This window comes from Peribacillus sp. GL_122, from assembly GCF_057835005.1.
This window is the reverse complement of sequence record NZ_CM174415.1, coordinates 2,425,589-2,483,259: the sequence shown is the minus strand read 5'-3', so window position 1 is coordinate 2,483,259 and position 57,671 is coordinate 2,425,589. Positions and strand designations below refer to the sequence as shown.

Annotated in this window: 57 protein-coding genes and 1 riboswitch (2 of these 58 running past the window's edge); of the genes, 6 read left to right on the top strand and 51 right to left on the bottom strand. The window is 40.9% G+C overall.

The window, feature by feature from the left end; translation table 11 throughout:
• Window positions 1-853, top strand: partial view of an MFS transporter gene (locus tag AC3ISB_RS11985; RefSeq protein ID WP_098371916.1) — the 3' portion only. 335 nt of this gene lie to the left of the window's left edge; the window shows 853 of its 1,188 coding nt (coding positions 336-1,188); its start codon lies beyond the left edge, outside the window; its stop codon occupies window positions 851-853.
• A gap of 590 nt (window positions 854-1,443) precedes the next feature.
• Here the strand turns inward: AC3ISB_RS11985 and AC3ISB_RS11980 are convergent.
• The 24 genes from AC3ISB_RS11980 to AC3ISB_RS11865 form a co-directional block, all read right to left on the bottom strand.
• Window positions 1,444-2,487 (bottom strand): oxidoreductase, encoded by a 1,044-nt coding sequence (locus AC3ISB_RS11980; protein ID WP_098372014.1) that lies wholly within the window; start codon window positions 2,485-2,487, stop codon window positions 1,444-1,446.
• 59 nt (window positions 2,488-2,546) lie between these two features.
• Complete coding sequence (locus AC3ISB_RS11975; RefSeq protein WP_098371915.1) at window positions 2,547-2,975, bottom strand: DUF1801 domain-containing protein; 429 nt, start codon at window positions 2,973-2,975, stop codon at window positions 2,547-2,549.
• Between the two features lie 354 nt (window positions 2,976-3,329).
• Window positions 3,330-4,805: an N-acetylglucosamine-specific PTS transporter subunit IIBC gene (gene nagE, locus AC3ISB_RS11970; protein WP_489276501.1), complete on the bottom strand. Its 1,476-nt coding sequence runs from the start codon at window positions 4,803-4,805 to the stop codon at window positions 3,330-3,332.
• 190 nt (window positions 4,806-4,995) lie between these two features.
• Window positions 4,996-6,234 carry an exo-beta-N-acetylmuramidase NamZ family protein gene (locus AC3ISB_RS11965; protein WP_397269613.1) on the bottom strand — a complete coding sequence of 413 codons (1,239 nt, stop codon included), beginning with the start codon at window positions 6,232-6,234 and terminating at the stop codon, window positions 4,996-4,998.
• Between the two features lie 13 nt (window positions 6,235-6,247).
• Window positions 6,248-8,188: a glycoside hydrolase family 3 protein gene (locus AC3ISB_RS11960; protein WP_347942267.1), complete on the bottom strand. Its 1,941-nt coding sequence runs from the start codon at window positions 8,186-8,188 to the stop codon at window positions 6,248-6,250.
• A 200-nt stretch (window positions 8,189-8,388) separates the two neighbouring features.
• The gene (locus tag AC3ISB_RS11955; RefSeq protein WP_480338960.1) at window positions 8,389-9,399 is read right to left on the bottom strand and encodes a MupG family TIM beta-alpha barrel fold protein; all 1,011 of its coding nucleotides are present in this window, start codon (window positions 9,397-9,399) and stop codon (window positions 8,389-8,391) included.
• Window positions 9,396-10,766: a PTS transporter subunit EIIC gene (locus AC3ISB_RS11950; RefSeq protein ID WP_098371911.1), complete on the bottom strand. Its 1,371-nt coding sequence runs from the start codon at window positions 10,764-10,766 to the stop codon at window positions 9,396-9,398. The genes AC3ISB_RS11955 and AC3ISB_RS11950 overlap by 4 nt, the downstream gene beginning before the upstream one ends.
• Before the next feature lie 32 nt (window positions 10,767-10,798).
• Entirely contained in the window at window positions 10,799-11,656 is an 858-nt protein-coding gene (locus AC3ISB_RS11945) for a MurR/RpiR family transcriptional regulator (protein ID WP_098371910.1), read from the bottom strand.
• An 11-nt stretch (window positions 11,657-11,667) separates the two neighbouring features.
• On the bottom strand, window positions 11,668-12,576 hold the full coding sequence (murQ, locus tag AC3ISB_RS11940) for an N-acetylmuramic acid 6-phosphate etherase (protein WP_098371909.1): 909 nt from the start codon (window positions 12,574-12,576) through the stop codon (window positions 11,668-11,670).
• Window positions 12,577-12,948: 372 nt separating this feature from the next.
• Window positions 12,949-14,130: an ABC transporter substrate-binding protein gene (locus AC3ISB_RS11935; protein WP_141994282.1), complete on the bottom strand. Its 1,182-nt coding sequence runs from the start codon at window positions 14,128-14,130 to the stop codon at window positions 12,949-12,951.
• A 22-nt stretch (window positions 14,131-14,152) separates the two neighbouring features.
• Window positions 14,153-14,860: an ABC transporter ATP-binding protein gene (locus tag AC3ISB_RS11930; protein ID WP_489276498.1), complete on the bottom strand. Its 708-nt coding sequence runs from the start codon at window positions 14,858-14,860 to the stop codon at window positions 14,153-14,155.
• On the bottom strand, window positions 14,853-15,623 hold the full coding sequence (locus AC3ISB_RS11925; protein WP_397269606.1) for an ABC transporter ATP-binding protein: 771 nt from the start codon (window positions 15,621-15,623) through the stop codon (window positions 14,853-14,855). Before AC3ISB_RS11925 ends, AC3ISB_RS11930 begins: the two co-directional genes overlap by 8 nt.
• Window positions 15,620-16,615: a branched-chain amino acid ABC transporter permease gene (locus AC3ISB_RS11920; RefSeq protein ID WP_480338958.1), complete on the bottom strand. Its 996-nt coding sequence runs from the start codon at window positions 16,613-16,615 to the stop codon at window positions 15,620-15,622. Before AC3ISB_RS11920 ends, AC3ISB_RS11925 begins: the two co-directional genes overlap by 4 nt.
• A 1-nt stretch (window position 16,616) precedes the next feature.
• Window positions 16,617-17,480 carry a branched-chain amino acid ABC transporter permease gene (locus AC3ISB_RS11915; protein ID WP_076371380.1) on the bottom strand — a complete coding sequence of 288 codons (864 nt, stop codon included), beginning with the start codon at window positions 17,478-17,480 and terminating at the stop codon, window positions 16,617-16,619.
• An 859-nt stretch (window positions 17,481-18,339) separates the two neighbouring features.
• The gene (locus tag AC3ISB_RS11910; protein WP_260398162.1) at window positions 18,340-20,037 is read right to left on the bottom strand and encodes a sigma-54 interaction domain-containing protein; all 1,698 of its coding nucleotides are present in this window, start codon (window positions 20,035-20,037) and stop codon (window positions 18,340-18,342) included.
• 129 nt (window positions 20,038-20,166) lie between these two features.
• Entirely contained in the window at window positions 20,167-20,568 is a 402-nt protein-coding gene (locus AC3ISB_RS11905) for a MaoC/PaaZ C-terminal domain-containing protein (RefSeq protein ID WP_098371904.1), read from the bottom strand.
• The gene (locus AC3ISB_RS11900; RefSeq protein WP_098371903.1) at window positions 20,565-21,017 is read right to left on the bottom strand and encodes a MaoC family dehydratase N-terminal domain-containing protein; all 453 of its coding nucleotides are present in this window, start codon (window positions 21,015-21,017) and stop codon (window positions 20,565-20,567) included. Before AC3ISB_RS11900 ends, AC3ISB_RS11905 begins: the two co-directional genes overlap by 4 nt.
• An 18-nt stretch (window positions 21,018-21,035) precedes the next feature.
• The gene (locus AC3ISB_RS11895) at window positions 21,036-21,800 is read right to left on the bottom strand and encodes an SDR family oxidoreductase (RefSeq protein WP_098371902.1); all 765 of its coding nucleotides are present in this window, start codon (window positions 21,798-21,800) and stop codon (window positions 21,036-21,038) included.
• A gap of 20 nt (window positions 21,801-21,820) precedes the next feature.
• The gene (locus AC3ISB_RS11890) at window positions 21,821-22,996 is read right to left on the bottom strand and encodes an acyl-CoA dehydrogenase family protein (RefSeq protein ID WP_098371901.1); all 1,176 of its coding nucleotides are present in this window, start codon (window positions 22,994-22,996) and stop codon (window positions 21,821-21,823) included.
• A gap of 26 nt (window positions 22,997-23,022) precedes the next feature.
• Window positions 23,023-24,174, bottom strand: a complete 1,152-nt coding sequence (locus AC3ISB_RS11885) for an acyl-CoA dehydrogenase family protein (protein WP_063233560.1) — start codon at window positions 24,172-24,174, stop codon at window positions 23,023-23,025.
• Window positions 24,175-24,212: 38 nt separating this feature from the next.
• Complete coding sequence (locus tag AC3ISB_RS11880; RefSeq protein WP_489276493.1) at window positions 24,213-25,814, bottom strand: long-chain-fatty-acid--CoA ligase; 1,602 nt, start codon at window positions 25,812-25,814, stop codon at window positions 24,213-24,215.
• A gap of 335 nt (window positions 25,815-26,149) precedes the next feature.
• Complete coding sequence (gene parC / locus AC3ISB_RS11875) at window positions 26,150-28,594, bottom strand: DNA topoisomerase IV subunit A (RefSeq protein ID WP_141994289.1); 2,445 nt, start codon at window positions 28,592-28,594, stop codon at window positions 26,150-26,152.
• Window positions 28,584-30,569: a DNA topoisomerase IV subunit B gene (gene parE / locus AC3ISB_RS11870; protein WP_141994290.1), complete on the bottom strand. Its 1,986-nt coding sequence runs from the start codon at window positions 30,567-30,569 to the stop codon at window positions 28,584-28,586. Before parE ends, parC begins: the two co-directional genes overlap by 11 nt.
• A 386-nt stretch (window positions 30,570-30,955) precedes the next feature.
• The gene (locus AC3ISB_RS11865) at window positions 30,956-31,366 is read right to left on the bottom strand and encodes a CoA-binding protein (protein ID WP_098371897.1); all 411 of its coding nucleotides are present in this window, start codon (window positions 31,364-31,366) and stop codon (window positions 30,956-30,958) included.
• A 491-nt stretch (window positions 31,367-31,857) separates the two neighbouring features.
• On the opposite strand from AC3ISB_RS11865, the gene plsY reads away from it, so the two are divergent.
• Window positions 31,858-32,445, top strand: coding sequence for a glycerol-3-phosphate 1-O-acyltransferase PlsY (gene plsY, locus AC3ISB_RS11860; protein ID WP_098371896.1), 588 nt, complete (start codon window positions 31,858-31,860; stop codon window positions 32,443-32,445).
• 56 nt (window positions 32,446-32,501) lie between these two features.
• On the opposite strand, the gene AC3ISB_RS11855 is transcribed toward plsY, so the two are convergent.
• Window positions 32,502-33,800 carry a globin-coupled sensor protein gene (locus AC3ISB_RS11855; RefSeq protein WP_098371895.1) on the bottom strand — a complete coding sequence of 433 codons (1,299 nt, stop codon included), beginning with the start codon at window positions 33,798-33,800 and terminating at the stop codon, window positions 32,502-32,504.
• A gap of 326 nt (window positions 33,801-34,126) precedes the next feature.
• Between AC3ISB_RS11855 and AC3ISB_RS11850 the strand changes: the two genes are divergently transcribed.
• Window positions 34,127-34,270, top strand: coding sequence for a YycC family protein (locus tag AC3ISB_RS11850; RefSeq protein WP_098371894.1), 144 nt, complete (start codon window positions 34,127-34,129; stop codon window positions 34,268-34,270).
• Window positions 34,271-34,323: 53 nt separating this feature from the next.
• Here AC3ISB_RS11850 and AC3ISB_RS11845 read toward each other — a convergent pair whose 3' ends face one another.
• Window positions 34,324-34,569 carry a PadR family transcriptional regulator gene (locus AC3ISB_RS11845; RefSeq protein WP_489276490.1) on the bottom strand — a complete coding sequence of 82 codons (246 nt, stop codon included), beginning with the start codon at window positions 34,567-34,569 and terminating at the stop codon, window positions 34,324-34,326.
• Window positions 34,570-34,746: 177 nt separating this feature from the next.
• Complete coding sequence (locus tag AC3ISB_RS11840) at window positions 34,747-35,235, bottom strand: NUDIX hydrolase (RefSeq protein WP_489276488.1); 489 nt, start codon at window positions 35,233-35,235, stop codon at window positions 34,747-34,749.
• Between the two features lie 90 nt (window positions 35,236-35,325).
• Here AC3ISB_RS11840 and AC3ISB_RS11835 point away from each other — a divergent pair, with 90 nt between their 5' ends.
• On the top strand, window positions 35,326-35,622 hold the full coding sequence (locus AC3ISB_RS11835; RefSeq protein WP_098371891.1) for a HesB/YadR/YfhF family protein: 297 nt from the start codon (window positions 35,326-35,328) through the stop codon (window positions 35,620-35,622).
• Between the two features lie 37 nt (window positions 35,623-35,659).
• Here AC3ISB_RS11835 and AC3ISB_RS11830 read toward each other — a convergent pair whose 3' ends face one another.
• The 7 genes from AC3ISB_RS11830 to acnA all read right to left on the bottom strand — a co-directional run bounded on the left by AC3ISB_RS11830 (window position 35,660) and on the right by acnA (window position 41,149).
• Window positions 35,660-35,953, bottom strand: coding sequence for a hypothetical protein (locus AC3ISB_RS11830; RefSeq protein WP_141994294.1), 294 nt, complete (start codon window positions 35,951-35,953; stop codon window positions 35,660-35,662).
• Window positions 35,954-35,978: 25 nt separating this feature from the next.
• Window positions 35,979-36,410, bottom strand: coding sequence for an acyl-CoA thioesterase (locus AC3ISB_RS11825; RefSeq protein ID WP_137018482.1), 432 nt, complete (start codon window positions 36,408-36,410; stop codon window positions 35,979-35,981).
• Window positions 36,411-36,569: 159 nt separating this feature from the next.
• Entirely contained in the window at window positions 36,570-36,815 is a 246-nt protein-coding gene (gene tlp / locus AC3ISB_RS11820; RefSeq protein WP_141994295.1) for a small acid-soluble spore protein Tlp, read from the bottom strand.
• Between the two features lie 58 nt (window positions 36,816-36,873).
• The gene (locus tag AC3ISB_RS11815; protein ID WP_057275900.1) at window positions 36,874-37,017 is read right to left on the bottom strand and encodes an acid-soluble spore protein N; all 144 of its coding nucleotides are present in this window, start codon (window positions 37,015-37,017) and stop codon (window positions 36,874-36,876) included.
• 140 nt (window positions 37,018-37,157) lie between these two features.
• Window positions 37,158-37,286, bottom strand: a complete 129-nt coding sequence (locus tag AC3ISB_RS11810; protein ID WP_072272906.1) for an FbpB family small basic protein — start codon at window positions 37,284-37,286, stop codon at window positions 37,158-37,160.
• Between the two features lie 411 nt (window positions 37,287-37,697).
• Window positions 37,698-38,231 (bottom strand): TlpA disulfide reductase family protein, encoded by a 534-nt coding sequence (locus AC3ISB_RS11805; protein ID WP_098371887.1) that lies wholly within the window; start codon window positions 38,229-38,231, stop codon window positions 37,698-37,700.
• Window positions 38,232-38,437: 206 nt separating this feature from the next.
• Window positions 38,438-41,149 carry an aconitate hydratase AcnA gene (gene acnA, locus AC3ISB_RS11800; RefSeq protein ID WP_141994296.1) on the bottom strand — a complete coding sequence of 904 codons (2,712 nt, stop codon included), beginning with the start codon at window positions 41,147-41,149 and terminating at the stop codon, window positions 38,438-38,440.
• 385 nt (window positions 41,150-41,534) lie between these two features.
• Here acnA and sspO point away from each other — a divergent pair, with 385 nt between their 5' ends.
• A complete protein-coding gene (gene sspO, locus AC3ISB_RS11795) occupies window positions 41,535-41,687 on the top strand; it encodes a small acid-soluble spore protein SspO (RefSeq protein ID WP_034312428.1) in 153 nt (50 codons plus the stop codon).
• A 140-nt stretch (window positions 41,688-41,827) separates the two neighbouring features.
• Here sspO and AC3ISB_RS11790 read toward each other — a convergent pair whose 3' ends face one another.
• Entirely contained in the window at window positions 41,828-42,091 is a 264-nt protein-coding gene (locus tag AC3ISB_RS11790) for a hypothetical protein (RefSeq protein WP_098371884.1), read from the bottom strand.
• A gap of 114 nt (window positions 42,092-42,205) precedes the next feature.
• Between AC3ISB_RS11790 and AC3ISB_RS11785 the strand changes: the two genes are divergently transcribed.
• The gene (locus AC3ISB_RS11785) at window positions 42,206-42,349 is read left to right on the top strand and encodes a small acid-soluble spore protein P (protein WP_063233544.1); all 144 of its coding nucleotides are present in this window, start codon (window positions 42,206-42,208) and stop codon (window positions 42,347-42,349) included.
• Between the two features lie 171 nt (window positions 42,350-42,520).
• Here the strand turns inward: AC3ISB_RS11785 and AC3ISB_RS11780 are convergent, their stop codons facing one another.
• The 16 genes from AC3ISB_RS11780 to AC3ISB_RS11705 form a co-directional block, all read right to left on the bottom strand.
• On the bottom strand, window positions 42,521-43,540 hold the full coding sequence (locus AC3ISB_RS11780; RefSeq protein WP_141994297.1) for a thiazole biosynthesis adenylyltransferase ThiF: 1,020 nt from the start codon (window positions 43,538-43,540) through the stop codon (window positions 42,521-42,523).
• Entirely contained in the window at window positions 43,537-44,304 is a 768-nt protein-coding gene (locus AC3ISB_RS11775; RefSeq protein ID WP_489276483.1) for a thiazole synthase, read from the bottom strand. The genes AC3ISB_RS11780 and AC3ISB_RS11775 overlap by 4 nt, the downstream gene beginning before the upstream one ends.
• Window position 44,305: 1 nt before the next feature.
• On the bottom strand, window positions 44,306-44,509 hold the full coding sequence (gene thiS, locus AC3ISB_RS11770; RefSeq protein ID WP_076371426.1) for a sulfur carrier protein ThiS: 204 nt from the start codon (window positions 44,507-44,509) through the stop codon (window positions 44,306-44,308).
• A 14-nt stretch (window positions 44,510-44,523) separates the two neighbouring features.
• Window positions 44,524-45,648 (bottom strand): glycine oxidase ThiO, encoded by a 1,125-nt coding sequence (gene thiO / locus AC3ISB_RS11765; RefSeq protein WP_480338950.1) that lies wholly within the window; start codon window positions 45,646-45,648, stop codon window positions 44,524-44,526.
• Between the two features lies 1 nt (window position 45,649).
• Window positions 45,650-46,261: a thiamine phosphate synthase gene (locus tag AC3ISB_RS11760; protein ID WP_098371881.1), complete on the bottom strand. Its 612-nt coding sequence runs from the start codon at window positions 46,259-46,261 to the stop codon at window positions 45,650-45,652.
• Window positions 46,262-46,301: 40 nt separating this feature from the next.
• Entirely contained in the window at window positions 46,302-47,078 is a 777-nt protein-coding gene (locus AC3ISB_RS11755) for an energy-coupling factor transporter transmembrane component T family protein (protein ID WP_098371880.1), read from the bottom strand.
• On the bottom strand, window positions 47,079-48,542 hold the full coding sequence (locus tag AC3ISB_RS11750) for an ABC transporter ATP-binding protein (protein WP_480338949.1): 1,464 nt from the start codon (window positions 48,540-48,542) through the stop codon (window positions 47,079-47,081).
• Window positions 48,543-48,554: 12 nt separating this feature from the next.
• Complete coding sequence (locus tag AC3ISB_RS11745; protein WP_480338948.1) at window positions 48,555-49,139, bottom strand: ECF transporter S component; 585 nt, start codon at window positions 49,137-49,139, stop codon at window positions 48,555-48,557.
• A 14-nt stretch (window positions 49,140-49,153) separates the two neighbouring features.
• Window positions 49,154-49,837, bottom strand: coding sequence for a thiaminase II (gene tenA, locus AC3ISB_RS11740; RefSeq protein ID WP_144528082.1), 684 nt, complete (start codon window positions 49,835-49,837; stop codon window positions 49,154-49,156).
• A gap of 133 nt (window positions 49,838-49,970) precedes the next feature.
• Window positions 49,971-50,099, bottom strand: a riboswitch (TPP riboswitch).
• Between the two features lie 134 nt (window positions 50,100-50,233).
• On the bottom strand, window positions 50,234-50,983 hold the full coding sequence (locus tag AC3ISB_RS11735; protein ID WP_489276479.1) for an SDR family NAD(P)-dependent oxidoreductase: 750 nt from the start codon (window positions 50,981-50,983) through the stop codon (window positions 50,234-50,236).
• A 48-nt stretch (window positions 50,984-51,031) separates the two neighbouring features.
• The gene (locus AC3ISB_RS11730; protein WP_489276477.1) at window positions 51,032-52,669 is read right to left on the bottom strand and encodes an AMP-binding protein; all 1,638 of its coding nucleotides are present in this window, start codon (window positions 52,667-52,669) and stop codon (window positions 51,032-51,034) included.
• 18 nt (window positions 52,670-52,687) lie between these two features.
• Window positions 52,688-53,488 (bottom strand): 1,4-dihydroxy-2-naphthoyl-CoA synthase, encoded by an 801-nt coding sequence (gene menB, locus AC3ISB_RS11725; RefSeq protein WP_489276475.1) that lies wholly within the window; start codon window positions 53,486-53,488, stop codon window positions 52,688-52,690.
• A 169-nt stretch (window positions 53,489-53,657) separates the two neighbouring features.
• The gene (locus AC3ISB_RS11720) at window positions 53,658-54,812 is read right to left on the bottom strand and encodes an acyl-CoA dehydrogenase family protein (protein WP_489276473.1); all 1,155 of its coding nucleotides are present in this window, start codon (window positions 54,810-54,812) and stop codon (window positions 53,658-53,660) included.
• 270 nt (window positions 54,813-55,082) lie between these two features.
• Window positions 55,083-56,405 (bottom strand): sigma-54 interaction domain-containing protein, encoded by a 1,323-nt coding sequence (locus tag AC3ISB_RS11715; protein WP_489276472.1) that lies wholly within the window; start codon window positions 56,403-56,405, stop codon window positions 55,083-55,085.
• A gap of 5 nt (window positions 56,406-56,410) precedes the next feature.
• Window positions 56,411-56,839, bottom strand: a complete 429-nt coding sequence (locus tag AC3ISB_RS11710) for a MaoC/PaaZ C-terminal domain-containing protein (RefSeq protein ID WP_098371872.1) — start codon at window positions 56,837-56,839, stop codon at window positions 56,411-56,413.
• 408 nt (window positions 56,840-57,247) lie between these two features.
• Window positions 57,248-57,671: the end of an MFS transporter gene (locus tag AC3ISB_RS11705; RefSeq protein WP_489276469.1), read on the bottom strand. The gene runs 938 nt beyond the window's last position; 424 of the gene's 1,362 nt are visible here — the last part of the coding sequence; its start codon lies beyond the right edge, outside the window; it ends in the stop codon at window positions 57,248-57,250.

Sequence of the window (57,671 nt, the reverse complement as noted above, 5' to 3'; positions counted from 1 at the left end):
TATACCCGCAATTTTTGCTTATGTAGCCGATATCACCACATTTGATCAACGCGCTAAAGGCAATAGTTTAGTATCTGCCGCCATGTCACTGGGAATTGTAGTCGGTCCAGGAATTGGAGGTTTTTTAGCTGACTTTGGCTTGAAGTTTCCCTTTTTGATTTCTGCACTGGTATCCCTATCAGCTGTGGTATTTTCGATTTTTGTTTTAAAAGAAAGCGAAACGGCACAGGTTACTCAAGCCATGGATGCAAAAACCGAAACGATGGTTCGGAAGATTGCCTTATCCGTGAAAATGCCCTATTTCATCCCACTCATCATTACTCTTGTAATGAGCTTTGGCTTAATGGCATATGAATCTGTCATTGGTCTTTATCTTGATAATCAATTCAATTCAAGCCCTAAGGACATCGCCTTCATGGTTACAGCCACCGGTATCGTCAGTGTAATTGTACAACTGTTTGTCGTCGACCGGATTGTACAGCGTTTCGGGGAAGTGAATGTGCTGAATATCTTTATCAGTGTTGCAGCCATCGGTTTCCTCCTATCACTTTTTGCTTCAAGTTACCTAATTTTCTTTTTAATTTCACTGGTCATCTTCCTTTCCACCTCCATCTTACGTCCAGTTCTTAACACACTGATTTCCAAGATGGCAGGAAATGAGCAGGGCTTTGCAATGGGTATGAATAATGCATATATGAGCATCGGAAATGTGCTTGGACCTACACTTGCCGGAATGATGTATGATGTACACATTACCTATCCGTTCATGTTGGGCCTTATCCTCTTATTCATTACTTTGATGATTACCATGGCTTGGCAAAGGCGATCTCTTCATGCAAAGGCATTATCCTAAAGCTTAAAGAGGTATTTCAAGTTTTCACCTTAATGAAACCCCCGAGTAGCAGTCGCTATTATCGGGGGTTTTCATTAAGATTTTCATATCAATTTAAATCCTCCAAAACAGTATAGTATATCCACACGTACAAATACTTCAATCTCTCGAATGTTAGCTCCAAATTCCAGGCGGAAACCGCTCAAAAATCTTGTGTGACATTTGAATTCACGAGTAAATGCGGTAAATTCACGAGTAAATGTATGAATTTCACGAGTATTTGCTCCAAATTCACGAGTAAATGGCACTATTTCACGAGTAAACGCCCAATCTCTCGAATATTTACTTCAATTTTATGCGTAAACCGCTCAAAAATCTTGCGTAACATTTGAATTCACGAGTAAACACTCAATTTCTCAAGTATTCGCTCCAAATTCCAGGCGGAAACAGCTCTAATTCTTGTGTAATATTCGAATTCACGAGTTTTGATTTACCTAATAAACCGGGAAATCATGTATTTGACCAAAATAAAAAGCGACCTTATTTCTGAAAATAAGGCCGCTTAACATTCAGTTTTCTCAATTCATATTGTTATAAGGAGATATTGAATTTCATTTAATATAAATGGCTTTCTTTCCTTTACTGCTTTCAAAAGCCGCATCAATGATTTTAATGACCGATAACCCCTCTTGGGCAGTGACTGGAGCTTTTTTCCCGCTCAATATACTATCGGCAACTGCCTGGTAATACGTTAAATAAGAACCATGCAGTGTTTCAATGGTTTCATGTATCTCATTTTCTCCTTCAACCGTAACCAGCTTACCATAGAATTCGGGATCATCTGCACCCCAAGAGTCATCCAGCGGTTTTTTCCCCTCACTTAGGGCCGCCTCTTGGCAATCAAGACCGTACTTGATAAATGATCCTTTACTTCCATGCACCTGATACCGCGGTCCATTATTCGGAACGATTGAGCCTGAATGTAAGATAACTCTCAGCTTTTCATATCCTAATATCACATGAAAATAATCATCCGTTTCTGCATTTTCTTTTTGGGAAAATACATCTGCCCAAACGAATTGCGGCAATCCAAACAAATGCAGTGCTTGATCGATGAGATGTGATCCTAAATCATAAAGCATGCCTGATCCCGGGCCTGGTTTTTCCCTCCATCTATCCCTGACCACAGGCCTGTATCGATCATAATGGACTTGGTATGTATTGATTTCCCCAAGCACTCCATCATTCATAAGTTTTTTCACGGTCAAAAAGTCATTATCCCATCTCCGATTATGATAGACACTTAATAGCAGATCCTTTTCTTCGGCAATCTTAATTAGTTCCTCTGCCTCCCAAGCTTCCACTACCATCGGCTTTTCGAGGATGACATGCTTCCCGGCTAACAAGCTTTGCTTGGCCATTTCATAATGCAAACCACTCGGTGTCGTAATAACAGCCAAATCAATGGACGCGTCTTCAAGAATTTCCTCTAAGCTGCTTACCACTTCCACATCTTTCAAATCTTTTTGGACTTTTTCCTTATTGGAGCTGACAACTTTCGCTATTTGAAACTGCCCTAAAACACTTAGTAATGGCGCGTGAAATGTAGCTCCTGACAATCCGTACCCAACTATGCCCACTTTAATTTTTCTCATTTTCGTTCCCACTCGCTTTCTTGTTCCTCTTAAACAATTATAAACTGATATACGTTCTATTATTTTTCATTGTCCGGGTACTTATCTCTCAAAAACTTGACAGACTGATTAATCAATTCTTTCAATACATTAATATCGATATCTGCCACTTTATTGATGTACACACACCCTTTTCCGGAAGTGTGTTTTCCGAATGCCTGTAATAATTCTTCCCTTTTTTTATCCCCTGGAGAGAAATATAAACTGATTTTTGCTTTTCGAGGGGAAAAGCCTACCAGGGGGGCATCGCCTTCGTGACCTGATTCATATTTATAATGATAGATACCGAACCCAATGATGCTCGGTCCCCACATCTTTGCCTCATAACCTGTCGTTTTGGTAAAAACATCCAGCAATTCATATGCATCTTCACGTTTTTTTGGATTGTCGACGTTCTCAATGAACTCAATGACACTACTGTCAGTTTCTTTGGTTTTTTGTTTATACAACCGGAACCCCCCATACTAAAAGTTTCAGAAATGCAAAAAATATCCCTTGCTCAAAACTTAGTACACTATATGATCGTGTCTCTAGATTGACGTGTATGTATACAGCCTTCATTACCGCTGATTTCCTAATTATTCAAATGATTGGCGGACGAGCTTCATTACTAATTCTCCAAGCTTCATGGCAAATCCTTCATTCAATACCCTTATATATTATAGAACATTGATTCGTTTTATTCTATTTTAAGAGCAGAGTTAATAAAGATAAATCTTTTGCGCGTTTATAATCAGTACTTTATCATAAAAATCTCTACGATCAGAAAATATAATCCTGATCGTAGATTTTTAGTGTATCAGCTATTGCCGCCGGATCTTTTCAATTTCATCAGCTATGAATTGTACTTGTGTCCCTACGATGACTTGAATGCTTTGGGGACCCACGATATTGATTCCAGCAACCCCTGTTGATTTGATTTTATTCTGATCGACAGCTCCCATATTCTCCACCTCTACCCTTAATCTGGTAACGCAGTTATCTACAGATGTTACGTTAGCGTCTCCGCCTAAACCCTCATAAATAGCGGAAGCCATTCCAAAGAATTTACTCTCATCATTCCCGCCATGACTGCTGTCTGCTTCCGCAATCACTCCTCCGCCACCAAGCTCATCTTCTGTATCATCTTCTCTGCCAGGAGTCATTAAATTGAACCTTTTTATCAAGAAACGGAATAAGAAATAGTAAATGACAGCAAAAGCCAGTCCTTGAAGAAGTAGCATATAAGGTTGATTTGCCAATGGCAATCTTGAACTTAAAACAAAGTCAATGAATCCTGCACTAAAACCGAACCCTGCTGTCCATTGGAAAGTGGCAGCAATAGCCAACGATATTCCTGTTAATAAAGCATGCACAACAAACAGGGCTGGTGCAACAAACATGAAAGCAAATTCCAACGGTTCAGTAACGCCTGTGAAAAATGAAGCGAAACCGGCTGCGAGCATTAATGAGGCGACTTGTTTTTTCTTCCGTGATTTTGCCGAATGGTACATGGCAAGAGCAGCAGCCGGTAAACCGAACATCATGACGGGAAAGAATCCGGCTTGATACATGCCCGTGGTTCCTTTTATTCCTGTTCCAGCCCAGAAGTTACCGATATCGTTAAGTCCTATTACATCGAACCAGAATACGGAGTTTAACGCATGATGTAAACCTGTTGGTATCAAAAGCCGATTGAAAAATCCATAGAGTCCTGCTCCAACTGCACCTAATTCACTTATTCCTTCCCCAAATATAACTAACCAGGAGTAGATGAGTGGCCATACGAAGAATAATATAAGAGAAACGAGTAGCATGGCAACCGCAGTAAGGATCGGGACAAGGCGTTTACCGCTAAAGAAAGCGAGTGCATCCGGCAGCTCGACCTTACTGAACCGATTATACATAGCTGCTGCTATAAGGCCCGATAGGATTCCGACAAATGCATTTTCTATTTTCACAAATGCTGGATTTACATCTTTTGCATCAATTCCTTGCAGCATCGCTACCGAGTCCGTGGAAAGCAATGTCGTTACGACTAGATAGGCTACCAGCCCGCTCAAAGCGGCGGCTCCATCTTTTCCTTTCGACATGCCCAATGCCACTCCAACAGCAAACAAGATAGCCATATTATCAATGATCGAAGAACCTGCTTTAATTAAGAAAGCTGCTAACGGACTTCCCGCTCCCCATCCTGCAGGATCTATCCAATAACCGATCCCCATTAATATGGCGGCTGCCGGCAATACGGCTACTGGCAGCATCAAGGAACGTCCAATTTTTTGAAGATATTTTTTCATCCCTCTTTCCTCCTGACAATTACTGATTTAGGGCAAACCCCATATTCTATTAGACAACGGTTCCTTCCATTTTAGAACTGCATTTCATTTATTAATTTGGCTTTATTCAGGAATAAAGTCTTAGCGATTTTCTCCTCCTTCGAAAGTTCATCAAAAAAAGAAAAGTCCAACCGGACTTTTCTTTTTTCACTTATTTATAGAGCAAGTAATTTTTGCGAACCTTTTTAAAAGCATCCTGCTTTGCTTGATATTCTTTCATGATTTCATTTACTGATGAACCTTCTTCAATTCTTGACATTACCCATCCATTGCCAATCAATAAATTGAAATTTTTGGCTGCAAGGAACTCGAAATCTGCAGGATATAGATCCTGAATGGTCTTGATGATGTGAAGTCCGGTAGGGACAGCCTTGAATTCCTCTCTATCCGTTATATAAATTTCCACTCCATGGCTAAGTTTACCTGCATGTTTTGAAAATGTAGGTGTAAAGGAGGCTGCCCTGAATTTTACGCCAGGTAACCTTAATGCATTTAATTTCCCAGCAAGCTCATCGCTGTTTATATAAGGAGCACCAATCAACTCGAATGGTTTAGTCGTTCCTCTGCCTTCAGAGACATTCGTTCCCTCGATCAAGCCTGTAGCCGGATATACGAACGTAGTGGAAACTGTCGGCATATTCGGTGACGGTAAGACAAAAGGGAGACCAGTTTCGTCATAATCCATATCTCGCTTCCAGCCTTTCATCTTGATGACCTTTAGATCTGCACCAATTTTAAATTCCTTATTGAACAAAGTCGCGAGTTCCCCAACAGTCATCCCATGCTTAAGAGGTATTGGGTACAAACCAACAAACGATGAGAATTCAGGTTCAAGTACTGGCCCATCTACCGACACCCCGCCTTGTGGGTTGGGGCGGTCCAGCACGATAAATGGGATATCATTTTCTTTGGCTGCTTCCATTGCATAAGCCATCGTGTAGATATAAGTGTAATAGCGTGTTCCGACATCCTGGATATCAAAAACAAGGACCTCAACATCCTTTAACATTTCAGGCGTCGGTTTTTTCGTTTTGCCATATAAGCTATAAACGGGCAACCCTGTTTTTTCATCAATATAATATTCAACGCTTGCACCAGCTTGCGCATCTCCACGCACTCCATGTTCAGGACCAAATAACGCTGTCAAATTAATATCCGGATCATCATTAAGTAGATCGACGATGCTGGTTAATTTAGAATCGATGCCAGTTGGATTCGTAATCAAGCCGACTTTCTTTCCGCTTAACACGTCCTTTTCTTCTTTTAAAAGAACTTCAATACCGGGACTGACCTTTTGTTTTTTCTTCTCTTTAACAGCGGTTACACTTTTTGAGGAAACGATGCCGAAAGTCAACAGACAAATGGTAAATATGGTTATCATTCTTTTCAAATTGCATCCCTCCCTATTTTTTAAAGGGTCTTCCAGATTTAATATCTAATCCATATCCAAATTTATAAAGGCTTTCATTGGGCTTGGTTACTGATGGTATATCGACCGGCAACGTGCCTTTAGGTTTTGATTCTCCAAAAATGGTCGAGATGCCTGCCGGGATATTTGGCTGTCTATAACGCCCATTCGAATACCCTTTGAAACCGTAAACAGCAAGAACCGCTTTCGCTTCTTCAAAGTTTGCAACATCATAAGGGTTTCTTAAACTCATTAAAACAAATTCTTTATCTTTCTTCTTAGCATGATTCATGACCGCCCTAGGGAAGGCTGTTGCCCACTTCGACGAATCTTGAATGCTATCATCTATCACTCCATCATTGACAGCCGGATCGTTTTTGACAATATAGGAACCAGTTATGACAAAGTCCGATTCATCAATGAGTCTGGCCACTTGATCTGAAAATGACTTTCCTGAAAAACTCATACCCGTTATTTGGACTTTCTTGATTTTCTTTTTATCAGCTAATTCGCCGATGCTCCTGGACATGGATTCAACTTGGTCATCAAAAGGAGCAAGAATTAAAACTTTATCATTTTTCTTAGGTTTGAAAGGCAATGTTTTGTCTTCATTTTTCAAAAGAGTGATGGCATCTTCCGCGATTTTCCTTTCTTTTTTCAAATGATCTTCATTCCCGACCACTTTAAGCGCGGTTTCGATTTTTTTATCGATCGGAGTATCGTCAGGGTTTAATATCCCTCTCTTCACTTTCAGTTCAAGTATCCTTGTTACAGATTGATTGACTTGACCTAGAGGAATTTCCCCACTTTCCACTGCTGCCTTCACTGCATTGAATACAGTGGTTATATTCTTTTCCATTTGAAGCGAATTAACCTGTGCAGGCATCAGTGCAATATCAACGCCAGATTTCAGGGCGAGGACCACAGCTTCTTCCTGCCCGAAGTTGTCCGCGATGGCATTCATATTCAAAGCATCTGTAACCACAACACCGTCAAAACCCATTTCTTCACGTAATAGACCCGTGATGACCTTTTGTGACAACGTTGCAGGAACCATAATTTCTTGACCGTCTTTTTTACTGATATACTTAGTGTCATCGAATGCAGGAAATTGAACATGTGCAGTCATCATCATATCAACTCCAGCATCGATGGCCCTTTGGAAAGGAACCAACTCGATGGAACGCAAACGTTCTTTATCATGAGAAACAAGAGGGAGACCATAATGACTATCGACTGCTGTATCTCCATGGCCGGGGAAATGCTTGGTCGTCGCTATCATGTTCTGATTTTGCAATCCTTTTATCGTCTGAATGCCAAGCTTTGATACAAGTTCCGGATCAGAACTGAAGGAACGAACGCCAATAACAGGATTTCCGGGATTATTATTGACATCGACAGACGGCCCGAAATTGACATTTATGCCAAGTGACGACAGTTCCTTGCCAATGATTTCTCCAGATTGATAAGCGTAACTCTCATTTCTGGCTGCACCAAGTGCCATATTACCAGGAAGGTTCGTTCCAGTTTGAAGGCGAGTTACGATTCCTCCTTCCTGATCGATCGTTATGAACAGCGGTATGTCCTGGCTTGCCATCTGCAAACCATCTGTTAGCCGAACCGTTTGTTCGGTTTCGACAACATTCTCAGCAAACAGAATCACACCGCCCAGATGATATTTTTTGATGATGCTTGCAACTTCTGAGTTCATTTCAATAAACCCGGTCGCCTTCGCTTCTCCTTGTTTTTGCCAATTACGAAAATCCGGCATTAGCATTTGACCGACTTTTTCATCGATTGTCATGTTTTCTACGATTTCCTGAATATCCGATACAGATTTTTCATTCTCTGATCCCTTTGCTGTCGCATTCCCTCCCAAAATGGATAAAACAAAGAATAATGCGATTCCAGCAGGGGCACATATCCTTTTTATCATTTAGGCTTCCTCCCTTGTTTACTTTTTAGTTCAGTTAGCAACAATTCCATATCCACTTTCATGAAGGGGAAAAATGATTGGAAATGAACTATATAGATTCTATAAAGAAATCAAGGCAGCATTGGAAACCCCGCAGCCGCCTTTTTAACAAGCCTTCATGAAATATATCCATTTACCCCCTGTATAATTGTTTCAATTGGTCACTCAATTACAAGGTTTATCGTTTGACCAGGCTTTAGAAGGGACAGCAAGGGAATATCTTCTTCTATAACTCGACCTATCACATTAACTCGGTGATTTGCCCCTAGGTCTCTCTTGCAAATTTGGACCTCTCCCCGATACCTTCCGTAAGCATCATTGTCCATCGTTATGGACCCAAGGCTGCGTGCAACTGTATTACTCGGCTCAACATTTGCTGTGACCCGGGTATTCTGCAGCCGGAAAACATCTTGAGAAACATCTGGCCTCAATTTATACTGACCGCTTTGCAAGATTCGGGATTCCATTCTAACAGTTAGAATATTTAGATTTTTATAGGCAGTTAGATTCTCAAGCAGATTACTCTCCGTTCCTTGATCTCCAACGTAAACTCCTTCCACATGCTGAATTAGCTCAATACCGGCAGCGTAAGGATTCATCAACCTGTGTTTTTCAAGTGTTGGAAGGCCCTCATGAAGAGGACCGCGTTTACTTCCTGCACCCGGGATGAAAGCAAAGATCGGTATGCCGTATTTCTTGAACATTCGATTTTGTTCATGAAAGAACTCTTCCTCAAGGCCCGATTCGGGCCTTGGATAAAAGTTGTGCCAAGCGATCAGACTTTCCGTTTCCACACCGCCCCCAAGCACGGCTAAAAGTTCTTCTTCATTCAATGTACTTGCATTTAGTGAGAGTGAAAACACCTTAGATAAAGATATGACCGTTTCTTTATCAAACCCATAATCAAGGCGAATACCTTTAATACCTAATGACCATAAATCCGTAAATTTGCTAATCCCTAACTGATCAAGCGTGTTTAATGAGACATCTGCATGGATTTCCATTCCATAGGCCTCTGAAAGCTTTAAAAGCGTGATCATCCTCTTCACAAGATCACCCTTTTCTTCAGGAATATGAAGCGAGGTAAATGCTTTCCTCACTCCCAGGTTAGCAGCATGGATGATTTGTGTTTCTGCATGCGGGTCTTGTAGATAAAAAGAAATTCCGATCACTTGAATTCAACCGCCATTTCATCTTTGAATCCAAACAAATACGTAAAAATAAATCCTGCTATATAGGAAATGAACAACCCAGCGAGGAACAGTCCGATTTGGTTTGGATGAACTAAAAAGGTAAGCGGCAGTCCGGACACACCGATGGACGACGTTGCGATTCCGAATTGAGCTTGGAAGGCTCCTCCTACTCCTGCACCTAAACATGCAGTTAAGAAAGGCCTGCCCAATGGCAGGGTCACTCCAAATATAAGGGGTTCACCGATACCTAGCATCCCGGAAGGAAGGCCCCCTCCGATAGCTCGCTTCAAACTTGCTTTCTTCGTTTTCATATAGATGGCAAATGCCGCTCCAACTTGGCCCGCGCCACCCATCGCCAAAATGGGAAGCAGTGGATCATCACCAATCGAATTGATCAATTCTAGATGGACAGGCGTTAAACCTTGATGTAAACCAGTAATGACGAGAGGGAGGAAAGCCGCACCAAGCACGAATCCAGCTACGACACCACCGAAATCCAAAACATTCAATAACCCAGTCGTAATGGCATCCGATAAAAACCCTCCTACCGGCATAAATACAATGTAAGTGACAATCCCAGTAATGAGTAAAGCGATGGTTGGCGTCAAAATGATATCCAGTGATTGGGGAATGAATTTCCTGACCTGTTTTTCCACCAAGGCTATGAAAATAGCTGCAAAGAGGACTCCTATCAACCCACCGCGGCCAGGGAGCAAATTTTCACCGAACAATGAAATGTCGCCGACGGCCGGGTTTATGACTAAGATACCTGCAAGTGCACCAAGTGCAGGTGATCCACCGTATTCTTTTGCTGCATTGGTCCCAACCAAAATCCCCAAATAGGCAAACAGCCCCGACCCAATAACAGTTAAAATGATGGCTAATTGCGATTCTGCTGCAAGCCATCCGGCTTGAACGATTGCTTTTGTAATACCGGTAATCAAACCTGATGCCACTAAGGCGGGAATTAAAGGGATGAAAATACTTGCAATCCTGCGTAAAAAAAGTTTAAACGGTTTTGCGTTTTTCCTATCAATCTCTGATTTATTCTTCGAGGCTACTTCTTTTAAGTTCAAATCGCCAGAAGATTCCTCCAGAAGCTTTTCAAATTCTGTATGAACCTTGTTCACCACGCCTGGCCCGAGGACGATTTGAATCGTTTCCTCTTCAATGACGCCAAAAACGCCTTCCGTATTTTTTATATCTTCCATTTTTACTTTCGAACGATCTATTGGCAGTACCCTGAGTCTGGTCATACAATGTGCAGCATCGGCAACATTAGATGCCCCACCCAATTTCCCCAATAACTCTTCTGCTAAAATGGCGTACTTATCCCCCTTACCCATTCAAAAGCCCCCTTTGTCAAATCTCATATGAATCATTTATATCGATCTGTCATCGATTTAATGGCAGACCTGGTGTTATCAATATATTGGACAGTCTCTTCATATTGTTCTGAAGCCATCCCCAAAAACAAAATGTCAATCATATATAATTGCGCCAATCGTGAGGATGTTGCTGCACTTCGAAACGGTGCTTCATTCGAATAGGATGTATACAGTGTGACGTCACACAAGGATGATACCGTTGTTTGGCCATAATGAGTCAGCCCGATTGTCTTGACCCCACGTTCCTTTGCCAGTTTCAATATATTGACAACTTCAGGTGTTTCCCCTGAAAATGAAATGGCAAAAACGATGTCATTTTCATCAGCATTTGCAATCAGGGTTGCAACTAAATGCATATCTGTAAAAGCCGTTGCCCCCTTATTGACGCGAAGTAATTTTTGCTGAGCGTCAGCAGCAACTATATTCGAAGCACCCACACCGCAAAAGTGGACGGTTTTAGCATTCAGCATCAGCTTTATCGCATGTTTGAGATTATCGTGATCGATTATTTCAGATGTGTCCCTAATGGTCTGAATCGAATTACTCGTTGTTTTCTCCACAATCCGATACAGTGATTCGGAAGGCTCGATATCCCGGTACCCCTGTTCAACTGTCTTCATCAAATCTCCAGCAATCCTTATTTTCAAATCTTGAAACCCTTTTATTCCAAGCGATTTACACAACCTAATAACAGCGGCCCCGCTAGTTTGGGCAGACGTACTTAATTCCTGTACAGTGCTGTTCACAACTTCATGAGGATTCTGTAGAATATATTCTGCTAGTTTTTGTTCTGATTGCGGCAGCTTGCTCAACATCGTCTGTATGATTGATAATCCTCCTGTAGCCATTGCTTCCCTCCTTAATCTTCATAGATCGAGATGGCTTTTCTGACATCTCCATCCGCATTCTCCAGTAACTCCATTGCTTTTTCATAATCTGTTGCCGTTTTTATCATGACGATCGCTGGTTTAACTTGATTATTTGCCTTTTCAAGCGTATTCAAAGCTTGATCATAGTCAGCATTCGTTACAGTTTCTATGATGCTTATTGCGCGGTCCTTCAGTTTTTGATTACTGACATTAACATCGACCATCAGATTTTCATAGACTTTTCCCAACCGGATCATGGTTGCGGTTGAAATCATATTGAGTACCATTTTATGTGCAGTTGCCGCTTTCATTCTAGTGGATCCTGTTAACACTTCCGGTCCGACTACCACTTCGATCCCTATATCAGCTGCTTCCGTGATGCTCGCGTTTTTATTGCATGATAATGCCACCGCTTTAGCCCCAACTTTTCTTGCATAACGTAAAGCGCCCCTCACATAAGGGGTACGGCCGCTTGCCGCGATGCCAATAACCGTATCATTTGCTGTAAGTTCCACGTCAATCAGATCACATTCCCCAAACTCTTCTTTATCCTCTGCTCCTTCAACAGCCCGAACAAACGCATTTTCCCCTCCTGCTATTATTCCCAGCACCCTATCAGGTGGTGTGCTGAAAGTCGGGGGACATTCCACGGCATCTAAAACACCGAGTCTTCCGCTTGTTCCTGCCCCGATGTATATGAGTCTCCCTCCTTTTTTTAACGATTCGCAAGCCCATTCAACCACCGTTTCAATCTCTGGCAATACCTCCTGAACCGCTGCTGCCACTTTAAAATCTTCCTTATTGATTGCAGAAATGACTTCCATCGTATTTACACTGTCGATATTCATCGTCTTTTCGTTCCGTAATTCAGTAGTTAATGAACGCAAATGTTCCTCCATAGACAATTAAATCCTCCTATAAACAATTACTTAAATATAATTTCATTTTTTAATAGAAAAAAATGAAATTATATTTCATATTATATTCAATGATAGCGTTTTCATTACTCTGATACAAGATATTTTTGAAAAATTTGTTAATTAGCATTTTTCATTCCTCAAACCCCAATGCCGGCGAACTTAAAGAATTCATCCATGGCCGCTTTCTGAGTGCCGTAATTTACCCATAATAGCCTACTATCTTTGGGTGTAGATTTATTCAACAATAAAAAAACGTGTACCGTCCCTATGATCAGGAACGATACACGAACAAGTATTTAACAAAATGCTAAACTAGTATACTACACGGAACACCTGCATCCCTTTACCCAGTTAACGGACAGGGACTACTTTCCCGTTTTCTACTGCACCGACGACAATAGTTGATGCAAATCCTCCATTTTCATCAATCGAGGGAATATCGTATATTTTTTGATCTGGCCCGATATTTGAAAGTCCATCTTGCATATGTTTACGGATGGCCTTCGCATCATCAACGCTGCCTGCAGATTTCATCGCTTCCACAAACGCATACATGGCGATATAATTCAATCCTACTTCGGAGCTTGGATCTTCCTTATAATCCTTTTGATATTTCTCAACGAAAGCAGGCACTGCTTCTTCATCTGAGTCCATCAGTGGCAGAACGCCAATCGAGCCTTCCAATGTTTCATATGACCCTGCAATCGGCTTCATTTGATCCAGCTTTGCTTGATCCATGATGATGAAACCGCCCTTAAATCCTAGCTCCCGAGCTTGCTTCGCTACTTTTGCCGTAGGTTCCGAAGCACCACCGATAAATAGCACATCAGGATCTTTTTTCAAGGCATTCGTGACAATCGTAAAGAAATCGGTTTCTTTGGCGAAATCAATCGAGGAATTATAAACGACTTTTCCGCCTTGCTTTTCCCAATGTGGAAGCACGGCTTCCGTCCAGTCTTTACCGTATTGCGAAGATGTTGGCAAAGCGGCAATCTTCTTGCCGAAATGTTCCATTGCATATGTTGTAAAAGGTTCGATATACCCCTCGTAATTCGGTGGAATCCGGACGGTTAATGAATTTCCGCTCTCGGTCACTGCCGGCTCACTCGTATATGCCCCAATGATGAATTCCTCTTGTTCATTAAAAACCTGAAGTGCCAGCACACCTCCGCTATGAGGCGTGAAAATGATTGGCGTATCATATTCCTGAATTAATCGTTTAGCATTCGACCCTGTTTCATTAGGTAAGTATTTATCATCCAACGATACTAAATTCAGCGTGTATTTCTTACCATCTACTTCAAACCCGCCAGCATCGTTAATTTCATTGACGGCCATTTCGACACCATTCAATGTCCGTTTCCCATATAAGGCTGCTGCCCCGCTTAAAGGACCACTAAAACCGATGTTAACGACATTTTCACCTTTGCCTTTACTGCCACTGCTTGACACAGAGCTATCCCCTTTATTGCACCCGGCCAAAACAGTGAAGATTAGCAGGAGAAAGACAAATAATACTTTCAGTTTTTTCATAAAAATCCCCCATTCTATTTTTTCAGGCCCCAATATACGCTTTCCTTACTTCATCATTGGCTAATAACTCACTTGCTGTCCCTTGAACGACAATTTCCCCATTTTCGAAAACATATCCTTTATCTGCAATGCCGAGGGCAACATTCGCGTTTTGTTCAGCAAGCAGGACCGCGATTCCTTCGCGGTTTATTTCTTCAATGACCCAAAACATTTGTTCGACAATAAGTGGAGCGAGTCCCACCGAAGGCTCATCAAGCATCAACAATTTCGGTTTTGACATCAAAGCTCTTCCAATTGCGAGCATTTGCTGTTGGCCTCCGCTCAGGCTTCCCGCTTCATCATGATGTTTTTCTTTTAAAATCGGGAATAAGTGATAGACGTATTCCAAGGAATCCTTGATCTCCGCTTTCTTCTTTCGATGCACATAAGCACCCATCCTCAGATTTTCCTGGACGGTCATCTGTGGAAACAGTTTACGTCCTTCGGCACACTGGACGATTCCCTCCCGAACATTCTTATCCGGGGCACGGCCCCCTATCGGCATGCCCAGAAAATGAATTTCCCCCTTGGACAGCTTACTGATTCCGCTTATGGAACGAAAAGTCGTGCTTTTTCCTGCCCCATTAGCTCCTAATAAAACAACGATCTCTCCCTTGGCAACTTCGATATTCACATGTTTTATCGCAGTGAAACTCCCATAATTCACGGCGACATCGGTTAACTTAAGCACTGGCACTACCTCCCAAATACGCTTTTATCACCGCTTCATTTACTCGGATTTCCTTAGGTGTGCCCTCCGCAATTTTTTCTCCGTAATTAAGGACCATGATGTCATCTGCCAAGTTCATGATCATATGCATTTTGTGCTCGATTAAACAAACGGTCAGTCCCGATCGATTCAATTTTTTAATCAGTTCTGTCAAGCCTTCCGTTTCATCCGGGTTGATTCCCGCAGCAGGTTCATCAAGAAAGATAATTTCCGGTTCCGTCGCAAGGGCAAGAGCAATGGCTGTCCGTTTCTTTTCCTCCTGGGAGATGCTGGAGACCATTCTGTCAGCCGATTCCGTCAATCCAACAATATCAAGTACCTCCATCGCCTTATCCCTGCATGCCGCTTCCTCCCGTTTTAATCGTTTTGTTCTTAGAATGGCATCCACCAGATTGGATTTCGTTCGCAATCTATGCCCTACAATGACATTATCCAATACGGTCGATTGATCAAAAAGGCTTGTCGTTTGAAAGGTTCTTGAAATTCCGAGTCCCGCTATTTCATTGGCAGGAAGTTTGGTGATATCAATCCCTTTAAAAAGGACCGTCCCAGAAGTTGGTCGATGAAAGCCGCTGATCAAGTTAAAAAAAGTTGATTTTCCTGCACCATTTGGTCCGATTATTGCATTAATTCTACCTTTTTCAATCGTAAAATCCACATTATTGACGGCCGCCAATCCTCCAAACCGCTTTGTCAAATTCTTCGTTTCGATTAGCAAATTCATCCCTCCTCAGCTTTTATGTGCATTTCGCTCCTCACCCCGGACAGCTTATTATCTTTTCGCATTCTTTGCCAATCAAAAAAGGCCCCTGCGATTCCGTGCGGATAAAAGATAATGATCACCGTAAGCAAAGGCCCGAATATCAACATTCGATATTCTTGAAGGAATTGCAAATTCTGCGAAAGGATTACTAACAATAATGTTCCTACCAACGGGCCTGAAAGTGTCCCGATTCCACCAACCAATAAATACATCAATAGATCGAACATTATGGCAGTTGATCCGATATCAGGTCCAATGAAACGAATGAATGAAGCATACAAGGCACCTGCCAATCCTGCAAAGAATGTGGATAGGACAAATGCGGTTAACTTATTCTTCATTGTGGATATACCAATCGTTTGGGCAAGGTCCTCGCTGTTCCTGATGGCCATATACGTCCTGCCGGTCAACGAGCGTATAATTCGATACACGATTAAAATCACTGCAAGCAGGAAAATGAGGACTAGATAATATTGGGATGCTGCAGTATCGAATGTGATCGGCCCTATATTCCCAGGAGCAGGTATACCGATTAATCCCCTAACCCCCTCTGTAAGTCCCTCCCATTTATCGATGACCAGATATATGATGTAACCCACACATAGAGTATAAATCGCGAAAAAGTGTTCCTTTGTCCTCAGCGCGATCAAACCGATCAAAAACCCAATTGCACATGTGATTATACATGCCGCTACAAGTGCCAGCCAAAAGTTCATTCCCGCTTTTACCGTCAGCAGGCCTAGTGAATATGCTCCAATCGCAAAAAAACCAGCATGTGCAAGCGAGAGATATCCAGTATAGCCTGATAATAAATTGATTCCATAAACAGCTATCGCCCAGATGAACGAAAGTGTCAGCATATGGAGATAATAGTCGTTTTGCGCGATAAAGGGGAATGAAAAAGCAAAGATGATAAGTGCGATAATCCCATTTCTTTTCGTTAATATCTTCACGCTACCTCTCCCCCTTGGCAAAAAGACCTGTTGGTTTCACGGTTAATATTACGACTAAAAGAATGAATGCAATGATGTCTTTATAATCATTTGAAATATAAGTTGCGCCCAAGCTCTCACTGAAACCTAGGATATATCCGCCTACGATCGCCCCCGGGATGCTCCCCATCCCTCCCAAGATGATAATGACGAATGCTTTTAGGATGACTAAATGCCCCATGCCTGGAAAAACAAGGTTAATCGGTGATGCAAGGGATGAAGCGATCGCTGCTAATCCACCCGATATCATGAAGGTAAGCATCGCGACTTTATTAATGTTGATTCCCACTAATGACGCCCCTTCACGGCTTTGGGACATCGCTATTATCGTTGAACCGGCATAAGTTTTCTTAAGGAAAAGGTAAAGTAAAACCATCACTGCGATAGCTGACACGATGATCAATAATCGCTGAAGTGTGAATGTCAGGCCCATGATATTGACCACTTGCCCGTATGGAGAAGTCATTGTATGGAAGTCGGCACCCCAGACAAATTGGGCAAAAGCTTCAAGAAAAAGGAGGATTCCGATTGCTGCAATCTTATCGTGCAATGGAGGTGCCTCCCTTAACAGGCGGAACACGAAACGTTCCAAAAGGACTCCCAACAAACCAACAACGATAATGGATACGAACATGGCAATCCAGTAATTGACCCCATATAATGTCATCATTGACAATGTGATATATCCACCCAACATATATAGGGCACCGTGGGCAAAGTTCGGGATATGCAAAATTCCATATACTAGCGTCAATCCCAGGGCAACAAGACTATATACGCTGCCAATCGTCAAACCATTAAAAAGCTGCTGGATCAAAATTTCCATTTACTTCCTCCTTGAAAATTATTGAATTTCACTATGCTGTTCATTCCCTGGTCCACAATCCTGTCCATATTTTGAAAGCACACATCTGCGACGAGAAACACTTTCACTTATTTCCCCACAGGCTCAACCTCTTGGAGAGGAACAGCAAGTTTTATTACCCTATATTCTCCACCAACAGATATAGCTTAGCGTGTAGCGGAATAAGCCCCTTAATAACTTGTTAGCGCTTTCATTTCTTGTGGCCACTTAATTCAATTGGATATCATCAGAAATCATCATAGTTTCATTGACTCTACTTAAGGATTAAGTGGTATGCTGACAAGCATATGCTGTTTTAGGGATAGCCAATGATTCCATCTTCTCTTTAATAACGGTTTACCCATGATAATCGTCTGGTTCATTCACCCCTTTCACCTTGCACCTTCTATAGGAGGATCATTCAGTAGATTAATTTCCTGTTAATAAATGCAAGTGCCGTGCCAAACATTAAATCACCGTCAATAAGGCTATTCACCAGTCAGTGAATTCATTATTGAATTGTAAAAATCAAAAGTATCGATTCCATATGGGATGTCCGTCATTCACTATTGACTGTAAAAATCATTTCTGAATCAATAAAAGAATTAATTGAAGACATAAAATGTAGAGGATTCAAAAATCCCCTTTTAACTACAATCATTTCACACAATAGCAGGTAAAAAAAACAACTTTACAACCAATAAATTTCTAAAAACCCATAAGGTAATAAAGCCCGTTCCCGCCCAAAAAAACGCGTAAATATAATTAGGAATTTCAGTCAAAAAAACAGCACCCGAATTGTTGAATAATGTCCAACAATGCAGGTGCTGTTCATACTTACCTATTCTTTTCCACTGACCTTTAATCGATATTTTTTAAGTTTCCTCACAATTGTTGCCTGACTGGAATCAAGGGCTTCCGCGATTTCATATGTAGTTTGGTAGGTTTGAGCCGCTTTCGTCAAGATTTCCTTTTCGGCCCTTTCCACCGCTTCTTTTAAAGTTAGGGTAGCATTGAGGTTCGGCTGATTCCGATTTTCCGGCTGATATTCTTCCGGAAGGTCGTTAATCGATAATATTTGATTATCCGTCAGCACGACGAGCCTCTCCACTATATTAATCAATTCACGGACATTTCCTGGCCAATCATGTTGATAAAAATATTCCTTCAACCGCGAATCTATTTCTTTTGAGAATTTATATTGTTCGTTTGCCTTTGTTAAAAATAAGTCAGTCAATGCCAAGATATCCTCTCTTCTTTCCCTTAGAGGAGGAATCGTAATCGGAATGACATTCAGCCTGTAAAAGAGGTCTTCCCGAAAATCACCCGATTTGACCATCTCCGATAAATTTCGGTTCGTGGCTGCTATTATCCGAACATCGATTTTCTTTGGCTTTGTACCTCCGATTCTTTGAATCTCCCTTTCCTGAAGGGCCCGAAGCAGCTTCACTTGAAGCTGCAAGGGAAGCTCACCGACTTCATCCAAGAATAAGATCCCACTCTCTGCCAGCTCAAACATCCCTGGTTTGCCTTTTTGATTGGCTCCGGTAAAAGCCCCTCCTTCATATCCAAAGAGCTCGGATTCCAATAAATCAGCGGGAATTGCCCCACAATTTATTTTGATGAAATCACCTTTTTTAGATCGGATGCTCCGATTATAAATATTGCGGGCAAGGACATCCTTTCCAACACCCGTTTCTCCCAGAATGAGTACGGTCGCATCGATATCCGATATTCTTTCAGCAATCTCATAGATCATTTTCATTTTATCACTGACAAATACGACTCCATCCTTGCTTGTTATCTTCCGCAGTTTCTCAATTTCCTGCTTATATTGATTATTCAGCTCATTAACTTTCGTCAACTCATGCATCAGTTCATTTAAATCAGATAAATCCCTTATATTCGTAACGACTTGCTCTATTTCCCCTTCGGCATTAAAAACGGGACTTCCTGTAATCAATGTTTCCTTTCCAGCAAAATTATCCTGTACGACCGATACCGTTCGTCTCAGCTTCACTACCTTATGCGTCACCGAAGCATTCAAGATGCCGCGTTTAATTAATTGGTCCACCGATTTGCCGATATAATACTCTTTTGGTATACCAGTGATCCGTTCAATTGCCGAATTGGTATAAAGCGTGATTCCATCTTGATCGGTGATGTATATCCCATCATAGGAATTTTCGATAATGGCATCCAGTGCGCGATTCAATTTATCCGTTTTATGAGCATCAATCAATAAATCGTCCAAAAATTCTGTTTCACTGCCTATATATAGACTATTGTCAGTATCCATTTGTTTCATTAATAAAAATAAATACCGTTTATCATGCAGCCTCGCAGCTGCAAGCCTTTTATTATCGAGAAATTGCCACTCATCGAATTGTTCGGTTAGTGTATTATTACCATTCTGACTTAACGATTGATTAAAATAGGTGCCCCAATCCTTTATCCGATTTGCAGAATCCACGACTAGTGCAGGAAAGGTCCACTCTTTGAGCAAATTAATCTGAGAATCCTGTTTCACTTGATTCATTACTATTCACCGCCGCAAAAAGAATTCTTTTTAAGTACAATTCTGGATAAATTTCGAAACTCCTTTAAAATTGTCGAATTTCGCTCCTAAAAAAAGTAGTGATGAAATAATTTTCATCACTACTTTCCCTCAGTAAGTCTTAAAAATAACCTCTCCACTGATCGCTTCCTTACCTGACTGGTTAGTGGCCGCTACATTGAAAAAATACCTATTCCCATTTTTTTCTTTTAGATCCGCATGAAGAGTTATGACATCATTCAAGAAAACCATTCCTTTGAAGCGAATCTTGTATTCTTCGATAAATCCAATTTCATAAAGATTACTGAAAAGCTTTGCGAGGTTTCCCATCGTCCACATTCCATGTGCGATAATACCGGGAAGACCAGCATTTTTTGCTTCCTCATCAATGGTATGAATGGGATTGAAATCACCTGATGCGCCGGCATATTTTATGAGGTCCAATCGCGTTACAGGTGGAAGCTCGATTGAATGTAACGAGTCACCAATATGAAGTTCGGTTAATGTCGTCACTTACTCATCACCATCCTTCTGATCGTTTCATTTAAAATGACAAGCTGTTCAGCAGTGAAGACAATTTCCCCATTTGCATCCGTCCCATAATTTTTAAAGGCTAGAAATCCCATTTCCCCTTGTTTCCCTTTTTTCTCATAGTAGTCTTTCACTTCCGTATAACAGGTGATTTCTTCCCCTACCTTCAGCGGCCTGTGATAGCGATATATCTGCTCACCATGAATCAATCCTTTATTCGGGAGATTTAAACTTTCAATCGTCCCAAACTCAAAGACCCTTGGGAAAGTTGGTGGAGCTATATTCGTTCCGTACCTTGATTGCCTGCCTATTTCTTCATCAATGAAAATCGGGTGGGGATCACCAATCGATAATGCGAATTTTTTAACGGCTCCCCGTTCAACTATATTTTTAACGGGGGTAGATCGTTTTCCAATACTTTCATTGAACATAACATCCCGCCTTTCCCCTTAATTTTTTGGACCGCCCGCAACATATAAAACCTGCCCACTAATGAATGAGGATGCTTCATCGGCAAAGAATGCAACAGCATGAGCAATATCACTTGGCAAACCGCTTCTTGCAACCGGAATACTGTTTGCCCTATCCTGGATGAATTGCTCAAAACTCACTCCCACCCGCCTAGCTGTTTCTTTCGTCATTTCAGTTTCGATAAAACCTGGTGCGACCGAATTAGCCGTTATCCCGTATTTGCCAAGTTCAATCGCCAGTGTTTTTGTTAACCCTTGAAGCCCGGCTTTAGCAGCTGAATAATTAGCCTGACCGCGGTTCCCTAGGGCCGAAGTGGATGATATATTGATGATTCTTCCGTATTTATTTGCAACCATATGCTTCTGAGCGGCACGTACTGCATTGAAAGTACCTTTTAAATGCACATCCATTACCGTCTGCCAATCTGAATCGGTCATTTTGAAAAGTAGATTATCCCGGATGACCCCAGCATTATTCACGAGAATATCAAGCGATCCGAATGTATCGGCTATTTCTTTTATGGATGCTTCCACCTCTTCGGAATTGACCACATTGGCCACTTTGGTAAAAATGGTATAACCCTTATCCCTTAATACATTTCCTGTTGATGTCAAAACCTCTTCGTTGATATCGATAATCGCCACGTTTGCGCCTTCACTGGCAAATAGTTCGACGATCGCCAGGCCAATCCCTCTGCTTCCACCTGTAACTAAAGCCGTTTTCCCTGAAAATCTCCCTGTCATAATCGTTTCCTCCTAATCTATTATAAGAATTGTCCTAATTTAACATGCCCCTTAATCAAATTTCGGGAAATGATCATACGCTGTATTTCATCCGTACCATCATAAATCCTCCAAAGCCTGGCCTCGCGGTACCAACGCTCGATGGGAAGCTCCTTCGTATAGCCCATGCCTCCGTGTATCTGCAATACGCGATCAACGACCCGATTCCCCATATTTGCTCCATAAAGTTTAGCCATTGAAGCTAAATGGCGATTGTCTTCCCCATTATCAAGTGTAAAAGCCGCATTCAATACAAGCCATCTTGCAGCTTCAATCTCTACGGCCGAATCAGCTATCTGCCATTGAATGGCCTGGCGCTCCGCGATCGGTTTACCGAATGTAACTCGTTCTTTAGCGTATTCTATAGCCATTTGCAGCAATCTTTCTGCAGAACCGACAGCGCGTGCGCCCACGATCCATCTTGCAAACCCAATCCATTCCAAGCCTAGTTTATAACCTCCATGCACGTCCCCTAAGATGTTTTCTTCGGGTACCCTGACATTATCAAAAACTAAACCGGCCGGTCCCCATTCTCCCATCGTATTGATATACTCTGATCTCCAGCCCATATCACGGTCTACAATGAAACAGGTTACCCCCTCCGTTCCGGTTGCTTGATGACGTTCTTTGTCGGTTACAGCAATGACCATGACGAAATCGGCATCATTTCCTCCGGTAATGAAAGTTTTTTCACCGTTAAGCACCCATTCGTTCCCTTCTTTTATTGCCGTCATTTTAATATTTCGCGTATCGGACCCAGCCCCCGGCTCCGTCATGGCAAAACAGGACTTTTTCTCACCGTTAATTGTAGGGATCAGATATTTCTGTTTCTGTTCTTCATTTGCATAATAAAGTATGTTATCAGCCGAACCTCCAAAGCTGAATGGTACAAACGTTTTTGATACTTCCATCAAGACAATTGCCATCATAAGCTGCCCTAGGTCTGCCCCGCCATATTCCTCCGGGGTATTGATGCCCCAAAACCCAGCTTTTTTTGCTTTTTCCTGTAAATCTTTCAATGTCCCCTCTGGTAAACTAGGTTTTCCTGCCATTTCATTGCGAAGCACTTCATTTTCCAAGGGAATCAATTCATTTTCCACGAACTTGCGTATTGTTTTTTGTACCATTTTTTGTTCATCCGATAGTCGTAAATCCATCTTAACCCCTCCGCTTTCCAATTAGACTAGTTTTGATATTTTCTCTTCAATTGTCCGGTAATGATATTTTTTTGGATTTCGGACGTGCCTTCATATATTCTAGTGATTCGGGCATCCCGATAGAAACGTTCAACCGGATAGTCCTTCATGTATCCCATCCCGCCATGAATCTGAACGGCCTTATCAGCGACACGATTATATACTTCCGAACCATACAATTTAAGCATTGCCGCTTCTTTAATGATTTTTTCTTTCTGATCGACCATCCATGCAACCCGGTATGTGAATGAGCGAAGTGCTTCTATTTCCATTGCCATCTCGGCAATCATATGGGATACGGCTTGATGATCAATGATCGGGACATTGAATTGTTCACGTTCTGTGGCATATTTAGTAGATAGGTCAAGCAGATATTGACAGGACCCCAAATTACGGGCAGCAAGGCCTGCGCGGCCATTTGCAAGGATCTTCAATGCATTTACATACCCTTGGCCAACGTCCCCCAGTACATTTTCGGCAGGAACCTCGCAATCTTCAAAAACCAATTCGGCCGAATGTGAGCCTCGAAGACCCATCTTCCTTTCCAGGCTACCAACTCTAAAACCCGGAAAATCCTTTTCTACTATGAATGAGGTGATTCCTTTCGCCCCTTTATCTTTGTCCGTTACGGCCATAACTGTAAAAATATCTGCTACATCTGCATTCGTTATATAATGCTTGGTCCCATTTAGAATATATTTATCGCCATTTTTGACAGCCGTCATTTTGAGATTCGTTGCATGGGACCCCGCTGCAGGCTCAGTTAAAGCAAAAGCGCCAATTCTATTACCGCTTGCCATATCTGGTAGATACTTTTCCTTTTGCATTTCATTTCCCATTTCAACTATCCCTACCGTCCCTATACCGGTGTGGGCCCCTATCAGAGTGGTATATCCATTATGGGTTTTGCCGATTTCCTCATATAAAGCACATTTTCCTACCATCCCGATTCCGAGTCCGCCATACCTTTCCGGGATACTAAGTCCGAATAGCCCGATTTCCTTCGATAAATTTATTATGGATTCCGGGATATGATCTTCATCCTCTATCTGCATGGAAAATGGATCGATTTGCTCTTCGATAAACTGGCGTATATTTTCTTTTAATAGCAAGATGTCTTCATCTAAGCGAAAGTCCATTTGCATTCCCCTTTATTTGTGAATTAGTGTTAACGCTTTCATATTTTATCCAGATAAGCGATATGTTTTTCTTGAAGTTTGCGTTTTAAGATTTTACCTACCGCCGTCTTCGGAAGTTCACTTTCAAATATGATTGCTTTTGGGACTTTAAAGGCAGCGAGCTGCTTTCGGCAATAATCCTTCAATTCGTTTTCAGCTATTCTTTCATTCGGTTTTAGAACTACCGCAGCATGTACCGTTTCACCGCGATATTGATCGGGAACGCCAAAGACGGCAGCTTCCAGAACCTTAGGATGGCTGTATAGTATATCTTCAATTTCAATTGGATAAATATTGAAACCGCCTGCGATGATCATCTCTTTCTTCCGTCCCACAATGTAAAAGAAGCCATCTTCATCCATTTTGGCAATATCACCGGTATGCAGCCATCCGTTTTGAATCGTCTGCCGCGTCTCTTCAGGCATGCCCCAATAGCCTTTCATCACCTGTGGACCCTTTATGACCAATTCACCTGGTGTATCAACCAAGAGGGCTGGCTCCCCTGTAATACTGTCAATGATGGCGGCATCGGTATTTTGTATAGGAATCCCGATACTTCCGGGTTTTTGCAGGCCGCTAACTGGATTCCGATGCGTGACTGGTGACGCCTCGGACAGGCCATAGCCCTCTGCAATCTTTGTTCCACTCAATTCGTTGAATCTTGACAGTACATTCAATGGCAATGGTGACGAACCCGAAACGCAAGATTTCAATGTATCCAAATCAAATGGATGTGACTGGTAATATTGTAATAAAGCAATATACATCGTCGGTACCCCTGGAAAAATAGTCGGTTTAAGATTATTAATAATATCGACGATCTCCTTCACCTGAAACCGGGATACAAGAATTAATTCCCCGCCATTATAAAACGTCAGGTTCATTCCTGAAGTCATGCCGTAAACATGAAATAATGGGGATACGCCAAGTACCCTTTCCTTCCCCTTTTGAGTATTGATTCTTGAAGTGGCTGCACTTTGCAGCGTATTGGCAACAATATTACGATGGGTTAGCATCGCCCCTTTAGAACGCCCTGTCGTTCCTCCTGTATATTGGAGAACGGCGACATCTTCGGCAGGTTCAATCTCCACAGTGAAATCCGCCTCTGTTACAGATAGTAGCTTTTTTGTCATTTCACATTTGCCCATTTCCAGCGACACGCTCAACACCTTTTCAACATCGGTTTCAGCTATAACGGCTTCAACTATTGGCAATAAATCGTCGAGCACAATGATGTGTCTTGCACCTGAATCTTTCAGGACATGTATTAATTCGTTCGCCTTATACATTGGATTGATTTGGACAACAATGGCTCCATTCAAAAGGGTTCCAAAAAAACCAATTGGATATTGGGGACAATTGGGAAGCATAAGAGCCACACGATCTCCCTTTCCAATACCTTCATCAGCAAGCACGCGTGCACATCTTTTTACTAACTTCCCCAACTCTGAATATGTATACCTTTGCTCCATGAACGTAACCGCTGTTTTATTCGAATATTGTTCGACTGATTGATAAAATAGTTCTGTCAAAGACATTTCAGGAATATCAATTTCAATTGGATTTCCTTGCGGGATATGCTTTTTCCAAGGTCTATCCATTGGTCCTCCCCTTTCTTCATTCAAAAAAATAAAGAAGTCATACTAAACAATATGCAAGGAGTGTGCCAAAAATAAATCGTTATGTTACATAGATTCAATTAATGGTAAAATTCAAAATTGAATTATTTGCTGTCCTCTTAATAATATTAGGCTCATAATACTAGGATTTAAATTTGACTCAATAAGTCATTTTTGAATTGATTGATTACTTTCGTAAAAGGACTCAACTTGTAGTGCGGGGCAGGCGGGGATTATATTCTGGAAGGATATAACTAAACATTTATAAGAAAATAAACGGGATGCTGATAAGATCAGCATCCCGTTCAAAAAATGATTCATCGCTCTATGGCTGAGTCATCTTCCAATGATATTTTCCATAATTCTTTCGCTTTCCCACTAACCGTTTCATCAAAAACAAATGACCCATTCGTATACCGATCATGATTTTTTAATGATGCGGCATGAATCGTTTCAATTGTTCCCTTTTCAGAAAGAATGAATAGACTGTCGGTTTTGTTAATGATATCGAAACCAATGACCCTATGAGGATTCGATTTCAATTCCCTCAAGACCACGACACCGCGTTTTGCCCGGCTCGTTTTTTCAAACTCGGTTAATTTCATTTTCTTTATGGCCCCGCGCTGTGTAACGATAAAGATCGATTCTTTACTATCCTTGGCCAAAACCTTTCCGCCAATGACATAGTCATCTTCTTTCAAATTAATCCCTTTGACTCCTGCTGCCCGGACACCGACAACACTTACTTCTTCTTCATCAAACCATAGACCGTATCCGTTATGAGTGACTAGGAAAAGGTCAGCCTGTCCATCGGTATGGTGGACATCGACCAGTTCATCGTCACCTTTTAAATTGACACCAACCAGCGGTTTTGAATGACGCTGGGCTTTATAGGAAGCTAATTCTGTCTTTTTCACCATACCATTTTTCGTGATGAACACTAAGAATTCCGGCATGGTAAAATCTTTGATAGGAATCGCTTTTATGATTTGTTCTTCCCTGTCGATCGGAATGATGTTCGCGATATGCTGACCGGTTTCCTTCCAGCGAATATCAGGAAGCTGATGAACTGGACAGTATAGGTAGTTCCCTTTGGATGTGAACAGCAAGAGGACATCAGTTGTATTCATCTCCAGCCTCTGGAGCAGGCGGTCGGAATCCTTCATGCCAAAATCAAGACCTCCTGATGCTGCATATGATCGTAACGATGTCCGTTTGACATAGCCTTCTTTCGTCACGGTAACCATCACGTCTTCACTAGCAATCAAGACTTCAAGATTGATTTTGATTTCTTCAATTTCTTTTTCGATTTTGGAACGCCGTCCGTCATCAAAGCCCTTTTTAATGAATCTAAGTTCTTTTTTAATTACTTGAAGAAGAACTTTTTCACTGCCAAGAATCTTTGTCAATTCCTCAATTTTGTTCTTCAATTCCGCTGCCTCTGCTTCAAGTGCTGTAATATCGGTATTTGTCAGCCTATATAACTGCAAGGAGACAATGGCTTCAGCTTGCGCTTCTGTAAAAGCGAATTTAGCAATGAGGTTATCTTTAGCATTCCGTTTGTCTTTAGATGCCCGGATGACAGCGATGACTTCATCTAATATGGATAAAGCCTTCACTAAACCATCGACGATATGTGCCCTGTCATGTGCCTTTTGCAACTCATAACGTGAACGGTTCACGATTACCTCTTTACGGTGCTCGATATATGCATCGAGCATTTTAGGCAGGCTCATCAATGTTGGCCGTTTTTTATAAATCGCAACCATATTGAAATTGTATGCGATTTGGAGATCGGAATTTTTGTATAAATAATGCAGAACTCCATTTGCATCTGCTTCTTTTTTCAGTTCAATGACAATGCGCAGTCCTGTACGATCGGTTTCATCCCTTACTTCGGCAATGCCTTCCACTTTCCGGTCAAGACGGAACTCATCCATTTTCTTGACAAGGTTTGCTTTATTGACTTCATATGGGATTTCAGTGATGACGATTTGCTGCTTGCCGCCCCGAATCGTTTCCACTTCCGCCAACCCGCGAATGATTATTTTCCCTTTACCTGTTTCATAGGCCTTACGAATGCCTTCAATTCCTTGAATGATACCGCCAGTAGGAAAATCCGGCCCTTTAATGACCGTCATTAAATCAGCGACTGTCGCTTCTGGCTTATCGATTCGCATAATGGCAGCATCAATGACTTCACCTAGTTGATGTGGCGGGATTTCAGTGGCATAGCCGGCTGAAATTCCTGTAGAGCCGTTTACAAGCAGGTTAGGGAACATTGCAGGCAAAACAATAGGCTCTTCTGAAGTATCATCGAAGTTCGGTACGAAATCGACCGTCCTTTTTTCTATATCCCGCAGCATCTCGGAGGCAATCGATGAAAGCCTTGCTTCCGTATACCGCATCGCAGCAGGAGGATCACCATCGATACTGCCATTGTTTCCGTGCATTTGGACCATGACCTTCCGCAGCTTCCAGTCTTGGCTCATCCGAACCATTGCCTCATAAACGGACGAATCTCCGTGAGGGTGATAGTTACCAATTACATTACCGACCGTTTTTGCGGATTTCCTGAATCCTTTTTCCTGGGTATTTCCTTCGACATGCATCGCATACAATATCCTGCGCTGCACCGGTTTTAAACCGTCCCTAGCATCCGGAAGTGCCCGATCTTGGATAATATATTTACTATAACGCCCGAAGCGGTCACCAATTACCTCTTCAAGCGGCAAATCTCGAAACGTTTCTTCAAATACCATCGTTAATGACCTCCTCTTCAATCGACATATTTTCATTATCTAAAATATTCGATTCCTCTTCGAGACCAAAAGCGACATTGGCTTCAATCCACTTACGACGCGGTTCAACCTTATCTCCCATCAATGTTGTCACACGTCTTTCTGCACGGGCACCATCATCGATCTTCACACGTATCAATGTCCTTGTTTCCGGGTTCATGGTGGTATCCCATAATTGGTCGGCATTCATCTCACCCAGCCCTTTATAGCGCTGAATCATATAGCCTTTCCCCACCTTGTCTATCGCTCCCTGAAGTTCTTCGTCACTCCAAGCGTATTCAATGACTTCTTTCTTCCCGGTCCCTTTGCTCACTTTATATAAAGGGGGCAAGGCAATGTAAACCTTCCCTGACTCTATTAACGGCTTCATATAGCGATAAAAGAAAGTCAGCAGCAGCACTTGGATATGGGCACCATCCGTATCGGCATCAGTCATGATGATCACTTTATCATAGTTAGTGTCCGGCGTGTTGAACTCCGCCCCGACACCTCCGCCGATAGCATGGATGATCGTATTTATTTCCTCGTTTTTAAAAATATCGGCTAGTTTGGCCTTTTCCGTATTGATAACTTTACCCCGTAATGGCAGTACTGCTTGGAAACGGCGATCCCGCCCTTGTTTAGCGGATCCCCCAGCAGAGTCCCCTTCCACAAGATACAATTCATTCCGTTCGGGATTTTTCGATTGAGCTGGTGTTAATTTCCCAGAAAGGATGGCATCAGATTTTTTCCTTTTCTTCCCGCTTCTTGCGTCCTCACGAGCTTTGCGTGCCGCTTCCCTTGCTTGGAACGCTTTAATCGCTTTTTTAACCAATAGGGTACTCGTGGTCGGATCTTCTTCAAAAAAGTAGGCTAAGTGCTCTGATACGATGGAATCGACTGCAGAACGGGCTTCACTGGTTCCAAGCTTGCTCTTGGTTTGTCCTTCGAATTGAAGAAGTTCTTCAGGGATACGTACTGAAATGATTGAAGACAAGCCTTCACGTATATCGGTACCTTCGAGGTTTTTATCTTTTTCCTTTAATAGACCCATTTTTCTGGCATAATCATTAAATGCCCTTGTCATGGCCGTTTTTGCACCAATCTCATGGGTTCCTCCGTCTTTTGTACGAACATTATTTACAAAACTTAAAATATTTTCTGAATAACCATCGTTGAATTGAAAGGCGAGTTCGACCTCTATCCCATTTTGTTCCCCTTCCAAGCTGACTACACTATGAAGGGTCTCTTTTTCTTCATTTAAATAATCAACAAACGCTTCAATTCCATTTTCATAGTGAAAAATTTCATTATGGTCGTTACGCTCATCCGTCAATTCTATCTTCATGCCTTTTAAAAGAAAAGCCGATTCGCGAAGACGTTCACATAGGATATCATAATTAAAAGTCGTCACCGAAAATATTTTCGGATCGGGCTTGAAGTGGATTTTGGTCCCAGCTTGATTGGTTTTACCGATTTTCTCCAGTGTGGTTTCTGGCTTTCCGCCATTGAAAAAACGTTGTTCGTAAATGAACCCGTCCCTTTTGATCGTCACGACAAGCCATTCAGACAACGCGTTAACGACCGAAGCACCTACTCCATGAAGGCCTCCACTCGTTTTATATCCGCCTTGTCCAAATTTACCTCCAGCATGAAGAATCGTCAAAATGACTTCAGGCGTCGGTTTACCTAATTTATGCATGCCAATAGGCATTCCGCGCCCTTTATCAGACACACTTACACTGTTATCTTTATGTATTTTCACACTAATTTGGTCTCCATATCCAGCTAAAGCCTCATCTACGGAGTTATCTACAATCTCGTACACTAAATGATGAAGTCCGCGTGCATCAGTACTGCCGATATACATACCGGGACGTTTTCTGACCGCTTCGAGTCCTTCCAGTACCTGAATTGCATCATCATTGTACTCGATTGTTTTTACTTTCTTTGCCACAGAAATTCCCCTTTCCTTACTAAACACAATTTCCGGGCCAAATCATACTGCAATGAAATGACTCACTAGCTTAACAAATTCATTAATACGTTAATATCTTATAAAAAGTATAATACTTTCTCGAACAAAGAACAAGTGTTCTATTTTTTCGTCCTTTTTATTAGCGTTTGCACATTTGTGTGGAACAAAACGTATCATAGCTACCATTCTAATTGTAGCGGTAAATTTTCATTTGGCAAATATACTTTTATTATTTTAATCAAATTAAGCTTTAATGGCCCAAATTTCCCGACCGCTCAATGCCCGCTATGGCTGCCTTTTAGTTTTTTTCTCCGGTTGAGATACAGCGATGCCTAAAAAAAAGAGCGGAAGTTCCGCTCTTCATTTTACTTGGTAAGGGCGTGTTCGACTTTTATGCATCGATTCATGATGACAGTATATCCTTTTTCTTTCAAAAAATTATAGGCTTCTTCATTTTCTACCCCTAGCTGCGCCCAAAAGATATCTGCATCGATTTCTGCAAATTCCTTGGCTATCTCCGGAAGGAACTCTGAACGGCGGAAAACATTGACGATATCGACGTGCCCTTCAATATCTTTCAGGGCTTTAACTGCCTTGACACCTAGCACTTCAGATATAGCAGGGTTTACCGGAATGATTTCATATCCGCTTTCCTGCATGGCCTTCGATACCATATAAGAAGTACGCTCAGGGTTATTAGATAAACCAACGACAGCAATGCGCTTTGATTTTTTCAACATCTTTCCCATTTCTTCCCTGCTTGGATTTTCTATCATTCTTTTCAATCCCCTTTATAATAAAATGTAATATTTGACTAAAGAGTATTCCTAACTAAGGTATTTTACAGACAAAAGCTGTTTATTGCCATTATTAAGAAAAACCATTATACAAGAAAGAAAAAGTTTCGAAAAGGCATGACTCACTTAACTTTCTTATGTTCATACAGACTACCACGTATTGTAACAATTTATACAAGGAGGCATCCATCATTTTATATTGACGAAAATAAGGAAGGCTAAACCTTTCACCCTTCATGAACTTAACGTATATCAAAAGATGTAAGTTCATCAAGGAAAATTCATTTTTTTAGTGGATTTTTTTTGGACAGCCATACCATTTTGTCACGAAAATGTTACAATAAGAGAAGCTTAACAGGTATTTTAAGGCTGTTTTTAGCTATTTCTACACGTTTATTTTTGAAAAAGGAACAATCGACACTTAAACGTGATAAAAAAAGAAGATTTTTCTTAAAAGAAAGGGTAATAGAATGCTTACATTTATCACTTTACTGGCTGCCTACCTGATCGGTTCGATTCCTTCCGGTTTAATAATTGGTAAAACATTTTACAAAATCGACATCCGGGAGCATGGCAGTAAAAATCTGGGCGGGACAAATACCTTCAGGACACTTGGTGTCAAGGCAGGGCTAACCGTTACTATCATGGATATACTTAAGGGTACCCTAGCAACTTTTCTGCCGTATATGCTAGGCGTGGACATGCATTTATTGCTAGCAGGAGTTATAGCGGTAATCGGTCATATGTTTCCCATTTTTGCAAACTTTCGGGGCGGAAAAGCGGTTGCAACTTCTGCTGGTGTCATTCTTGCTTATGAACCATGGTTTTTTGTCTTTGCCGTCATCATTTTCTTTATATCCTTATACATATCCAAATATGTCTCGCTTTCATCCATGATTGCTTGTCTACTTGCTCTCATCTACAGTTTAGTTTTTCATATTGATGATTTGGCGCTCATTATTGTAATTAGTATAATAACGATCTTCATTTTTTACCGGCATCGCGCAAACATCAAGCGGATTATTGATAAAACTGAACCGAAGGTAAAGTGGTTATAAGAACATGCGCATATCCAAGTGAAAATAGGCCCGTATGCATGGGCCTATTTTCCATTCTACAATTCATTAGCCGTGTTATTCAGGATACCGGCATGCCTCGAAACCTTTTCAGTATCGTTTCCGATTTCCTGGATGATTGACACTAATCCCTGAATTTTCATTTCCATTTCTGCAGAATCGGTTATATTCCCTTTGATAACACCGATTATTTCATTAAAAGAATTTTCTGTTAATTCCGATTCTTTTTCTCCTGCTTGAACCACTTCCTTGACCCTTAGGACAGAATCAACAACATCTTTCATATATTCATTTGATGTTTGCACGATTGCATCTATTTCAGCTATCGATTTTTTAGTCTGTTCAGCAAGTTTCCTGACCTCATTTGAAACAACTGCAAATCCATTACCATGTTCACCTGCCCGTGCTGCCTCGATTGCTGAGTTCAATGATAGTAAATTTGTCTGGTCGGCTATTCCCTGTACAAGCTTAACAAACTCGGTAATGCTTAAGAAAGATTGGTTTAATAAAACGATCTTTTCATCAACATTTTTCATGAAGATAACAAGGTTTTGTATCTTTTCCGTTAAGATCTGCATACGATTCTGCCCCTCTTCAGCCATTGTTTTTGAACGAAGTGATTGTTCAGCACGCGTTGCGATCTGCATTTTGACATATTGCCCGTTTTCTATCAATTGCTTAACGGAAGCATCCGTTTCTTCACTTAAATACAGGACTTCTTGACTAACTAACGAGATTTTACTTCTCACTTCCTCTTTTATTTCCTTATATTGATTTTCCCTAGCTTTTAAATTTTCCACTTCATATGCCTCAAGAACTAATTGCTGTTCGAGATTGAGTATTTTTCCTATCGCTGATATTAATGCACGCTGCTCTTCTTCATTCTGGGATTGTTCAAAGACAATTCTTTGCAAGTAATTCTGTACATTTTGAAAACCGGATGAATACCACCGGGGCTGTAAGCCAATTCGATAATGAGTCTTCGCCACCTTCGTCCGCAATTCAACAAAATCATCGTCAATCACACCATTGAATAAAGATAACATATGAGTAATTAACGTTTTCCTCAATTTTCCCACTGTGCTGTGCACCGTGATAATTCCTTTTAATTCAGGAACCTGTAGAATCGTTTGATAAAAGGCATCAACAACTCCCTCGACCTGAGGTTCAATTGCCTCTCTAAAAGCATGGATCAGCTTTAAATCGAATTCAGTTAAATCAATGATATTCACCTGCAGTTTCACCTGTTCACTGGTAACATCCAATATGCCATCCGTTTCTTTTACTTTTTGAAACCAGAATGCTTTTTCCGGCTTCGCTTTTATGAAAATCCCCATTTCCCTCTCCCCCTTATTTTGTAATTCACGATAAAGTGTATCCAAGATATTCCACCAAACCGATATGAGTCCCAATATCCATTTAATTAAAAATAAATCGATTATCTTTAAAATAAATGATTCATTAAGACTATATATAATTTATTCTGGCCTCATCGCAATTCTTTTGTCAAGGTAAAAGGACCCAGGATATTTCCACATTAACTTCCCATGAAAGGAATAGTATGAATTTCGTTTAATGGAGAAATGGTCAAGTAAGGATTGAATAATAGTAGAACAGAGGCTACACTGTAACTAGTTATTAAATATCGTTAGGAGAAAGTGCCATGAAGCCATTGCAAATATCACCGGAAACCGCATTAAAGTTATCCAAGTCACTAAACTTGCCTTTAGAACAAATCATGCATATGCCTACACCCGTCTTGCTGAGAAAGCTTGCCGAGGCAGAAGCAAAAGAAAATACAAAATAGCTGCAGGAATCTGCAGCTATTTTTGTGCGCACTCATATGTGTACAAAAAGACCTTACGGAGTATATCTTGAAAGCTGTTCCATTCTGCCCATTAATCTTGAAACTGAGCAATACCCAATTTCGTCGCATAAATATTTCCTTTTTAGTCCTTCTAAGGAATCCTGCCGGTAACTATTTAAATACTCTTTCTCTTCCAGCCTTTTTAAAGCTGGATACAGCATGCCTTCTTTTATAATGTAAATAACGATCATCTTATACCCATACATATCCTTTTGAGCCAAAAATGAAAGCAGCACCATCTTTTAAACAGCTCCGTTTTCCGCAAATCAGCATCTCCCTGTATATGGAAATTAATTAGATGGTATTTCGCTTTTAGCTTTATAATTTTCCGAATCTTGCTTACCCCATTAAATATACCAATTCCCTGAATATTATAGGAATCAATATATGCAAAAAAAAACGCACTTGGGCGGTTTTCAATTGGTGAAGAGCAATTCTTTTGCAAAATCAGGAAACGGCTTCTTTTTGACTGATATTAAGTGTTCATTTTTATAGGTACAGGCAAATTCTAGTGGTGGTTCATCCTGTAATATATCTTTTAGATAATACTTTATGTTGGACACAACTTCATTTGACTCCAAAACCCATTTATATGGCTTCCAGGCAAGTTCCCCTTCATCACAGGCAGATAGTCCGCCCCCTGCATCTTCAGCTCTGTAAACATACATTCCGCCCGTTTGATTCCATGTCACGATCCCTCGAAAGGCCATCCCCCTTACCTTCAATCCAGTTTCTTCAAGAATTTCCCGTTCCATCGATTCATCGATGGTTTCACCTTGTTCTATTTTCCCGCCTATACCATTCCATTTATGCCTATTCGGATTCTTTTGGCGAAATAGCATCAACACTTCAACTTCGTTGGATCTTTTTCGAGTTATGAAACAAATATTATATATAATATCCATGGTTGTTTCCTTTCTTAAACGCACATTATTCGCATCTACCTCATAATTACTTTATACTTAAATAACGAACCTCTAGGAAGGAGAATTAGTATGAAACTGACCATTTCCGATCAAGCAGCCAAGTGGTATATTGATGAGCTGGGGCTTCAAGAAGGCTCACATTTGCGCTTTTATGTAAGATATGGCGGGCATAGTACCGTCCAAAGCGGCTTTTCATTAGGTATCATGCAAGAAGAACCTGAAACAGCAGCAGCAGTAACAACTATGAATGAGATTAATTTTTATGTAGAAGAAAAGGATTTATGGTACTTTGATGATCACGATTTACTTATTACTTTTAATGAAAAACTGACTGAACCAGAATTCCACTATGAAAAGAGTGCCTGACAATAAAGCAGCGGTGTTAACTGCTGTTTTTTCTTGTTCAATCGAGCAGGCGCTCTTTTATATGTTCCGCCCTTAAAATTTCCGCTTGCTTGTCCCCTAAAAGATCGAAATGAGAATAGCCATCCTTCCTGTGGTGAATCCACTCTTTTTTAAGCCCGTATTTCTTACCCCACTCCGATAAACGCTGTAAATCTTTGCATCCCACTTTAGTAACCGTCTTGCAACCAGGAAATCGGTCATCTAGCCAATAATGAGTTAAAAAAGCTATTTGGCCTTGATCGATTTTCTGCTTCCAGGCCACTACGTCTCCCCGTTTAATCCCAAAAGCCATTTCTTGATCACCTCAATAAATATAATTAAACCAATTCATCCTGCTTTTTATTTTTCTCATAGGCCTCATGCCATTCAGGATACATGCGTTTAATGGATATCGGGCGGAAGCTCTCCTTTTTAACGCAAACGTGGGAAGAATGACCTGTAGCCGCCACTTCATTTTTCCCATTAACGATTTCATACCCATAAATGACCCGTAAGCCGTCATACTTTTCAATCCAGGTTTTAACTTTTACCTTATCACCATATCTAACAGGGGTTTTATACGAAGCCTGAATATCCATAACAGGTGAGAGGATGCCATCCGCTTCCATATCAGCATAATAAAATCCTAAATCATTTATCAATTTTGTCCTGCCTAATTCCATCCATATAAAATAATTCGCATGGTAGACAACACCCATTTGATCTGTCTCTGCATACCGCACTTCAATTTCGTTTTCAGCTATGAACATTATGTTTCCCCACTTTCATTTCTATTGCAATAAACATTCTACCATAACAAATGTGCAAATTTCATTTAAGCTGTCTTGATTGACTGCTTCCCTGCCATGAAAAACTAAAAGTAAAGAGGAGAAAGATTTTGCTCCTCTTTCTCCCCTTTACCCGGTTATTTACATATTATCGTTTCTATAACCGCTTTCCCGTGCTTCTTGCTCATCTTGCATTTCTTCCTTCATTCCTTCAATGCTCTTTCTTCTTCGGTCATTTTTGGCCTCAATTGCCTGTTTCTCCACACCTGATGTGAATGATAACGTTTCATTTGCAGCGGATATGTTTTCTTCTGTATTTTGAATCGCATCCTGAATTTTTTCAACATTATCCAAACGGTTATCCTGATTGTGTTTATAAGAGCCCATTAATTTTCACCTCATGTTTTTTTGTTTACATAATATTATTACGACTTTTTATCAAGGGTTACTCGCCTTTAGTTTGAATGACCTGAGGATGTTTACCGGATTTGTCCTGCATTTTCTTACCGTTATTCCCACCCGCTGCTATTGGTTGTGTCCCTAGATGGCTTGGTCTAAAGTGTTTGGAATCTTTTTTTGGATTACCCATTCTATCGCCTCCTTCTCTTATCATGGATTAAAAAGAGGAAATTCATGAATGCCAGTTTTTGAAAAAGCCATGAAAAAAGAGCCAGCACTTTGAAGGGACCTTCATGGCACTGGCTCTTTTTAATATATCTTTTGCAAAACTTATTCAGCCTTTTGCATATGTTTTTTTTCAAGACGTTCCTCAAGTCTTTCCATTTGTTTAACGTCCATCAATAATTCCCTTTTGTTTTCTTTAATTAATTCTTCAAATGTCCTTTTTCTTTTTTTCATGCTTTTCACCTACTTATTTTAATATACTATTCAGTATTGCCGAATTAACGTAAAATTATGACTATATGGTTTCCATCCCTAAAATTGTCATAATTATCAGATTTTTAATCCGATAAAGTTCCATTTCTCCACTCTCTATACTTTAACCCTTTTTTCACAAACATTAACCATAATTTTTTAATTTTTTTGATTTTTCCATTAAATTTTGACAACTTTGTTAACATACAATAAAACGGAACCTCAAGGTTCCGTCCGACTGTAGTAAAATTTCGGTGAAAGGCCAATTGACCTACCTTTTTGTTCTGAAAAAAACGTTCCCGTTGTTTTTAAGAATATCCGCTCCTTTACCGCCGACTGTCTGCCAAGTGACGCTAATTTCTTCAATACTGATTGAACTTCATAAAGGTTCCCCTACTGCATACTATTTATATTTCGTTCCATATCTTTAAGTTGCATGGCTGAAATTACCTTATTCCTGATAATGCCTTCTTTGTCGATGAAGTAAGTTGTTGGTATGCTAAGAATCTTGTAACGCTCATTCACTGGATTCTTGGCACTTTGACTGTCCAGCGGAATTGTAAAAGTAATTCCATTATCCTCTACAAATGCTTGTACATCGTTTTCGGGGTCAATATTGACGGCTAGAACGACGACATCATCACCAGCTTGCTGTGCATATTTCTCCATATCTGGCATTTCCTTCTTGCAAGGCGGACACCACGTTGCCCAAAAATTCAGCATTACCTTTTTACCCTTATAATCAGATAATTCAACTTGTTTCCCATCCAAAGTTTTCAGGGAGAAATCCGGTGCTTTAGCTCCAATTTCCAATCCGCCCAAAGCATCTTTTTCGTCATTTCCCTTTGGTTCATTATCCATCGCCTGCACGATCGCTACCGTAATAAGTGACAGTAAGGCCACCGAAGCAATAATTTTTTTAAGCATACTCGTCCTCCTAGTCCCATTACAATAAAAATATTAGTCCATTTCCAGAAATAGAACAACTTCCCTATTCCATCTTAACAATAAATGGACATCCGGAAAAGTGTAATTCCTTCAAATCATATCATGATATCGCTTTGTTTCATAAACTTGACACAAAAAAAGCGGTAAACCTGACAAGGAGGTTTACCGCTTCCTAAAAGCTGAAATTAGCCTTTTAATTTATTACGTAATACCATTTGAAGGATACCACCGTGACGGTAGTAGTCGATTTCGATTTCGGAATCGAAACGAACAAGCACATCAAATTCTTTTACGTTTCCAGCTTCATCAGTAGCTGTAACTGTTACGATATCACGAGGTTTAACTGTTTCGTCGATTTTAACTGCGATCGCTTCTTTACCAGTCAACCCAAGCGTTTCAGCGTTTTCGCCTTCTTTGAATTGAAGTGGAAGAACACCCATTAATGCAAGGTTAGAACGGTGAATACGTTCAAAGCTTTCAGCGATGACTGTTTTGATGCCAAGAAGGTTAGTACCTTTCGCAGCCCAGTCACGAGAGCTTCCCATACCATAGTCTTTACCAGCGATGACTGCAAGACCTGTTCCATCAGCTTTATATTTCATACAAGCATCATAGATGGCCATTACATCGCCTGTTGGCCAGTAAGTTGTGTATCCACCTTCTGTACCTGGAGCAACTTGGTTACGAATACGGATGTTTGCGAACGTTCCGCGCATCATCGCTTCATGGTTACCACGACGAGAACCGTAAGAGTTAAAGTCACGCGGTTTCACACCGTTTTCACGAAGGTAGATACCAGCTGGTGTATCTTTACCGATTGCACCTGCAGGAGAAATGTGGTCAGTTGTTACTGAGTCACCGAATTTACCTACTACGCGCAAACCAGAAAGCGGGTTAACTGAACCTGGTTCTGGTGATAATCCTTCAAAGAATGGAGGATTTTGAATATATGTTGATTTAGAATCGAAAGCATAAATTGCTTCGTTGCTAGTTTGGATTTCATTCCAACGTTTGTTATCGTTGAATACTGTTTCGTATTCTTTACGGAATAATTCCGGTGTAACTGTTGCTTTAACAGCAGCGTTAACTTCTTCTTGTGATGGCCAGATATCAGCAAGATATACATCGTTACCATCTTTGTCTTTACCAAGTGAATCATTGTTTAGATCGAAGTCCACAGTACCAGCAAGTGCATATGCAACAACCAAAGTAGGAGAAGCAAGATAGTTTGCTTTCACAAGTGGGTGAATACGTCCTTCAAAGTTACGGTTACCTGAAAGTACTGATGTTACTAGAAGATCTGCTTCAGCAACAGCTGCTTCGATTTCGTCCGCTAATGGACCTGAGTTACCGATACATGTAGTACAGCCATAACCAACTACGTTGAATCCTAATTGGTCAAGGTATGGTTGAAGACCAGCATCACGAAGGTAACCAGTAACAACTTTAGAACCTGGTGCCAATGATGTTTTAACATAATCTGGAACAGTTAAGCCTTTTTCAACTGCTTTTTTAGCAATAAGACCCGCTCCAAGCATTACATATGGGTTAGAAGTGTTCGTACAGCTTGTGATTGCAGCAATTGCAATCGCACCTGTTTTCATTACCGTTTCTTTACCATCCGCAAATTTAACAGTTACTTCTTTATCCAATTCAGAATTGTCCATGCCAAAACCTTGGTTGCCCATAGGTGCATTGATAGCATCATGGAAAGATTGTTTCATTTGAGAAAGTGGAATCAAATCTTGCGGGCGTTTAGGGCCTGAAAGGTTTGGTTCAATTGCTGAAAGGTCGATTTCCACAACATCATTGTATGCTGGATCTTCGTTTTCAGGAGAGTAGAACAATCCATTTTCTTTACAGTATGATTCAACCACTTTAATTTGATTTTCATCACGGCCTGTTAAGCGCATGTAATCGATCGCTTCTGCATCAACAGGGAAGAAACCAACTGTAGCACCGTATTCAGGAGCCATGTTAGCGATTGTTGCACGGTCAGCAAGTGGAAGGTATCCTACTCCTGGGCCGTAGAACTCAACGAATTTACCAACTACGCCGTGTGCACGAAGAACTTGTGTTACTTTCAATGCAAGGTCAGTAGCTGTTGTACCTTTAGGAAGTTGGCCAGTCAGTTTAACACCAACCACTTTTGGAACTGGGAAGTAAGAAGGCTGTCCAAGCATGCCTGCTTCTGCTTCGATACCGCCGACACCCCAACCAAGAACACCAATACCGTTGATCATTGTAGTATGTGAATCTGTACCGAAAACAGAGTCAGGGAATACTTCGAAGTCGCCGTTTGGAGTTTCAACAGCATGAACCACGTTCGCAAGGTACTCTAGGTTAACTTGGTGAACGATACCAGTTGCTGGTGGAACTGCACGATAGTTGTTGAATGATTTTTGAGCCCAGCTTAGGAACTGATAACGCTCTGCATTACGTTCGAATTCAAGATCCATATTGGCATCAAGGGAATCCATTGTACCTGCTTTATCAACTTGTACAGAGTGGTCAATTACAAGGTCAACCGGGATTTCCGGGTTGATTTTGTCAGGATCTCCACCAAGTGCTGCGAAAGCATTACGTAAAGAAGCTAAGTCAACAACAACTGGAACACCAGTGAAATCTTGTAGGATTACACGTGATGGCTTGAACGGAACATCTATATCTTGTTGCTCGCTTGTTCCCCATTTAGCAAGGTTCGCAACGTGTTCTTTTGTGATTACTCTTCCGTCCACTTGGCGAAGTACCGCTTCAAGTAATACTTTAATGGAATATGGAAGGCGTGATACTTGGCCGTCCCCTGCTTTTTCAATAGCGTCTAAGCTGTAGTAGTTGTAGCGTTGCCCATCAATTTCAAAGGACTTACGCGCTTGGTATACGTCATTTTTCGTCATGAATATTACCCCCTATTAAACTGTCAGAACTTATTCTGCACATAAAAGTAAAACCTGGTTCACTGAAACCATGTTTACCATAAATATAAGTAAAAAAGTTAGTTTGTCGAATTTTCTCTCTCTTCTCCCACTCTAACTCTTCCTTCAACTTAATACTAATATAGAAATGAGTATAAGTAAATAACAAGAAAGTTATTGTTTTTGATAAGTTTCTCTTATAGAAAAAAATCCCCCACATATTAAAGTGCATTTAGGAAGCCTTGCTGATATGCATTTTATTGAAAATACCCCAATTTGTAGTCTGATAAATTATTCCAGCAAAACATCTTAGCACTTCATACATAATCATTCGACATTATCGCATTCTATGGGTGGAGGTGTCGAAATGACAAAACAAAAGGCAAATCATGTTATACCAGGTATGAATGCTGCAAAAGCGCAAGGTAATGGAGCTGGTTACAATGATGAACTGGGAAATGAACCGCCATTATCTGAAATGCAAAGGCAAAATAATAAAAAAAGAAAGAAAAACCAATGATTTCCCTCATTTCTAGGCGTTAAATAGGATAGGCTTTTTGAAATGGCAGATGTACTGCATTTTTCAAAAAGCCTATTCCATTCTAAAATCAGGAAACGCATAATTAAAGCGCATGAACTCACGATGATGGAACCTGTCACTCAATATTCCTCTGAATTGACCTCATTGACGATTGCCTGAATATCCTGTTCGAATTTTTTCAATTGTTCTTTCTGATGTTCGGAAGCGGTGATTAAAGCAGACTGTATTTGCTGATAGGCCTCGTTCACTTCCTGCTTCACATGTTTCAATTCCGTTCCGTAATCCGGTGCGTTCTTCTCAATGGATGAGTATACATCAAATACCTGTTGATAACTTTGCTGGGCTTCCTGGAAAGTCCTTCGCTTATCTTGTTTATCCTGCATTTGGGTTCATCTCCTTAATTAGTGTCCATCAATAGCATGTACGAGGTTTGCAAATATATGTATGTGAATAAAATTTCTCGGACTGATTATCTTAAGAGATAGGAGGGATAGCACATGAACAAAAACGATGGTAAAGATATTCGAAAAAATGCTCCTAAAGGAAATAACCCAGGTCAACCTGCACCGTTAAGCGGTTCTCATAAGGTGAAAAACAGACAGCACACCCGTCAGAAGCATAATAGCAGTCATGATATGTAAGCTGCTTAAATAATCGTTCCATAACAAAGCGGTGCCGCCCAGAAAAGGCAGACACCGCTTTCGTTTTATGTTTGTAGAGCAAATAAGTCACAAAAAGAATTTTCGATTCCTTCCTATTATAAAGGCCACTGATTTTAACGTTTTAAGTCTTTGTTATTCCATTATTACAGTTCAGCCAATATAACGATGATATAACGTTTTTGCTTCGGCAATATCTTTAGTTCCATGAATCAATGCCCGCCCATCTTTAAAAACGACCAACCGATGGGCTCCGATCGTAAATGAAAGTAAATAAGGATTCCTTACGATCTTACCACCTTGTGCGAGAAGATTTTTTTCGATTTCCGCTAAGTCTCTTTCAAGATTCATCGCCGGCCGAATCTGGACAGAATCCCTTCCGCATAAAACGGCTGTTTTCGTTCGATTTGAATAGGAGAGATGGGGGTACGTTCGATTTGACCCGCATGACAAACAAGAATCTTTTTTTAATTGTGCTACATTTATGGATGAATGTTCATTTTTCCAAAGATCAAATGAAACGATTTTGTTTCTTAGTGATTCAAAATCTTCCACAAGGATTTTTAATGCTTCCGCCAGTTGATGGGCAACGACCGTTTGAACAGCAGGGCTGATGATTCCCACAGTATCACATGTCAGTCCTCCGATTGGAACCGTTTCCAGCAAACAATTCAAACATGGTGTCACCTCTGGGATCACCGTGTAACTTATCCCATAACTTCCTACACAGGCCCCGTAAATCCAAGGTATTTTATATTTTTGCGCAGTATCGTTTATAAGCATCCTCGTATCGAAATTATCTGTGGCATCCAATATTAAATCCACGCCTTCAACAAGCTTCGCCAATTCATCAACCGAAACATCCGCCACATGCGGTTTTACGATAACGTCTGAATTTAGCGCATTCAAACGATTCTTTGCTGCCACTGCTTTCGGTATTCTTTTTTTTGCATCATCTTCACAATAAAGCTGTTGTCTTTGAAGGTTGCTCCACTCTACATAATCTCTGTCCACAATGGTGAGTTTCCCAATTCCTGCTCGTACAAGACCTTCTGCACTTCCCGTACCGAGAGCACCCGCTCCAATCACCAAAACGTGTTTTTTGCGAATTTTCAATTGCCCTTCTTCCCCTATAGGGCCAAAAAGTTCTTGACGTGAATAACGTTCATTCATCCAATGCTCAATCCTTCAACTGGGCTGCTTGCTATCGCGTAATCATTTTTTGCGATTCTTCCTGCTTCATACCCTAATCGACCTGCCTCAATGGCCAGTTTCATTGCTTTCGCCATTTTGACGGGGTCTTTTGCGCCGGAAACAGCAGTGTTAAGCAATACGCCATCCGCCCCTAATTCCATGGCGATTGCCGCATCGGAGGGCGTCCCAATCCCTGCATCGACAATTACAGGAACCTCAGATTGTTCCATGATGAATCGTAAGTTCAGTGGGTTTATAATGCCTTGACCAGAGCCAATTGGTGAAGCGCCAGGCATGATTGCATGGCACCCCACTTCTTCCAGGCGCTTAGCGAGCAACACGTCATCCGAAGTATAGGGTAATACGGTGAATCCCAGTTTCACTAATTCTTCAGCAGCTTTTAAGGTTTCAATCGGATCAGGCAGCAGTGTTTTTTGACAGCCAATGACTTCTACCTTAATCATGTCACATAAGCCAGATGCCTTTGCAAGATGGGCTATGCGCACTGCTTCTTTGGCAGTTTTAGCTCCTGCTGTATTGGGAAGGAGTGTGTATTTTTTCAAATCAAGCTTTTCTAAAAAATTGGGCTGACTGACTTCAAAAATATTCATTCTCCGGACCGCAAATGTTAATATTTCCGTCTCCGAAACCTCCACTGATTGCTTTTGAACATCGAAGTTTGGATACTTTCCTGTACCTAATAACAATCTTGAAGAAAATTCATAAGAACCTATCTTTAACATATCATCCGCCTCCTACAAAATGTACAATCTCTACCTTGTCTCCATTTGACAAAAGTGTTTCACTTAGACTTTCTTTTGCTAATATTTCATCATTCAATTCAACAATCACCACTTTTTGATGTAAATCAAAGTGTTGCAGAAGCCCTGTAACTGTTGATTCATCAGCAGGAATCCGTATTTTTTCCCCGTTAATAATCAATTCCAATTCATCCACCTCCATTAAGAAAAAAGAGTCTGTATCGAACGATCCAATCGAAAAGCGGACCATTCGACATTTGTCTTCCTTTCTAAAAGATCAGCTATAAGTACACCTGTAATTGGAGAAAGCAGGATGCCATTCCTGTAGTGCCCCGTTGCAATGAAAAGTCCTTTGTATGCTGGATGTTCACCAAAGTACGGCAAGCCGTCCCCAGTTTGGGGGCGTATACCTGCCCATGTCTTTTCCAATTCCGTTCCTTTAATCGCCGGAAGCAATTGCGTTGCCTTTTCTATTAACGTAGAAATCCCGTCAAGACTTACCTTTTGATCGAAAGTGTTCGCTTTAACCGTTGCCCCGACAATGATTCTTCCACCAACTTTGGGCACAAGATAACAGCCATGTGAGAAGATTGTCTTTTCAAGCAATGGACGATCGGTCAGGACGGAAAAGCACTCACCCTTTACTGGATAACTGTCGAGTCTCATCCCTGTTTTTTCAAGGAGGAAAGCACTCCAAGCCCCACCTGCCACGATGACATTTTTACTTGAAAATCCACCTATGTTCGTGACCACTCCCGTCACACATCCGTTTTCCTTAACTAAATCGGAGACATGAACAAACTCCTTTATATCTACACCAAGGGCAGCTGCAGATTCAGTAAATGCGAGCGACAGCCTAGTGGCTGAAACTTGTCCATCCTTCGGAATGAACATGGCCCCCTTAATCTCATCCGATAGAAGCGGTTCCGTTTTTCTTATTTCTGCAGTCGATAGCCATTCAGCCTCAAGTCCCGCTTCTTGCTGGACTTTGATCATGTTCTTCAACTCGGCTACCTGATCATTCGTTAGCGCCACCTTAAACATGCCCTTGTTCACAAATTCGATGTCTATTCCACTTATGTCTTTTAATTCTTCCGCCAGTGCAGGAAACATCCCCCTGCTTCGGCTTGCCAATGTAAAAAGCGGGTTATCAGCATCCAACTCGGATTGTGCCCCTAACATCCCGGCTGCAGCACTGGATGCTTTACTGGCGAGTCTATCTTTTTCCAATAAAAGGACCTTTTTACCTCGTTTGGCTAATTGAAAAGCGATGGATCCACCTATTACTCCTCCCCCAACAATGATTGCATCATATATGGAATTCATCTTATGTCTCCTTTCCCAAAGACTTCGAATATTCTTTAACGGCTTTAATCGGATTTTCAGATTCAAGCACACCTGACATGACGGCAATTCCGCGTACCCCCGCATCCAGCACGACTTGGCAATTGAAAGGTGTTACTCCGCCTATCGCAATTATCGGAAGATTGACATTTCTTGTGATTGCATGAAGCTCCTTAACTCCCTTAGGAGGAAGTCCGATTTTTGAATCCGTTTCAAAAACATGTCCATAAATCGCGTAATTGGCTCCTTTGCTGAATGCGGCTTTCGCTTCATCCATGGAATGGATCGAACAGCCAACATTCATCCCTGGAAAAGCTCCTTTTACGACTCCCGCATCTAAACTATGAAAAGCCAATTGCACACCAAATACTTTGTGTACCCAGGCTACATCCACCCGGTCATTTATGACGATCTTAGATAGTGGAATCTTATTATCATGTAACAGGGTCACTGCTCGATAGAGTTCCGACGCACTCATCTGCTTTTCCCTTAGATAAAAGAAATCAACATGTTCCTGAATGTTTGAAGCGATCTCAACAAACTTTTCAATTGGCTGTTTCCCAGTAGAAATAATATGCAATTCATGTGCATTCATACTAAGAACCCCTAACTAGTAAAGTTACAATCTCATAAAATCAAATAGATACTAACGGGAATTGAATCGATAGATAAAAGCCGGCCAACAGCAGGATGATAAAATACAAAATGAAACCATGATCCTTTTTTGAAAATCCAAATTCATAAAAGTATGTTCGATCCCGAGTGTCTGTAAATCGCTTTGCCTCCATCGCAACCGCGATTCGGTGAGCACGTCTGATGCTTCCGGATAACAACGGGATGGAATAGGCTTTCATTTTAAAATATACCGATCTTATCCCTTTTCCCCTTTCGAAACCGCGTACCTTCATCGCGTTTCGTATCGTTTGGAACTCCTCCATCATGATGGGAATCAGCCTTAATGCCGCCATGAAACTATAGGCATATTTCGGTTTAAGCTTAACTTGCTGCATTAACGAATAAAACAAGTTCACTGGCCTCGTCGTTAATGAAAAAGTTAAACCAAGAGCCGCAAAGAACAAAGCTCGAAAGCCCACCAGTAAACCCCTCATGAAACTTTCTTCCGTAATCGATATCAGGCCCCACTCAAACCAAAGCGTCTCACCTTGCCCGAATAATATCATTGCGGAAGAGGTGGATATAAAAATGAAACAAAAGGGAATCGACAAAAGTAAGATTCGTTTTATCGAATGCCCGGTAAAAAACAAAAATAAAAGTAATACGCCAATGGTGATATTCATCATATAATTCAGGTCATGAATGAATAACGCCACGATGCATAACACAATCAGTACACCAAGTTTAAGGCTTGGATTAATTCTATGGAGCCATGTTTCTGCATTTGAAACATTCATCTACATGACACTCCTTTTAACTTTGGTCTCCAATAATCCTGATTGCGCAATGTTTTCATCACTTATTACGTTTCCGTCCTTAACCGTCCAGATCCTTGTTGCAAAGTTCTTTGAAATATGATCATCATGAGTTACCATGATCACTGTTATTCCGCGCCTTCGATATTCCTCAAACCATTCCAGTAATGCAAAGGTATTTTTCGAATCTTGGCCAAAGGTTGGCTCATCAAGTAGAATGATTTTTTTGTCTATTACGATTGAAGCAGCTACGCTTAAGCGACGCTTTTGACCCATTGATAATTGAAACGGATGTTTATCCCGATGCGCCTCAAGGCGGAACACTTTAAGCAATGAGCGGACTCTCTCATCTATTTCTTGTTGCGGCCTTTTGTCAATTCGCAATGAATAGGCAATCTCTTCATATACAGTATTTGCAACGAACTGAAACTCGGGATTTTGAAAGACAAACGTCATATGATCCGTTGGGTTTTTCACCCTTTTAATGGGGGTCCCCATTAATTCATACTTACCATTCGTTTTTATGAACTGCATCAGTGCATGCAAAAGAGTACTCTTCCCCGCGCCATTTTCTCCCCTGATTACAATCCATTCCCCTGAATGAACCTTCAGCTCTTCAACCTTGATTTTTTCCTCTTTATTCCGAAAACCGCTAAATCCTTGCACATGCATAAGGAGTGAACCATCTGTAAATTGGTGTTCACGAATTGGTGAATACTCATTTACATATTCATCCCAAACACCAGGGAACCAAATTCCATGTTCTTTCATTTCATTTTTATATTGTGAAAGAATGGTGTCTCTTGGACCATCAGCCATGATTTGACCTTCATCGTTTAAAAGCACGATTCGTTCGATGAATTCTAAAACATGGTCAATTTTATGCTCGACGATAATAACCGTTTTGTCTCGTCCGACTTCCTTCAATAAGTCCCAGATTTCTTTTGTTCCTTCCGGATCAAGCATGGCGGTCGGTTCATCTAAAAATATTACTTCTGGTTCAAGGGCCAATACTGAAGCGATTGCCAGACGCTGTTTCATCCCGCCTGATAATGTTTCTATACTTGTATGGCCTAGGTTCAATCCTACTTTACGGAAATGATTTTGGATCTTCTCTCTCATTTCTTCTCTAGGGATGGAAAGATTCTCAAGTACGAAGGCAATTTCCTCATCGGCAAATGGCATGCAAAACTGACTATCAGGGTCTTGAAAAACATATCCCCATGAAGAAGGGCATTTCAATTTATCCGCTTTCATCGGTACTTCGATGGAATTCGGAATCAAACCGCTTAACACTTGCAGAAGTGTGGATTTACCACATCCTGATGGTCCCAACAATAACACTTTTTCTCCTTTATCAAACGATAAGGATAGATCCTTGAATATCAAAGATTCATCACCGGGAAATTTCATTCTTAACTTCTCAACTGAAACGATTGGTTCCATGGCCCTCAACCTCTACTTTTGATCCAGTTCTGCATAATCTTTACTTGTAACCGGACGAACAAGATTGGTTACTCCTGTTGCTTCCAGAACCTTGACTAGATAATAGGCAGTCACACCTGCAAAGAATACGGAACCCACAAACCTCGCTATCATGAACAACAAAAGATTCCAAGTAGAAAGCGCACCTATTTCCCCGTATGCAAAATCCATTATTACTGATGCAAGGCAGGAAGCTACCGCAGCTAAAACAGTCACCGACATATTGAATTTTTTATATTTGAACGCCATGAACACCAGCTCCGCGAACAAACCTTGGACCACCCCATATAACAGTACGGTCAGCCCCCATGGAGAACCTAGAAAGAATTCCCCGGAAGCTGCAGCAATCTCCGCCAAAAGTGCCACACCCGGTTTCCGTAAAATTAAAAAGGCGACGGGACCAGCTATAAACCACATTCCATAAATAAGTTGATCCAGATGTAATCCTAATGGTTTAACGGAATAGTAAATCGAACCCCAAAGGATATAAACGATTCCAAATGCTACCGCAATCACAATCGTGACTAATATATCAGTTAATTTCAATCCTTTTTTCATTATTTCATTCTCCTTTATACTTCTAGTGTTTCCTGATGCACAGGCCATGTCTCTAAACGATAAGCCATTTCCCAAAATGAGTATTCATATTGGCTGCTAAGGATAAAATGCTCTTTCATTCTCTCCTTATCTTCGTCTGTTACTTTTTCAGCAATCTCATCAAGCCTTGCAATTTGTTCTTCCACCAAAGTGCGGAACCACTCTCCTCCGTAAGCCGCTATCCATTCTTGATAAATCGGCTCTTCGGGTACGCACCCTTGCAGCTTTTCACCTATTTCATAATACAGCCAGTAACACGGCAAGATAGCTGCAATAACATCCCCTAAATGTCCCGAATAAGCTGCACGATACATATGGGAAGTATAAGCATAAGCAGTCGGGGCAGGTTTGAAATTTTCCCTTTCTTCTTTTGTGATGCCTAATCTCTCAGAAAAATTCTCATGAAGTTTCAACTCCGCTTCATATGTTCCTTGTGCATGGCCGGCAAGCCTGCTTGTTGTATGTAAATCTGTAGCTTTGACTGCCCCTAAAGCTTGAACCCTGGCAAAATGAGATAAATAATAGGCATCTTGCATGACATAAAAACGAAAACACTCCAATGGTAATGTGCCATCTCCTATTCCTGCAACAAACGGGTGATTAAAACTAGCTTCCCAAATATGATCAACTTCCCGACGAATTTCCTCTGAAAACTTCATGTCCATTACCTCCAAATTGTATTTTTCAATGAATCTTACAGAAAAAAACCTTTATCACCCCTTTTTTTGCAAACAAAAAACCACTTTCTTAAACGTAAAGAAAGTGGTTGTGCTTGAAAAATACAGAAACGTATTGTTCCAGACCCCACTTCCCTACGCTGGTATAAACCAGATCAGGTTCTAAGGGTCTTAAAGTCATACTTTAATCTCAGCTTCTGCGGTAAAATCAACTTTTACCTATAAAGCACCCCTAGTGGTACAAATTGTATATTTAATTTTCATTTGCCTTTATATTAACACGATAAATCCAATTGTCAAACGTATTAGAAAAGTTTTCAACCTAATGCTTTTGGTTTACTAGCCTTTCAATCTTGCATAACCACCTAACTTGATTGATTAAACCATTGTTAATCCACCATTTACGGAAAGAGTTTGCCCCGTAATATACCCGGCATCTTCCGAAACGAAATAGGCAACGGCACTGGCAATGTCCTCTGGTTGAGCTAGCCGACGAAATGGAATCGCTTTTTCCAAGGCGCCTGCTATACCTTCATTATATGAGCCTATTTCTTGAAATAGGGGCGTATCAGCAGGACCTGGCGCAATACAATTGATGTTGAGTTTGTGACGTGCCATTTCTCTTGCTATCGTTTTTGTGAAGGCAATCACCCCTCCCTTAGCAGCCGAATAAACTGCCTCTCCACTTGATCCTACTCTAGCTGCATCGGATGCAATATTCACTACCTTTCCGTAACCATTTTCAATCATGAGAGGTAAAATTTCCTTGCAAGTATGGATCTGCCCAAGTAAATTAATATCGATAATCCTTTTCCAAGTGCTAGGATCACTTTTTAAAAAAGGTTCCACCTTATCCCAGCCTGCATTATTAACCAATATATCTATTCTATGATAATGGTTCACTGATTCTTCAACGGCTTTTTTAACACTTTCTAATTTCGTTACATCACAATGGACCGCTCTAGCTTCAAAACCCGACTTTTCGATTAAAGTAACCGTTTCCTCAGCATTTTTATGATTTATATCAGCCACTATGATGTTAAAATTGCGAGAAGCCAATTTTTTTGCAATCTCTCTGCCAATTCCGCTTCCAGCACCGGTAATAAATGCCATTCTTTTATTCATCATATTTCCCTCCACTTTCACCATTTAGTCAATATGGATTTATTAAGCTGCTTATATATTGTCGATTATCTTTTCATTTATCATTTCCCGGAGCCGGAATTTCTGGATTTTCCCGCTTGCCGTACGAGGAAAGTCATCCATTATTTCAAGAAATTCAGGCCAATATTGTTTGGCCAAACCCTTTTCCGAGAGAAATTCCTGCATGGAATCCATCGTGATCGGGCTCTTGCCCGTTTTCATGCTGATACATGCACATGCTTTTTCCTGAAGACGGGAATCTGGAACCGCAATAACCTGAGCACTAGAAATATCCGGGTGTTCATATAATACATTTTCTACATAAGCGACTGGAATATTTTCACCGCCACGTATGATTATGTCTTTGTTTCTTCCAGAAATTCGAATATATCCGTCTTCATCCATGAATGCTCGATCACCGGTAATGAACCATCCGTCACTATACTCAGCTAAAGTATCATCGATCCGTTTAAAATAGCCGACAAAAAGAGCCGGACCCTTTACTAATAAAGAGCCTTCTATATTCGGGGCACAGACCTCCCCTTCAAAATCGACGACCTTTAGTTCCATTCCCGGAAACGGAATTCCATCGGTATTCGTCAGTTTTTCTTCTGGATCTTCAAGTCTCGTCAAGGTTACCAAGCCATCTTCTGTTTGCCCCCATCCTGACAATATCTTGAAAGGTACTTTTTCCATGGCTTCCTTTACTAAATGCCTGGGAATCGGGGCACCTAAAGCTACGAAGACTCGTAGCGAATTAAGGTCATACCTTTCTATCCCCTCCATTTGAACCGTATCTTGCAGAAAAGGAGTAGCTCCGGCCGTAAACGTTATCTTTTCCCTCTCAACCCATTCAATAAACTCTCTCGGATTCCAAATGTCTTGATAGACTCCCGTACCTCCAATATGAGTAGGGAGCCTAACTCCATAACCAAAACCTGTTTGATGGGCGAACGTTGACGCCATGAAAAGAACATCATCGGATGTTAAATGTAGGCGGTCAATCCAATAATTCGTTGATATACAAAGAGTATTATGTGTATGCATAACTCCTTTTGGACTCCCTGTGGTTCCCGAGGTAAAGATAATTTCAGTCACTTCATTGGGGTCATGTGTGATTTCATCCAAAATGGATGAATCCATCCTGTCTTCCCAAGGTTCCTCAAATAAGGAGGAGAACAGTTTCATCCCATTCGGCGCACTGTCACCAATCACATATATATGTTTCATTGATGGCCATTGATGACTTAGTCTTTCAATCATGTCAGGGTAATAAAACCCACGGAAATACTCTGGTACAACAATCATTTTAGATTCTGCCATCCCAACCATATAGCCAATTTCCCTATCTCGATAAATAGGTATCAATGGATTGCTAATGGCACCGATTCTTGTAATAGCATAGTGCAAGATTATAAATTCATTCCAGTTAGGCAGTTGAAAAGAGACAACATCCTCCTTACCCAATCCTATATGCAAGAGACCCAAAGCGATCCGATCGACCAACTTACCAAGCTGCTTATAAGTAAAACTACTTTTTTTATCGATAATCGCCATCTTATCTGGATGCTTTACTATAGCATCATTCAAGTAATCCAAGATGGTTCGGTTTGGCCAAACGCCTTGAAATTCCCCCACATATTCCTGAGTCAAAATCGTCTCCAATTTCACCAGTTTTCATCCCCCTCATCAACCTCTGAATTTTTTAAAATCTACAGGCCTCTTTTCTAGGAAGGCGTTTTTTCCTTCTTCCGATTCTTTTGTATTGTAAAACATCGCTAAACTGCCCATCGATAGTTGAGAAATCCCTTGAATGTTAGCACTATCTGCATTAAAGGAATATTTGAGCATTTTTAGCGCAGTAGGACTCTTATCAAGGATCTTTCTTGCCCATTCTTCTGCTGCCTCGTGCAGTTGTTCCGAGGCAACGATTTTGTTTACAAGTCCCATTTCTTTTGCTTCTTGTGCAGAATATTGTTCACATAAATACCAGATTTCCCTTGCTTTCTTTTCTCCGACAATTCGTGCTAAATAAGCTGAACCAAAACCTGCATCATAACTACCGACCTTTGGCCCACTCTGGCCAAATTTTGCCGTGTCAGATGCAATTGTTAGGTCACAAATGACATGAAGGACATGCCCGCCTCCGATGGCAAACCCATTAACCGCTGCAATGACCGGCTTAGGAATGTTGCGGATCGTTTGGTGCAGCGTTTCGATTTCCAGTCCCATTCCACCTCCTAAACCACCCGAATGATTATATCCCCCTTCCTCTCCCTTTTCTTTTTGATCTCCACCTACACAAAATGCCTTCTCACCTGCTCCAGTCAGAATCACTATACCAACACGATTATCATCCCAAGCGTCCCGGAAAGCCCAAATTAATTCCTGAATGGTTCTGGCACGAAAAGCATTGTAAACTTTAGTTCTGTTCATTGTTATCTTTGCAATTCCACCTTTTTTTTCATAGATTACATCTGTTAATTCCATCGTTTTCATTCCCTTCATTATCTTAGTCTATTAAGAATGTTTTGCCTTGTATCACATCAATTCACTGTTAATTACGAACTTAATCGGTACCTAATACGACTGTAAATAATTTTTATTTCTTGGTAATATTTTCCGTTTCAACTGAATGTAAAAATACTAATCCATTGGATTAATGAGAACGGAACTCCTTTCCTATAATGTCCTTTGCAATGACCATCATATTGGCTTGTGCAGTGCCATCACCAATTTCCAACCCAATCACATCACGCAAGCGTTGCTCAAGAGGCATTTCCTTCGTATAAGCATAATGACCATTCAACAGTAAACATTCATGGATAGCTTCTACACTATATTTAGGACCTAACCACTTAACGGAAGCCGATTCTTTACTATGATTCAGCCCTTGGTCACGAAGCCAAAGTCCTCGGTAGGCTTGCCACTTCACCAGTTCTAATTGGGTATAGTGGGTCACAATGGGGAAGGAGACCCCTTGATATGTCGCCAACGGTTTACCAAATGAATGTCTGATTTTCACATATTCGATGGTTTCATCGATACTTTGTGAAGCGGTGCCCACACATTGCAGCCCTATTAACAGCCGACTTAAATCGAACCCATTCATCACTTGGGAAAACCCTTTATTTTGAAGACCGATCATATACTCTTCCGGAATCTCGACATCGGTTAAATATATCGAACCTCTTCCAATGGGGATATTCCCCATGTCCGTGTACCCTCTACATTCAACACCCGGAATATCGGCAGGAACCATGAAAGCACTTATCCCTCGATTTCCCCATTCAGGTTCCGTCTTTGCAAATAAAACAAAGGCATCTCCACACATAGCTACACTTATTCCAGACTTTTCTCCATTAAGCACATACCTATTTCCTTTATGTACAGCTGTTGTTTTAATTCCGCCTGCATCCGTACCGGCGGATGGCTCCGTAATGGCAATGCCAACAATTTTTTCACCACTTGATATTTTGGGAAGCCACTCCTTTTTCAGTTCCTCGCTAGCATGATTATTGATAATTTCACCGATTAATGCATTCAACATCACCGCGTAAGTGAGATTGAAATCACCACGACCTATCTCCTCAGCAGCTATCCCCGTTGTCACACAGTCCGCACCGCTTCCGCCATATTCCACTGGAATCCGAAGACCATTCACGCCAAGTTCCCCCAGCTTTTTCCACAAATGTTTTGGAGTAATCTCTTCGCGATCCCATTTTGTATAATGTGGAAGCAACTCTTCCTTCGCAAATTCTTTCAATATTTTACGAAAATAATCTTGCTCTTCCGTGAAAGAAAAATTCAGCACATCATTACCCCCCTGATTAATTACTAATTTATCTGACACCTATATTTTGAACATTCTACGAAACATGAAACCTCTTACATGAAAAACTATTATTGCAAGATGTGTGCCAACTTGAATCCGCTACAAATTTGGCTATAGTTTCTTAAAACCTTTCGCATGTTTGCATTTTTCTCATTTATGCAAATCAAATTTGCGAAAATTCAAAAAAAATACACACTTTATAAGTGTGCTCTAATGGTTACCCTGATTACATTTCATTGGATGATACAGCTATTTCAATTTGTATTTGGCAATTTTCCTATATAAACTAGCAACATGAATTTTCAGCTTTTGAGCTGCTAAAGAACGATCACCTTCCGAATCTTTTAATGCTCGCTGAATGGCGGATTTTTCAGCATTACCTACAACTTCATCCAACGTACCGGACATAGAATTATTCATAGATGAGGGAACCTCCAATATGAAATTAGGTGTAAAATATAAAGAATCCAGAGTTAGAGTCCCTCCATCTACGATATTCATTCCCCGTTCGATTATCGCTTTGATTTCACGGATGTTACCAGGCCATTCATATTGGATAAGCCAATCTTGGAGTTTAGGATCAATTTCTTTCACATTGGACCCTAACTTGTTATTGAAATACTCGATGAAATGATATGCCAGAGGAAGAATATCTTCGTGCCGCTCCCTTAAAGAAGGAATTTTCAATTCAAAAACATAAAGTCGATAATATAAATCTTGGCGGAATTTCCCTTCTTGAATAAGGGTTCTTAAATCCCTGTTCGTCGCTGCGATAATACGTATATCAACATTTTTAGTCCCCGTCCCGCCTAGTCTTTCCACTTCCCTTTCCTGTAAAACTCGTAATAGCTTTCCTTGAGCCTGATAAGGCAATTCAGAAATCTCATCTAAAAACAACGTACCATTTTGGGCTAATTCTATTTTTCCAGGCTTACCTTCTTTTTTCGCCCCGCTAAAAGCGCCAGCTTCATAACCAAAAATCTCCGATTCAAATAATTCATCTGGAATCGCGGCACAATTTACCGGCACAAAAGGCTGTGCTTTTCTTGTACTCAAACTATGGATCGCTTGGGCAAAAAGTTCCTTTCCCGTTCCCGTTTCCCCTGTAAGCAGTACTGTTGAACTGCTAGTAGCTATTCTGGCGGCCAGCTCTTTTACCCTCTCTATCTCCTTACTCTTTCCAACAATCTCTTCGAAGCTATATCGACTTTGAACCACGGAATTTTTCTTGGCTTTATTCTTCTCCAAAGTGTTGGCAAAATACACTAAATCACTGTATTCCAGTTCGTCTTGGCGGATTATTATGGTATAGATGGTATCAGCTTCTCGTCGAAATACCCTTATAAAACAAGAGTGTCCGCTGATCACACCAGAAAACACATGTTTGTGGGCCAGACCTTTCAAAGAAAAGTTGGAAGAAGTGTGAATGACTCTCGTAATGGACTTTCCTATCAAATCAGTCGGCATAATCATGAAATATTCATAAAAATCAGCAGTGGCGCCTATAATTCTTCCATTTTCATCAACTTCAATTGATCCCCAATTCCTTATTACGTTTTTAACATTTTCCATTCACATCACCTAATACCTTGATTACTTAAAACAAAGATTACAACTTGTCCCTTAATGACTTCAATTCCTGCCTGATTAAAGCAAGTCACCTTTTGCGTAACCCAATCTCTATTCAAATTAATATCAATGACCTCCAGTTCCGCTGAAATCATATCGCCTATATGTACTGGATGATAAAAGACCAATTCCTTTTGTAAAAGTATACAGGCACTACCAGGGAGTTTTTCACTGATCACTTGAGTGATAAGGCCTTCCGTTAACAAACCAGGTACAACCGGCTTGCTGAAATTACTTTTCCATGCTTCTTTATTCACTTGATAAATCGGACTGTAATCTTTTGTTAATTCATTACATAATTTTACGTCAGATTCATTAAATGTACGTTGCATACTAGCAACCTGGCCGATGAACAAATCAGTGATTGTTAAACTCATAACACCGCTCCTTGTTTTTTCAGAATATTCAATTTTAATATAATACTAACTATACATAACTTTCCTCTGAAATACTATAAAATGGGAGTTCGTTTGTAGTTTTACTCGCGAATTTGGAAGGTTTACCCTTGAGCGGCCTTTTTACTCATGAATTTGGATGGTTACACATGAAATTGATTGGTTTACCAGTGAATTCAGCCGGTTTACTTTGTGAATTTGGGTGGCTTACTTGTGAATTTGACGGTTTTACTCGTGAGTTTAGATAGTTTACTCGTGAATTCAGCAGGTTTACTCGTGAGTTTTGCCAATTTACTCGTGAATTCTTTTATTTTCTAAAAAATTGCCTAAATGTCAGGGAACAGTTGCATGCTGTCCACTGACATATAGGCAATCTACTAAAGAACAATATTATACATTCGATGTTGCTTTTAGTTTTATATTTTCCTCGATCTGCGGTTTATCATAGCTGCCAAACCTCTCTTTCACAACGAGTAACGCCAGGGCAGCCATTATGCTTGGGACTGTGAAGGCCATAAATGCATTTTGTGGCGAATAATTTGCAGCCAGCAATAATCCTATTAATGTAGGGGCAACAATCGCTCCAATTCTACCAAAAGCCAAGGCCCAACCTATCCCGGTGGTCCTTATCTCACGCGGATAATATTCGGATATATACGTATTGGCCAAATTCATCGTGCCAACTGTACAGGCGCCTCCAAAGGCGATCAGAATATATAATGCTAGTACATTTGAGGTCAATCCTAATATGACAAAACAGACGGTACCTATGGCACAGAGGGATACAAGTACTCTTCTATGGCCTATTTTCCCA

Bases quoted from the DNA above. Each gene is read 5' to 3' on its own strand.
- AC3ISB_RS11980 (WP_098372014.1), bottom strand. From the start codon at position 2,487: ATGAGAAAAATTAAAGTGGGCATAGTTGGGTACGGATTGTCAGGAGCT.
- nagE (WP_489276501.1), bottom strand. From the start codon at position 4,805: ATGAAAAAATATCTTCAAAAAATTGGACGTTCCTTGATGCTGCCAGTA.
- AC3ISB_RS11960 (WP_347942267.1), bottom strand. From the start codon at position 8,188: ATGATAAAAAGGATATGTGCCCCTGCTGGAATCGCATTATTCTTTGTT.
- AC3ISB_RS11950 (WP_098371911.1), bottom strand. From the start codon at position 10,766: ATGGGTAAGGGGGATAAGTACGCCATTTTAGCAGAAGAGTTATTGGGG.
- AC3ISB_RS11945 (WP_098371910.1), bottom strand. From the start codon at position 11,656: ATGGCTACAGGAGGATTATCAATCATACAGACGATGTTGAGCAAGCTG.
- murQ (WP_098371909.1), bottom strand. From the start codon at position 12,576: ATGGAGGAACATTTGCGTTCATTAACTACTGAATTACGGAACGAAAAG.
- AC3ISB_RS11935 (WP_141994282.1), bottom strand. From the start codon at position 14,130: ATGAAAAAACTGAAAGTATTATTTGTCTTTCTCCTGCTAATCTTCACT.
- AC3ISB_RS11925 (WP_397269606.1), bottom strand. From the start codon at position 15,623: ATGAATTTGCTAATCGAAACGAAGAATTTGACAAAGCGGTTTGGAGGA.
- AC3ISB_RS11915 (WP_076371380.1), bottom strand. From the start codon at position 17,480: ATGGAAATTTTGATCCAGCAGCTTTTTAATGGTTTGACGATTGGCAGC.
- AC3ISB_RS11910 (WP_260398162.1), bottom strand. From the start codon at position 20,037: ATGAATCAAGTGAAACAGGATTCTCAGATTAATTTGCTCAAAGAGTGG.
- AC3ISB_RS11900 (WP_098371903.1), bottom strand. From the start codon at position 21,017: ATGTTCAATGAAAGTATTGGAAAACGATCTACCCCCGTTAAAAATATA.
- AC3ISB_RS11895 (WP_098371902.1), bottom strand. From the start codon at position 21,800: ATGACAGGGAGATTTTCAGGGAAAACGGCTTTAGTTACAGGTGGAAGC.
- AC3ISB_RS11890 (WP_098371901.1), bottom strand. From the start codon at position 22,996: ATGGATTTACGACTATCGGATGAACAAAAAATGGTACAAAAAACAATA.
- AC3ISB_RS11885 (WP_063233560.1), bottom strand. From the start codon at position 24,174: ATGGACTTTCGCTTAGATGAAGACATCTTGCTATTAAAAGAAAATATA.
- AC3ISB_RS11880 (WP_489276493.1), bottom strand. From the start codon at position 25,814: ATGGATAGACCTTGGAAAAAGCATATCCCGCAAGGAAATCCAATTGAA.
- parC (WP_141994289.1), bottom strand. From the start codon at position 28,594: ATGGTATTTGAAGAAACGTTTCGAGATTTGCCGCTTGAAGAGGTAATT.
- AC3ISB_RS11865 (WP_098371897.1), bottom strand. From the start codon at position 31,366: ATGATAGAAAATCCAAGCAGGGAAGAAATGGGAAAGATGTTGAAAAAA.
- plsY (WP_098371896.1), top strand. From the start codon at position 31,858: ATGCTTACATTTATCACTTTACTGGCTGCCTACCTGATCGGTTCGATT.
- AC3ISB_RS11855 (WP_098371895.1), bottom strand. From the start codon at position 33,800: ATGGGGATTTTCATAAAAGCGAAGCCGGAAAAAGCATTCTGGTTTCAA.
- AC3ISB_RS11850 (WP_098371894.1), top strand. From the start codon at position 34,127: ATGAAGCCATTGCAAATATCACCGGAAACCGCATTAAAGTTATCCAAG.
- AC3ISB_RS11845 (WP_489276490.1), bottom strand. From the start codon at position 34,569: ATGGTGCTGCTTTCATTTTTGGCTCAAAAGGATATGTATGGGTATAAG.
- AC3ISB_RS11840 (WP_489276488.1), bottom strand. From the start codon at position 35,235: ATGGATATTATATATAATATTTGTTTCATAACTCGAAAAAGATCCAAC.
- AC3ISB_RS11835 (WP_098371891.1), top strand. From the start codon at position 35,326: ATGAAACTGACCATTTCCGATCAAGCAGCCAAGTGGTATATTGATGAG.
- AC3ISB_RS11830 (WP_141994294.1), bottom strand. From the start codon at position 35,953: ATGGCTTTTGGGATTAAACGGGGAGACGTAGTGGCCTGGAAGCAGAAA.
- AC3ISB_RS11825 (WP_137018482.1), bottom strand. From the start codon at position 36,410: ATGTTCATAGCTGAAAACGAAATTGAAGTGCGGTATGCAGAGACAGAT.
- tlp (WP_141994295.1), bottom strand. From the start codon at position 36,815: ATGGGCTCTTATAAACACAATCAGGATAACCGTTTGGATAATGTTGAA.
- AC3ISB_RS11815 (WP_057275900.1), bottom strand. From the start codon at position 37,017: ATGGGTAATCCAAAAAAAGATTCCAAACACTTTAGACCAAGCCATCTA.
- AC3ISB_RS11810 (WP_072272906.1), bottom strand. From the start codon at position 37,286: ATGAAAAAAAGAAAAAGGACATTTGAAGAATTAATTAAAGAAAACAAA.
- AC3ISB_RS11805 (WP_098371887.1), bottom strand. From the start codon at position 38,231: ATGCTTAAAAAAATTATTGCTTCGGTGGCCTTACTGTCACTTATTACG.
- acnA (WP_141994296.1), bottom strand. From the start codon at position 41,149: ATGACGAAAAATGACGTATACCAAGCGCGTAAGTCCTTTGAAATTGAT.
- sspO (WP_034312428.1), top strand. From the start codon at position 41,535: ATGACAAAACAAAAGGCAAATCATGTTATACCAGGTATGAATGCTGCA.
- AC3ISB_RS11790 (WP_098371884.1), bottom strand. From the start codon at position 42,091: ATGCAGGATAAACAAGATAAGCGAAGGACTTTCCAGGAAGCCCAGCAA.
- AC3ISB_RS11785 (WP_063233544.1), top strand. From the start codon at position 42,206: ATGAACAAAAACGATGGTAAAGATATTCGAAAAAATGCTCCTAAAGGA.
- AC3ISB_RS11780 (WP_141994297.1), bottom strand. From the start codon at position 43,540: ATGAATGAACGTTATTCACGTCAAGAACTTTTTGGCCCTATAGGGGAA.
- AC3ISB_RS11775 (WP_489276483.1), bottom strand. From the start codon at position 44,304: ATGTTAAAGATAGGTTCTTATGAATTTTCTTCAAGATTGTTATTAGGT.
- thiO (WP_480338950.1), bottom strand. From the start codon at position 45,648: ATGAATTCCATATATGATGCAATCATTGTTGGGGGAGGAGTAATAGGT.
- AC3ISB_RS11760 (WP_098371881.1), bottom strand. From the start codon at position 46,261: ATGAATGCACATGAATTGCATATTATTTCTACTGGGAAACAGCCAATT.
- AC3ISB_RS11755 (WP_098371880.1), bottom strand. From the start codon at position 47,078: ATGAATGTTTCAAATGCAGAAACATGGCTCCATAGAATTAATCCAAGC.
- AC3ISB_RS11750 (WP_480338949.1), bottom strand. From the start codon at position 48,542: ATGGAACCAATCGTTTCAGTTGAGAAGTTAAGAATGAAATTTCCCGGT.
- AC3ISB_RS11745 (WP_480338948.1), bottom strand. From the start codon at position 49,139: ATGAAAAAAGGATTGAAATTAACTGATATATTAGTCACGATTGTGATT.
- tenA (WP_144528082.1), bottom strand. From the start codon at position 49,837: ATGAAGTTTTCAGAGGAAATTCGTCGGGAAGTTGATCATATTTGGGAA.
- AC3ISB_RS11735 (WP_489276479.1), bottom strand. From the start codon at position 50,983: ATGATGAATAAAAGAATGGCATTTATTACCGGTGCTGGAAGCGGAATT.
- menB (WP_489276475.1), bottom strand. From the start codon at position 53,488: ATGGAATTAACAGATGTAATCTATGAAAAAAAAGGTGGAATTGCAAAG.
- AC3ISB_RS11715 (WP_489276472.1), bottom strand. From the start codon at position 56,405: ATGGAAAATGTTAAAAACGTAATAAGGAATTGGGGATCAATTGAAGTT.
- AC3ISB_RS11710 (WP_098371872.1), bottom strand. From the start codon at position 56,839: ATGAGTTTAACAATCACTGATTTGTTCATCGGCCAGGTTGCTAGTATG.